This is a genomic window from [Clostridium] aminophilum DSM 10710 (assembly GCF_000711825.1).
GTDB classification, from domain to species: Bacteria; Bacillota; Clostridia; order Lachnospirales; family Lachnospiraceae; genus Clostridium_R; species Clostridium_R aminophilum.
This window is the reverse complement of the sequence record NZ_JONJ01000007.1, coordinates 115,344-173,014: the sequence shown is the minus strand read 5'-3', so window position 1 is coordinate 173,014 and position 57,671 is coordinate 115,344. Positions and strand designations below refer to the sequence as shown.

49 protein-coding genes (2 of these 49 cut by a window edge) are annotated in these 57,671 nt (G+C 49.7%); 38 read left to right on the top strand and 11 right to left on the bottom strand.

All coding sequences use genetic code 11. The features are described from left to right. From BR86_RS0106590 to BR86_RS0106525, 14 genes are all read left to right on the top strand, one after another. A protein-coding gene (locus BR86_RS0106590; protein ID WP_031472343.1) for a Mur ligase family protein crosses the window boundary here: on the top strand, nucleotides 1-77 show its final stretch. It extends 1,117 nt beyond the left edge of the window; the window shows 77 of its 1,194 coding nt (coding positions 1,118-1,194); its start codon lies beyond the left edge, outside the window; its stop codon occupies nucleotides 75-77. A gap of 174 nt (nucleotides 78-251) precedes the next feature. Further along, on the top strand, nucleotides 252-1,979 hold the full coding sequence (locus BR86_RS0106585; RefSeq protein ID WP_031472341.1) for an amidohydrolase: 1,728 nt from the start codon (nucleotides 252-254) through the stop codon (nucleotides 1,977-1,979). Between the two features lie 204 nt (nucleotides 1,980-2,183). Continuing rightward, nucleotides 2,184-3,896: a GH3 auxin-responsive promoter family protein gene (locus BR86_RS0106580; RefSeq protein WP_031472339.1), complete on the top strand. Its 1,713-nt coding sequence runs from the start codon at nucleotides 2,184-2,186 to the stop codon at nucleotides 3,894-3,896. A 100-nt stretch (nucleotides 3,897-3,996) separates the two neighbouring features. After that, a complete protein-coding gene (locus BR86_RS0106575; RefSeq protein ID WP_031472337.1) occupies nucleotides 3,997-4,437 on the top strand; it encodes a GatB/YqeY domain-containing protein in 441 nt (146 codons plus the stop codon). A gap of 380 nt (nucleotides 4,438-4,817) precedes the next feature. After that, on the top strand, nucleotides 4,818-6,296 hold the full coding sequence (locus BR86_RS15180; RefSeq protein ID WP_051684641.1) for an HD domain-containing protein: 1,479 nt from the start codon (nucleotides 4,818-4,820) through the stop codon (nucleotides 6,294-6,296). A gap of 59 nt (nucleotides 6,297-6,355) precedes the next feature. Continuing rightward, a complete protein-coding gene (locus BR86_RS0106565) occupies nucleotides 6,356-6,724 on the top strand; it encodes a VOC family protein (protein ID WP_031472333.1) in 369 nt (122 codons plus the stop codon). Nucleotides 6,725-6,764: 40 nt separating this feature from the next. Beyond that, nucleotides 6,765-8,036, top strand: a complete 1,272-nt coding sequence (locus BR86_RS0106560) for a PP2C family protein-serine/threonine phosphatase (RefSeq protein WP_051684640.1) — start codon at nucleotides 6,765-6,767, stop codon at nucleotides 8,034-8,036. A 22-nt stretch (nucleotides 8,037-8,058) separates the two neighbouring features. Beyond that, complete coding sequence (locus BR86_RS0106555; protein ID WP_051684639.1) at nucleotides 8,059-9,684, top strand: glucose PTS transporter subunit IIA; 1,626 nt, start codon at nucleotides 8,059-8,061, stop codon at nucleotides 9,682-9,684. Nucleotides 9,685-9,797: 113 nt separating this feature from the next. Next, on the top strand, nucleotides 9,798-10,706 hold the full coding sequence (locus BR86_RS0106550) for a LysR family transcriptional regulator (protein WP_031472327.1): 909 nt from the start codon (nucleotides 9,798-9,800) through the stop codon (nucleotides 10,704-10,706). 562 nt (nucleotides 10,707-11,268) lie between these two features. After that, complete coding sequence (locus tag BR86_RS0106545; protein WP_031472325.1) at nucleotides 11,269-12,555, top strand: O-acetylhomoserine aminocarboxypropyltransferase/cysteine synthase family protein; 1,287 nt, start codon at nucleotides 11,269-11,271, stop codon at nucleotides 12,553-12,555. 51 nt (nucleotides 12,556-12,606) lie between these two features. Further along, on the top strand, nucleotides 12,607-13,548 hold the full coding sequence (locus tag BR86_RS0106540) for a transporter substrate-binding domain-containing protein (protein WP_031472323.1): 942 nt from the start codon (nucleotides 12,607-12,609) through the stop codon (nucleotides 13,546-13,548). 2 nt (nucleotides 13,549-13,550) lie between these two features. Continuing rightward, nucleotides 13,551-14,210, top strand: a complete 660-nt coding sequence (locus tag BR86_RS0106535; RefSeq protein ID WP_031472321.1) for an amino acid ABC transporter permease — start codon at nucleotides 13,551-13,553, stop codon at nucleotides 14,208-14,210. Next, nucleotides 14,191-14,865: an amino acid ABC transporter permease gene (locus BR86_RS0106530; RefSeq protein ID WP_031472319.1), complete on the top strand. Its 675-nt coding sequence runs from the start codon at nucleotides 14,191-14,193 to the stop codon at nucleotides 14,863-14,865. The genes BR86_RS0106535 and BR86_RS0106530 overlap by 20 nt, the downstream gene beginning before the upstream one ends. A 1-nt stretch (nucleotide 14,866) precedes the next feature. Further along, nucleotides 14,867-15,607 carry an amino acid ABC transporter ATP-binding protein gene (locus BR86_RS0106525; protein ID WP_031472317.1) on the top strand — a complete coding sequence of 247 codons (741 nt, stop codon included), beginning with the start codon at nucleotides 14,867-14,869 and terminating at the stop codon, nucleotides 15,605-15,607. A gap of 25 nt (nucleotides 15,608-15,632) precedes the next feature. Here BR86_RS0106525 and BR86_RS0106520 read toward each other — a convergent pair whose 3' ends face one another. Continuing rightward, entirely contained in the window at nucleotides 15,633-16,412 is a 780-nt protein-coding gene (locus tag BR86_RS0106520) for a transposase (RefSeq protein WP_031472315.1), read from the bottom strand. Between the two features lie 144 nt (nucleotides 16,413-16,556). Between BR86_RS0106520 and BR86_RS0106515 the strand changes: the two genes are divergently transcribed. Then, nucleotides 16,557-16,739 carry a hypothetical protein gene (locus BR86_RS0106515; protein WP_031472313.1) on the top strand — a complete coding sequence of 61 codons (183 nt, stop codon included), beginning with the start codon at nucleotides 16,557-16,559 and terminating at the stop codon, nucleotides 16,737-16,739. A gap of 10 nt (nucleotides 16,740-16,749) precedes the next feature. On the opposite strand, the gene BR86_RS0106510 is transcribed toward BR86_RS0106515, so the two are convergent. The 3 genes from BR86_RS0106510 to metF all read right to left on the bottom strand — a co-directional run bounded on the left by BR86_RS0106510 (nucleotide 16,750) and on the right by metF (nucleotide 21,220). Then, nucleotides 16,750-19,257 (bottom strand): homocysteine S-methyltransferase family protein, encoded by a 2,508-nt coding sequence (locus BR86_RS0106510; RefSeq protein WP_031472311.1) that lies wholly within the window; start codon nucleotides 19,255-19,257, stop codon nucleotides 16,750-16,752. A 117-nt stretch (nucleotides 19,258-19,374) separates the two neighbouring features. Then, the gene (locus BR86_RS15175) at nucleotides 19,375-20,301 is read right to left on the bottom strand and encodes a vitamin B12 dependent-methionine synthase activation domain-containing protein (RefSeq protein ID WP_051684638.1); all 927 of its coding nucleotides are present in this window, start codon (nucleotides 20,299-20,301) and stop codon (nucleotides 19,375-19,377) included. Between the two features lie 25 nt (nucleotides 20,302-20,326). Further along, a complete protein-coding gene (gene metF, locus BR86_RS0106500; RefSeq protein ID WP_031472307.1) occupies nucleotides 20,327-21,220 on the bottom strand; it encodes a methylenetetrahydrofolate reductase [NAD(P)H] in 894 nt (297 codons plus the stop codon). Between the two features lie 435 nt (nucleotides 21,221-21,655). Here metF and BR86_RS0106495 point away from each other — a divergent pair, with 435 nt between their 5' ends. Beyond that, complete coding sequence (locus tag BR86_RS0106495) at nucleotides 21,656-22,621, top strand: P1 family peptidase (RefSeq protein WP_031472305.1); 966 nt, start codon at nucleotides 21,656-21,658, stop codon at nucleotides 22,619-22,621. A gap of 147 nt (nucleotides 22,622-22,768) precedes the next feature. Here the strand turns inward: BR86_RS0106495 and BR86_RS0106490 are convergent, their stop codons facing one another. Beyond that, complete coding sequence (locus tag BR86_RS0106490) at nucleotides 22,769-23,143, bottom strand: VOC family protein (protein WP_031472303.1); 375 nt, start codon at nucleotides 23,141-23,143, stop codon at nucleotides 22,769-22,771. 312 nt (nucleotides 23,144-23,455) lie between these two features. Here BR86_RS0106490 and BR86_RS0106485 point away from each other — a divergent pair, with 312 nt between their 5' ends. The 10 genes from BR86_RS0106485 to BR86_RS0106440 all read left to right on the top strand — a co-directional run bounded on the left by BR86_RS0106485 (nucleotide 23,456) and on the right by BR86_RS0106440 (nucleotide 37,459). Next, entirely contained in the window at nucleotides 23,456-24,730 is a 1,275-nt protein-coding gene (locus BR86_RS0106485; protein ID WP_031472301.1) for an ATP-binding protein, read from the top strand. A 50-nt stretch (nucleotides 24,731-24,780) separates the two neighbouring features. Then, entirely contained in the window at nucleotides 24,781-27,363 is a 2,583-nt protein-coding gene (locus BR86_RS0106480) for a type I restriction-modification system subunit M (RefSeq protein WP_031472299.1), read from the top strand. A 1-nt stretch (nucleotide 27,364) separates the two neighbouring features. Beyond that, nucleotides 27,365-28,588, top strand: a complete 1,224-nt coding sequence (locus tag BR86_RS15620) for a restriction endonuclease subunit S (protein ID WP_031472297.1) — start codon at nucleotides 27,365-27,367, stop codon at nucleotides 28,586-28,588. Between the two features lie 122 nt (nucleotides 28,589-28,710). Beyond that, nucleotides 28,711-29,301, top strand: a complete 591-nt coding sequence (locus BR86_RS15165; RefSeq protein ID WP_081844162.1) for a restriction endonuclease subunit S — start codon at nucleotides 28,711-28,713, stop codon at nucleotides 29,299-29,301. A gap of 10 nt (nucleotides 29,302-29,311) precedes the next feature. Beyond that, nucleotides 29,312-29,791: a restriction endonuclease subunit S gene (locus BR86_RS15160; RefSeq protein ID WP_051684636.1), complete on the top strand. Its 480-nt coding sequence runs from the start codon at nucleotides 29,312-29,314 to the stop codon at nucleotides 29,789-29,791. A gap of 19 nt (nucleotides 29,792-29,810) precedes the next feature. Then, nucleotides 29,811-32,996, top strand: coding sequence for a type I restriction endonuclease subunit R, EcoR124 family (locus BR86_RS0106460; protein ID WP_031472291.1), 3,186 nt, complete (start codon nucleotides 29,811-29,813; stop codon nucleotides 32,994-32,996). A gap of 44 nt (nucleotides 32,997-33,040) precedes the next feature. After that, the gene (locus tag BR86_RS0106455; RefSeq protein ID WP_031472289.1) at nucleotides 33,041-33,970 is read left to right on the top strand and encodes a site-specific integrase; all 930 of its coding nucleotides are present in this window, start codon (nucleotides 33,041-33,043) and stop codon (nucleotides 33,968-33,970) included. 114 nt (nucleotides 33,971-34,084) lie between these two features. Further along, on the top strand, nucleotides 34,085-34,915 hold the full coding sequence (locus BR86_RS0106450; RefSeq protein ID WP_207641164.1) for a GIY-YIG nuclease family protein: 831 nt from the start codon (nucleotides 34,085-34,087) through the stop codon (nucleotides 34,913-34,915). 168 nt (nucleotides 34,916-35,083) lie between these two features. Further along, on the top strand, nucleotides 35,084-36,493 hold the full coding sequence (locus BR86_RS0106445) for an alanine/glycine:cation symporter family protein (protein WP_031472285.1): 1,410 nt from the start codon (nucleotides 35,084-35,086) through the stop codon (nucleotides 36,491-36,493). Between the two features lie 366 nt (nucleotides 36,494-36,859). Continuing rightward, nucleotides 36,860-37,459 (top strand): hypothetical protein, encoded by a 600-nt coding sequence (locus BR86_RS0106440; RefSeq protein WP_031472283.1) that lies wholly within the window; start codon nucleotides 36,860-36,862, stop codon nucleotides 37,457-37,459. A 153-nt stretch (nucleotides 37,460-37,612) separates the two neighbouring features. Here BR86_RS0106440 and BR86_RS0106435 read toward each other — a convergent pair whose 3' ends face one another. Genes BR86_RS0106435 through BR86_RS0106425 form a run of 3 tightly spaced genes read right to left on the bottom strand, consistent with a single transcriptional unit; the run spans nucleotide 37,613 to nucleotide 39,998 of the window. After that, entirely contained in the window at nucleotides 37,613-38,551 is a 939-nt protein-coding gene (locus BR86_RS0106435) for a hypothetical protein (RefSeq protein ID WP_031472281.1), read from the bottom strand. Continuing rightward, nucleotides 38,548-39,297, bottom strand: a complete 750-nt coding sequence (locus BR86_RS0106430; protein WP_242841577.1) for an ATP-binding cassette domain-containing protein — start codon at nucleotides 39,295-39,297, stop codon at nucleotides 38,548-38,550. Before BR86_RS0106430 ends, BR86_RS0106435 begins: the two co-directional genes overlap by 4 nt. Beyond that, on the bottom strand, nucleotides 39,294-39,998 hold the full coding sequence (locus tag BR86_RS0106425; RefSeq protein WP_031472277.1) for a GTP-binding protein: 705 nt from the start codon (nucleotides 39,996-39,998) through the stop codon (nucleotides 39,294-39,296). The genes BR86_RS0106430 and BR86_RS0106425 overlap by 4 nt, the downstream gene beginning before the upstream one ends. 443 nt (nucleotides 39,999-40,441) lie before the next feature. Between BR86_RS0106425 and BR86_RS0106420 the strand changes: the two genes are divergently transcribed. From BR86_RS0106420 to BR86_RS0106400, 4 genes are all read left to right on the top strand, one after another. Further along, nucleotides 40,442-41,146, top strand: coding sequence for a Crp/Fnr family transcriptional regulator (locus BR86_RS0106420; protein ID WP_051684635.1), 705 nt, complete (start codon nucleotides 40,442-40,444; stop codon nucleotides 41,144-41,146). Nucleotides 41,147-41,173: 27 nt separating this feature from the next. Beyond that, nucleotides 41,174-41,953 (top strand): class I SAM-dependent methyltransferase, encoded by a 780-nt coding sequence (locus BR86_RS0106415; RefSeq protein WP_031472273.1) that lies wholly within the window; start codon nucleotides 41,174-41,176, stop codon nucleotides 41,951-41,953. A 297-nt stretch (nucleotides 41,954-42,250) separates the two neighbouring features. Next, complete coding sequence (locus BR86_RS0106405) at nucleotides 42,251-43,120, top strand: ATP-binding protein (protein ID WP_031472271.1); 870 nt, start codon at nucleotides 42,251-42,253, stop codon at nucleotides 43,118-43,120. A 504-nt stretch (nucleotides 43,121-43,624) separates the two neighbouring features. Next, the gene (locus BR86_RS0106400; RefSeq protein ID WP_031472269.1) at nucleotides 43,625-43,972 is read left to right on the top strand and encodes a hypothetical protein; all 348 of its coding nucleotides are present in this window, start codon (nucleotides 43,625-43,627) and stop codon (nucleotides 43,970-43,972) included. A 220-nt stretch (nucleotides 43,973-44,192) separates the two neighbouring features. Here the strand turns inward: BR86_RS0106400 and BR86_RS0106395 are convergent, their stop codons facing one another. Beyond that, nucleotides 44,193-45,062: an AraC family transcriptional regulator gene (locus BR86_RS0106395; RefSeq protein ID WP_031472267.1), complete on the bottom strand. Its 870-nt coding sequence runs from the start codon at nucleotides 45,060-45,062 to the stop codon at nucleotides 44,193-44,195. 403 nt (nucleotides 45,063-45,465) lie between these two features. Here BR86_RS0106395 and BR86_RS0106390 point away from each other — a divergent pair, with 403 nt between their 5' ends. Continuing rightward, nucleotides 45,466-46,338: a DUF4392 domain-containing protein gene (locus BR86_RS0106390; protein WP_051684634.1), complete on the top strand. Its 873-nt coding sequence runs from the start codon at nucleotides 45,466-45,468 to the stop codon at nucleotides 46,336-46,338. 198 nt (nucleotides 46,339-46,536) lie between these two features. Here BR86_RS0106390 and BR86_RS0106385 read toward each other — a convergent pair whose 3' ends face one another. Beyond that, the gene (locus tag BR86_RS0106385; protein WP_031472263.1) at nucleotides 46,537-47,154 is read right to left on the bottom strand and encodes a hypothetical protein; all 618 of its coding nucleotides are present in this window, start codon (nucleotides 47,152-47,154) and stop codon (nucleotides 46,537-46,539) included. A 438-nt stretch (nucleotides 47,155-47,592) separates the two neighbouring features. Between BR86_RS0106385 and BR86_RS0106380 the strand changes: the two genes are divergently transcribed. The 6 genes from BR86_RS0106380 to BR86_RS0106355 all read left to right on the top strand — a co-directional run bounded on the left by BR86_RS0106380 (nucleotide 47,593) and on the right by BR86_RS0106355 (nucleotide 55,109). Further along, entirely contained in the window at nucleotides 47,593-49,419 is a 1,827-nt protein-coding gene (locus BR86_RS0106380; protein WP_031472261.1) for a peptide ABC transporter substrate-binding protein, read from the top strand. Nucleotides 49,420-49,614: 195 nt separating this feature from the next. After that, a complete protein-coding gene (locus tag BR86_RS0106375; RefSeq protein WP_031472259.1) occupies nucleotides 49,615-50,550 on the top strand; it encodes an ABC transporter permease in 936 nt (311 codons plus the stop codon). 84 nt (nucleotides 50,551-50,634) lie between these two features. Continuing rightward, a complete protein-coding gene (locus tag BR86_RS0106370) occupies nucleotides 50,635-51,630 on the top strand; it encodes an ABC transporter permease (protein ID WP_242841576.1) in 996 nt (331 codons plus the stop codon). 4 nt (nucleotides 51,631-51,634) lie between these two features. After that, nucleotides 51,635-52,639: an ABC transporter ATP-binding protein gene (locus BR86_RS0106365; protein ID WP_031472255.1), complete on the top strand. Its 1,005-nt coding sequence runs from the start codon at nucleotides 51,635-51,637 to the stop codon at nucleotides 52,637-52,639. Continuing rightward, the gene (locus BR86_RS0106360) at nucleotides 52,636-53,592 is read left to right on the top strand and encodes an ABC transporter ATP-binding protein (RefSeq protein WP_031472253.1); all 957 of its coding nucleotides are present in this window, start codon (nucleotides 52,636-52,638) and stop codon (nucleotides 53,590-53,592) included. Before BR86_RS0106365 ends, BR86_RS0106360 begins: the two co-directional genes overlap by 4 nt. Before the next feature lie 83 nt (nucleotides 53,593-53,675). Beyond that, the gene (locus BR86_RS0106355) at nucleotides 53,676-55,109 is read left to right on the top strand and encodes an aspartate ammonia-lyase (protein ID WP_031472251.1); all 1,434 of its coding nucleotides are present in this window, start codon (nucleotides 53,676-53,678) and stop codon (nucleotides 55,107-55,109) included. On the opposite strand, the gene BR86_RS0106350 is transcribed toward BR86_RS0106355, so the two are convergent. Beyond that, nucleotides 55,110-56,693: a glucose-6-phosphate isomerase gene (locus BR86_RS0106350; RefSeq protein ID WP_031472249.1), complete on the bottom strand. Its 1,584-nt coding sequence runs from the start codon at nucleotides 56,691-56,693 to the stop codon at nucleotides 55,110-55,112. Nucleotides 56,694-57,065: 372 nt separating this feature from the next. Here BR86_RS0106350 and BR86_RS15155 point away from each other — a divergent pair, with 372 nt between their 5' ends. Then, nucleotides 57,066-57,671: the 5' end (the start) of a response regulator gene (locus BR86_RS15155; protein ID WP_051684633.1), read on the top strand. The gene runs 2,667 nt beyond the window's last position; 606 of the gene's 3,273 nt are visible here — the first part of the coding sequence; its start codon is at nucleotides 57,066-57,068; its stop codon lies beyond the right edge, outside the window.

Here is a 57,671-nt window from a genome sequence, read left to right as displayed (position 1 = left end):
TCGGCTATTGCGGCATGCTGAGGCTCAATAAGCTTCTTGCCGCGGAAAAATACACGAAAGAGTTCTGGGAAGAATGAATACATGGAGTAAGAGAAGTATGTTTTTATGAGACGCGGTTTATTGCGCTGGGAACAAGGCGAAATCCGCACGGGCAGGGGATCCTGTCGACTGCCGCGAGAGGAGCGATGCGTATTCTGACTTGTTGAAACGGTATCATAGATCAGAATTCTTCACAAAAGGGGGAAAACCAGTTGAGAAGATGGAGCGGAGAGGAAACTGCTTATATCAATGGTCGGATCTACACTTCGGATCCGGAGATGCCGGAGGCAGAGGCATTTGTGATCCGGAATGGAAAATTCATTGCGGCAGGCGCAAATGACATTGCGACAGATTGTCCGCATATCGTGGATCTTCAGGGACAATGCGTCATACCCGGGCTGGTGGATTCACACTGTCATATACTGGCAGGGGTGGAAAAAAATATTCTCAATCTGTACAACATTGATCCCAAGACCAAACCGGAGGAATTGGGTGATGTGCTGCTTTCGCTTCTCAGAGCGCAAGGAGAGGACAGGGAGGAAAACGGACACGGACCGGAGTGTGAGAAAACGGCGGGATGTGAGAAATCGGCGGGATGTGAGGATGTGTCGGGAGAGGAAGAATCGTCGGGAAATGCCGGGAAAGGCATCCTCCGGGCGATGGGAATGGACCTGACGCAGGGCACATTTTCTGCAGATGATATCGATCGGGTGATCGACGACCGGGAAGTGGTGGTCTTCAGTGACGACGGTCACGCGCTTCTTCTGAACCGCAGAGCAATGGAAACCCTGGGAATCGATTCGGATACGAAAGACCCGGGGGAACACAGTTATTTTGTCCGGGATGAGGACGGAAATCCCACCGGACTCGTAATCGAAATCCCCGCCATGATGCTATGCAAAGCCCTAATGAAGGAGACGAAATCCGATGTAAAAATCGTTCTGAAGGAACTGTGCCGGGAGTATGCCTCATACGGATATACCGCCGCCTTTGACGCCATGTCGGTGGATTCGGAGGATGATGCCGTTCTTTCTCAACTGTCGGAACTGGATAAAGAGGGTGCGCTGTGCCTTCACATCTGTACCAGCTTTGGATACCGCGGGGAGGACGGGATAAAAGCCTCCGAGGCCCTGAAGCTGATGAAGCATCAGAGAGAGTTTTATTCGACGGAACATGTACATCCGAATACCCTGAAAATGATTGCGGACGGCACGATCGAAGAACATACGGCACTTCTCCATGAACCATACGCGGATGATCCTCAGAACTGCGGAAGTGAGATGATTTCGCTTCCCGATATGAAACAGGCCGCTGTCATGGCAGCGCAGGAGGGATTCCACATTCATATTCACGCCATCGGCGATCGGGCGGTTCGGAGAGCTCTGTCGGTTCTGAAGGCGGCGGATTCGGACACGGTCCGGAAGACGATTGCGCATAATCAGCTGTACCGTGCGCAGGAGATGCGCGAACTGGCAGATGCGGGAGATATTTTCTTTCAGACCACGCCGCATTGGGTGAAAAATGATGAATTTACCCGGAAATCCCTTGGGGAAGACCGGTTTAACCGCCAGTTCCCCATGGCGACCGCGAACAAAAACGGCGTGACGGTGACGTTCGGAAGCGACAGCTGTCTGGAACCGGTAACGGCCAATGCGTTTATCGGGATGTTTTTTGCCGAGGCGAGAGGCCAGAAAGCGTGCGCGGGACTGTGTTATCCGCCGCCGACGGAGGGACTCGACCGGAAAAACTGTCTGAAAGCATATACGATTAATGGAGCAATTCAGCTGGGAATCTCTGATGTGACCGGAAGTATCACCCCGGGAAAGTCCGCGGATTTTGTGATCGTCGACCGGGATTTCATGAACTGTTCTCTGGAGGAACTTCGGAATACGAAGGTTCTGGCGACGTATTTCGAAGGAAAACCGGTTTATCAGGCATAGGACCGGAGGAGATCAGGATGCGATACTTGTAAATATTATTGGTTTATGGTATCAAATTTAATAGATATATTTGTTCGGAAGGCAGATCGATATCCGGATCGCACCCCATGAAGCAGAATCGGGATGCATCAGGAACACGGCAGGAATGGAAGCGCAGTTTTGACATTGCGGCATTTTGGAAGATCAATGCAGGAGGGGATTATCATGGATGGTAACATGACATATCAGGCAAATGAGAGAAATTCTGCGGAAGGGTTAAAGGTGCTGGAAGCGTTTCGGGAAGAAACCAGGAACCCCATGGAGAGAACCACGGCGCTTCTGATGAAGCTTCTTCAGGACAACAAGGATACCGAGTACGGCAGAAAATTCGATTTTGCCAATATTCATACAATCGAGGATTACCAGAAGAAGGTTCCGGTTGTGGTTTACGATGATCTGGCACCGTATCTTGAGCGGATGATGGAGGGAGAAAAGAATGTTCTGACGGCATATTCGTATGATCATTTCAATGAAACCTCCGGTACGGTCGGTGTGCCGAAAGTGGTTCCCATGACCGCAGAACAGGCAAATGTCTTCGCAAAGTACAACAATTATCTGCTTTACGGACTGATGAGTGAGGGTCTTGACCCGGACTGGAAGAACGGAAGGGGATTTTGTACCTCCAGCGGAAATTACCGGACATTAAAGAGCGGATTGACCGTAGGCGAGGCTTCCTCCAAGATGGCGGATTATATCAAGGGCGGAAAAGAGGCATTGGATGCCATGATCCGCATGGTATACACCTCTCCGATCGAGGGTCTGAATCCCGAGGAAGGGGCGGATACAAAATATATCCACACCCGTTTTGCTCTGATGGATAAAGAGGTCAGGGGAATGATCACCGGTTTCTACAGTGTCATTATCCTGTTTCTCCATTATATTGAGAACAATATTGATCTTCTGATCGATGACATCGAAAAGGGAACCATCTCGGAAGACATTGAGATGCCGGAGGCTTCCAGGGAAAGCCTGATGAAAAAAATAAAGCCGATGCCGGAACGCGCGGCAGAACTCCGGGAGGTTTTCAAAAACGGAACGGATTTTCCGTGGGTGAAAAAAGTCTGGCCGCATTTCTGCTATTTTGTCGGAGTTGGCGGAGACGGTTTCGAGATCTATGACCGTCAGATCAAGGAGCATTATGCGGGAGACGGTGTTAAGAACATCTATTCCGGTATTACCGCATCCGAAGGCTTATGGTCCGTTCCGAGTGGAATCGACGATTTTGACAGCATTCTGGCTCCCTCCGCAGCCTTTGTCGAGTTTCTTCCGGTTGAAGCGGGGGATGACTTCAGCAAATGTGTCACCATGGATAAACTGGAAGAGGGAAGGATCTATGAGCTGATCATCACGAATCTCAGCGGTTTTTTCCGGTATCGGATGAGCGATGCCGTGAAAGTCACCGGTTTCTATAACAAGACACCGAAGGTTCAGTTTATGTACCGTGTAAACCGGACCATCAATCTCGCGGAAGAAAAGACCACCGAGAAAGCACTGCAGATTGCGGTGGAAAAAACAGCGGAGGAAATGAACATTCCGCTGGCGGATTTCACGGTGTATCCGAATACGGACATTACCCCGAACCGGTACGATTTTTTGATTGAACCGAGAAAGGAAATCAGTAAATTTGACATGGATGCCCTTCGGGAGTCGATCTTCCGGAATCTGATTGAAGCGAACCCGGTGTATCTTGACTGCTACAAAGAGCTGTGGCTGGACAAACCGGAGGTGTATTTCCTTCAGCCGGAAACTTCGCTTTTGTACCGTGATATGATGGTCCTGCGCGGGTCGTCTTTGAATCAGCTGAAGCCGGTCCGCGTCATCATGAATGAACGGCAGAGAAAATTTTTCTTCGGACTTAGGCAGGAGATGGAGGAATAAGCCTGCTTTGGAAAGCCCCTCTTGTTTCTTTGAGTTTGGCTGATTATACTGAGACAGGGAAGAAAAGTTTTCGATCGATATTCAGAAAGAAGGTACCATCATGAGCAAATTTGAAGTTCTGCAGAAGGCAATGGTTGCGGCGATGAAGGCGAGAGATAAGGCGAGAAAAGACGCTGTCTCATCCATCATCTCCGATGTGAAGAAAGCGGCAATCGATTCCGGATGCAGAGACAGTATCGGTGACGAGCTGGTAGATCAGGTCATCATGAAGTCTCTCAAAACCGTGAAAGAGCAGATTGACACGTGCCCGGACGACCGTACGGAACTCAAGGCGGAATACCAGTTCCGATATGACGTCATCAAAGAATACGCTCCGGCCATGATGACGGAGGATGAGATCCGGTCATTCCTTGAAGAGAAGTTCTCGGAAGTGATCGCAACAAAGAACAAAGGGGCGATTATGAAGGAAATCATGCCGGCGTTAAAGGGAAAAGCCGACGGCAAGGTCATCAATGCGATCGTCGCAGAACTGTGCAGATGATCTGTTGTGTGCTGTGAATGAAAGTTTAAGCTGAGTAAACGAGTCAAAACACGCTTCGCAAGTCTCGCTCGTTATCGCGGCAGTCTCCAGGGCCTCACGCAAGCGTGGGCTTGGGCCTGTTACTTGCGTAAATGAGGTAAAAACCGGGGAACATCGTAAATCGGTGATCCCCGGTTTCTTGCATTTGGTCAATCTGACAATTATAATGATAATATAACGACTGTAATGATACATTACGGACAAAAACATACACGGCATCCGGATTGAGGAGACAATTGAGGGATCGGACCGAAATCAGAATGAAAAGCGGAAATACGATACCGAAAAAGAAGCGGCAGAGATAGCCTGCCGGTGACCTGTGTCAGAATGAGGAAAACAATATGATGAATAAAATCGAGGAAGCAATCATTTATGCAACCATTCTCCATCAGGGAAAAGTGCGCAAATTCGGGGGGAGGCCATATATTCTTCATCCGTTGGAGGTGGCCCAGATTCTCTCCACAATGACCAACGATGAGGAGATCATCACTGCAGGAATTCTTCATGACATCGTGGAGGATACGGACGGAACGCTCTTGGAGATCGAAAAGCGATTCGGCGAGCGGGTGGCTATGCTGGTTTCCTCCGAGTCGGAGCAGGATTATCCGGATGAGCCGCCGATTTCATCATGGAAAAGACGGAAAGAACAGTCGATTCAGATTTTGAAGAACAGTCAGGATATCGGCGTCAAGATGCTGTGGCTTGCCGATAAACTGGCCAATATCCGGTCCTTATCGGGCATTTATTCGGAGCAGGGTGAAAAGATCTGGCAGGACCTTCATCAGAACGATCCGGAGATGCAGAAATGGTATTACCGCACCATCGGGGAGCAGGTCGAACTCTCTCTGAATAAGACCGGTGCGTTCAAAGAGTACATCAAGCATGTCAATTTCATATGGCCGGGAACCTTTGACCGGGATAAGACACGATATAAAAAATATCGTGAGGTTTCGGTCGACGGCTGCCGGCAGATCGGAAAAGGCGCCAAAGGGGAAGTGTACCGTTACGATGACGAGCTCGTCATCAAAGTTTACAATGACAACAATACTTACCGGGATGTGGAAAATGAGATTTCCCAGAGCCGCAGAGCGTTTGTTCTGGGGATTCCGACTGCGATCTCGTTCGGAATTGTGGCGGTCGGATCGCGGTACGGCGCCATGTATGAACTTCTGGACTCCGAGACGATCTCGTCATTTATCGTAAAGGATCCCGGTCAGGTGGACGTATATGCAAAAATCATGGCTGAGCTTGCGCGGACCATCCACGGGATTACGGTCTCGGAGGATGACTGTTTTCCGCCGGCGGCAGACCGGATCCGGATGTACATCCGGGGCGGCGTCGGAAAAGAAGACGAAGCGCTCGCAAACCGGTGCATGGAACTGGTCGACCGGCTTCCGGATACCAAGACACTGATCCACGGAGACTTTCACACGAACAATGTGTTCCTGCAGAATGGGGAGCCGCTTCTGATCGATATGGACCGGCTTTCCACCGGACATCCGATCATTGAACTCAGCGATCTGTATTATTTCTATGTTGTCCTGGGCGAGGATGACCCGTCTGTGGTCGAGAAGTTCATGGGCTTCTCCTACCAGACCGCGGTGAAGTTTTTCGATTCACTCCTGAAGGATTATTTCGGAACCGATGACGGGGAAAAACTCGGATGTGTGAAGGAGAAAGCGTCCCTTTTGTGTGCGGTCCGCATGGTCAACAAGATTCACAAGAAACGGGAGCTTTCGGAAAAAGACAGAGAACTCATTGACCGGTATATGAAACAGGCAAAAGAACTGGCAGACCGGCTGGAAACGCTGGAGTTTTAACTCCGTCGGATCATCCATCGCCATTCCGCGGCAGAGCATTAAGAACAGGAGGAACACCAATGAAGATTACCGCATTTTATCCGCAGATTATCTCAAAAGATGCATACAGCGCAATCAAACTGTTTGAAGCACTCGGATTTGAACAGATTCCAGATAACAACGGATCGGGAACATTTTCCTTCTACGCAATCCGAATGAAAGACTGCAACGGATTTTCTGTCGATGTGATCGAGGCAGAGAGGATGCCGGGTGACAGGGACTGCACCGCGATTCGAATGAATACCGATGATTTTGATGCAACATATCAGTATCTGATCGGGAAAGGATTTCGAGAGACCGGGGATTTCATTCTCAATACTCCGCCCTGCGGAAAATATGTTTTTTTGATTTCTCCGACCGGTCTTCTGATCGATCTCTGTCATATCTGATGCAATACACGGGATGACTTCTGAGGGGGAGGCAGCAAAGGTGAAAACATTTTTTTTCATGAACGGCGGTATCCGGCATAAAATATTCAGCATGATGCTGGTGACGATTGTCATGATCATTGCATCCTATACGGCGGTATTTTTATATCAGTCCAACAGGGTGGAACGGCTGGTGGATGAAACCTATGAGACACAGGAACAGCAATATGAGGAGAACGGCCTTCCGGATCGCAATGAAGAGATCCGGGGCGGGGCGGTGAGCAAATTCCGTAATGAGATGTTTCACGCCCGCAATATTCTTCTGCTTCTGGTTGTTTTCATTGTCGCGGCCGGCATGATCTCGGCGTATTCGATCACCGGGCGGATCATTGAGCCGCTCAATACCATTACCAGAAGGGTTGCGTCCCTTGGCATCCGACATCAGCAGTTTAAGATGGAAGATGTATACCGGACCGGTGATGAAATTGAAGTTCTGGCGGAATCCTTTGCCAAGCAGTCGGCCCGGATGGTTCTCTACATTGACCAGATCAAAAAGGTGACTGCGGAAAAAGAGCGTATCGACGCGGAACTGGATATGGCCAGCAAGATCCAGGCCAGTCAGCTTCCGAGACTGTGTCCGCCCGTTTCCACGCGGAAGGAATTCAGTCTGGCGGCCAGCATGAATCCCGCGAAGGAGGTCGGCGGCGACTTCTACGACTTTTTTATGATTGATGACGATCATATCGGGCTTGTCATTGCCGATGTTTCCGGAAAGGGCGTTCCGGCGGCGCTGCTGATGATGGTGGCGCGCGTTCTGATCAAAAACGGTCTTCAGAATGGGATGACTCCGTCGGAGGCGCTGGAGAATGCGAACAACCTGATCTGTGAGAACAATGAAGAGGATTTCTTTGTCACGGTATGGGCAGCGTCGCTGGAACTTTCATCCGGAAAGGGATTTGCGGCGAATGCAGGCCATGAACATCCGGCCCTTCGGAAGGCCGGCGGCGATTATGAGCTGGAGATCTATAAGCATTCGATGCCGGTCGGTACCATGCAGGGACTGAAATTCAAACAGCATGAGTTTCACCTTGATCCGGGAGACAGCTTCTTTGTGTACACGGACGGTGTTGCGGAAGCGACGAACCGGAATAACGAACTGTACGGACCGGAGCGCATGATCGAGGCGCTGAACCGGGAACCGGACGCGGAGCCGGAGCAGGTTCTGAAAAACATGATGGATGACATCAATCGCTTCGTGGACGGTGCAGAGCAGTTTGATGATATCACGATGCTGTTCCTGCGCTATCACGGGAAGAACGGGATAACGGTGTGAAGAGACAGCGGGAGGTTGTACTATGAAAAAGCACGGTTTACGAAACGGGCTGAAAACAATCGAAGACATCTTCATCCCGTTGCTTCCGGGTATCATCTGCGCAGGACTGTGCGGCGGCGTGGCATCTCTGATCAGTCAGACCGTGCCGGGGTTTGCCGACAAGAGAGTCTGGCAGTTTATCTATCAGATTCTGTCGATGATCAATGCGTCTGTCATGACATTTCTGACAGCCTGGGCGGGGTATCGGGCATCCGAACAGTTCGGCGGCACACCGATCCTGGGCGGAATGCTCGGAATGATCACGTCCATGGAGGGGATCAATGTCATTTCCTCCATTCTGGGACTGTATAACGATGCGGTCCCGTTGGATTCCGTTCTCCGAAGCGGAAAAGGCGGAGTGCTGGCGGTGATTGTGGGCGCGATCCTGATCGCGAATGTGGAAAAGGCAATCCGGTCACTGATGCCAAGGGCGGTCGATGTCGTCTTTACTCCGGTAATCACCATAATTGTCTGCCTGATTCCGTATATTGTTCTGATTATGCCGCTGTACGGGTATATCTCGGAAGGAATCGTCTGGCTGTTCGGGCGGGCATGCCTGTCCCAGGATATTTTTATCCGAACGATTTCCGGCTATCTCGCCGCGGCGTGCTTTCTTCCGCTGGTGGCCACCGGCATGCACCACGGCCTGATCGCTCTTTACAGCGTACAGCTGGAGGAGCTGGGATATGTGACGCTCTACCCGGCACTGGCCATGGCGGGAGCTGGACAGGTCGGAGCGGCTTTCGCGCTCTGGAAGAAGGCGAAAAAGGCCGGAAATATCGATTTCTGTGCGGTGATTGCCGGCGCTTTGCCTGCGGGACTCATGGGAGTCGGTGAGCCGTTGATCTACGGTGTCACGCTTCCTCTCGGAAGACCGTTTCTCACCGCGGGACTCGGTGCCGGTTTTGGCGGCGCATTTACAATGCTGACGCAGGTGGCCTCCACCGGCTGGGGACCGTCCGGTCTTTTGGGCGCGTTCATGATGACGGCGGGAAAAGGCGGAAGCGTGAGGAGCATTCTGTTCTATCTGATCGGTCTTGGGATCAGCTATCTGGGCGGATATGCGGTTACCAATCTGTTCTACCGGGAAGAAGAACTGAATACGGAGAATCTGCTTTCCGCGGATCAGGCTTCCTTCTGGCGGTCATCGGCATTTGCCCGTCTCAGCAGAAGAAAACCGCGGAGCGTGAAGGCGGGAATGCCGCTGACAGGAGCAAAAGAACATGGACAGGCCGGACTGTCCATTGCGGCATCGGCGGACGGAGAGACGGTTCCCATGAACCAGATCCCGGACATCATGTTCTCATCCGGTGTAATCGGGAAATGTATCGGTATCATGCCGGAAAACGGACATATCCTTGCACCGGTTGACGGTGAGGTGTCTGAGATTGCCGATACCAATCATGCGCTGACATTCCGGTCATATGACGGTATGGAGATCATTCTTCTGGTCGGAATCGACACCTTTACACTGAACGGAGACGGACTCTGTCCGTTGGTGAAAGAGGGAGAGAATGTTGTCGCCGGTCAGGCGGTTATGGAAGTCGATCTCGACAAGATCCGGAAAGCCGGACTCTCTCCGATCGTCATAACGGTGCTGAGCAATTAACTGCGTTTTTCGGAGCGGTGCAGAGAAAAACTATAGTGAAATGATAGACTTTGTGCTATAGTGAAAACGATGTAATTTTGTGTTGAATTATTTGCATTGCTTTGGAGAAACAAGTGACGATTTTACAGTTGAAGTATGTGATTGCCATCGATGAAGAACGTTCCATGCGAAAGGCGGCTGACCGGCTTTACGTCTCTCAGCCGGGACTGTCCAGCGCGGTGAAGGATCTGGAAAAAGAGCTTGGTTTTGCGATTTTTGAGAGAGTTCACAGCGGTGTAGTGACGACCGCAGCCGGAGCATCGTTTATCGGCTATGCGCGGGGCGCAGTGGAACAGTTTGAAAAGGTGGAAGAAAAATATCTGAATTCCCGGTCGGAGAGGGCGACATTTTCCGTATCCCTTCAGCATTACGCCGTTGCGGTCGATGCGTTTATCGATACGGTGAAGGCGTTTGATCCGGAGGAATACCAGTTCTACATCCGGGAGACCCAGACCAGTCAGGTTATCGAAGATGTAAAGACGATGAAGAGCGAGGTCGGTCTGATCGCGTTCAGTGATTTCAACAAGCGCATATTTAAAAAGGCGTTTTCCGATGCCTCCCTGAAGTTCCATGAAATCTTTAAGCGTGACACTTACGCGTATCTTGCCCGGTGTCATCCGCTGGCGGACCGGAAGGAAGTCTCGCTGGAGGAACTTCAGGATTATCCCTGCATCATCTTTACGCAGGGGGACAATACGTCGTTCTATTACCGGGAGGAGGCGCTGGCCACATATGATTACCGGAAAATTATTCATGTGAATGAGCGCGCTACCTCGGTGGAAATGATCAACGGGCTGAATGCCTACGCGGTCGGCGCGGGAATGCTCGGCATCAGCGCGTCCGCCAGCGGAATCCACTCGGTCAAGCTGAAGGAGGAGGAACCGCTGACCTTTGGATATATCACCCGCAAATCGGGGGAACTGTCGGATATGGCAAAATATTTTATCAGCAGGCTGGAGAATTATAAAGATTTTCAGGTTTGAAATGAAAATCCGTCGAAGAGGGGGGTTCGGAGTGAATCCGGACCCCCTCTTTTTTTTATTTCCTAGGAAATTTCTCCGAAATTCCCTAGGAAATAAAAACGCTCCGCGAGGATGCGCACGCCGCTGTAAGCAAATTCACTAAGCTCGAGAAAACCTCGCTAAGTGAATTTCCATGGCACGCACTAAGCTCGAAAAGACCTCGCTAAGAGCTTCGCCAAGGAAGCTGTCACCTAACGGTGACCAGCGGCGGCGCGCAAAGTCCGCGGGGCTCCCCTCAGGACTGAGGGGATGGGGGAGCCGAAGTACGCTTGCGGACTTTGTTCTGTCACCTCGCGGTGATTCGAGGCGGCGCGCAGAGTTCGCAAGCGCCCCTCAGGAGTAAAGGGACGGGGAGCCGAAGTACGCTTGCGGACTTTGTTCCGATTTTGTGCTCGGCAATTCGGCTTTGCTTATCGCAGACGATAAAAAATAAGGCCGATAATACATATTGACATAGTAGGATATATAGATTATCATAGCAACAACTTATTTTTTCAGAGAGGACAGGGGGAAGGAGCACAGTATGGGATATCGTTTTGAAACACTTCAGCTGCACGTGGGACAGGAACAGCCGGATCCGGCAACCGATTCGCGAGCGGTTCCGATTTATCAGACAACCTCTTATGTATTCCGCAACAGCCAGCATGCGGCAGACCGCTTTGGTCTGGCAGATGCCGGAAACATCTATGGCAGACTGACCAACTCCACACAGGATGTACTGGAAAAACGAATTGCCGCACTGGAAGGCGGAAGCGCTGCACTGGCGGTGGCATCCGGAGCGTCGGCGATTTCTTATACGGTACAGGCTCTTGCAGCCAACGGCGGACATATCGTTGCACAGAAGACCATCTATGGCGGTAGCTATAATCTTCTGTCCCATACGCTTCCCCAGTACGGGATCAAGACCACCTTTGTGGATGCCCACAATCTGGAAGAAGTGGAAAATGCGATTCAGGAAGATACCAGAGCGGTCTATCTGGAAACGCTCGGCAATCCGAACAGTGACATTCCGGATATCGACGCGATTGCAGAGATTGCCCATAAACACGGCCTTCCGCTGGTGATCGACAACACGTTCGGCACACCGTATCTCATTCGTCCGATCGAACACGGAGCGGACATTGTTGTTCACTCCGCAACCAAGTTTATCGGCGGTCACGGAACCACGCTCGGCGGCATTATTGTCGATGGCGGAACATTCAACTGGAAAGCGAGCGGAAAATACCCGAATATCGCGGAGCCGAATCCGAGCTACCACGGAATTTCGTTCTATGACGCAGTCGGACCGGCAGCATTTGTCACCTACGTCCGTGCAATTCTCCTGAGAGATACCGGAGCGGCGATTTCACCGTTCAACGCCTTCCTTCTTCTTCAGGGAGTTGAGACGCTTTCACTTCGTCTGGACCGTCATGCGGAGAACACCAAAAAGGTGGTAGAGTATCTGGCAAAGCATCCGAAAGTGGAGAAAGTGAATCATCCGTCTCTTCCGGATCATCCGGATCACGCGCTGTATGAGAAATATTTCCCGAACGGCGGCGCATCCATTTTCACCTTTGAGATCAAGGGCGGAAAAGAGGCGGCATGGGCATTCATCGATCATCTGGAGATCTTCTCGCTTCTGGCAAATGTTGCCGACGTGAAGAGCCTTGTGATCCACCCGGCGTCCACGACTCATTCTCAGCTGAATGATGAAGAGCTGGCGGATCAGGGTATTACACAGAGCACGATCCGTCTTTCCATCGGAACAGAGCATGTCGATGACATCATCGCCGATCTGGAAAAAGGATTTGCAGCGGTTGCTTCCGTGTGACCGTAAACATCACGGAAAAGAAAAACAATCAACAGGGAGAACAAAGCAATTATGAAAAAGGCACTTGTAAGAAAAATCACAACACTCGCGGCATCCATGCTTCTGATCGGAGGAGCGCTGGCAGGCTGCTCTTCATCCTCTGCGGCGCAGAGCACGGCAGCCGGGACCACCGCGGCAGCAGCTTCCGAAACCCAGGCAGCACCGGATGCGAAGGAGAGCACCGATGCGGCGAAGGATCAGAAGTTCCGCACACTCGACGAGATCAAGCAGAGCGGATCCATCAACATCGGCGTTTTCTCCGATAAGAGCCCGTTCGGATATGTGGATGAGAACGGCAACTATGCCGGATACGATGTATATCTGGCAGAGCGTCTCGGCAAAGATCTCGGCGTGGATATCAATTATGTTTCCACCGAGGCCGCAAACCGCATTGAGTATCTGCAGACCGGAAAAGTAGATATCATTCTTGCGAACTTCACCGTAACAGAGGAGAGAGCGAAAGAGGTTGATTTTGCGCTTCCGTACATGAATGTGGCGCTCGGCGTGGTTTCCCCGTCCGATAAGGTTGTGGAGAGCCTTGACCAGGTGGGCGCGGATGATCCGGTGATTGTCATCTCCGGAACAACCGCAGAGACCTATCTGACCAAGAACTATCCGAACATCAAGCTTCAGAAGTATGACGCTTATGCGGAGGCCAAGACCGCGTTTGAGAACCGGAACGGTGTGGCATGGGCAAATGACAACACAGAAGTTATCGCATTTTCTCTGGAAAATGAAGGCTATACGGTAGGTATCCCGTCTCTGGGCGATGCGGATACCATCGCGCCGGCAGTGACCAAGGGAAATGAAACACTGCTTACCTGGCTTAACAGCGAGATCGAGTCCCTTGGCAAGGAGAAATTCTTCCACGCGGATTATGAGGCAACTCTCCTCGATACCTATGGAAAAGATTATGAGGATACACTGGTGACAGAAGGCGGAAAGGTTCAGTAATGATGGATGTCAATGTGCTCAAAGCATATCTTCCGCTGTATAATGAAGCACTTTTGCTGACAGTAAAAACTGGATTTGCCGGCATCCTGACAGCCCTGATCATAGGGCTGTCGGGAGCGGCAGTCCTCCATTTTAAAATCCCGGTTTTGAAAAAGGTGATCGCTGCATATATAGAAGTGTTCCGCAATACGCCGCTTCTGGTGCAGCTTTTTTTTATTTACTTCGCTCTTCCGAAAATCGGGATCCGGATTCCGGCGCAGGGATGTGGAATTCTGGGACTGGGTCTGATCGGCGGTGCCTATATGACGGAGACAATTCGAAGCGGATTCGAATCCATTGACCGGATTCAGACCGAAAGTGCGCTTGCACTGGGCATGAACGGCCCGCAGGTGCTGCTGCATGTGATTCTGCCGCAGGCGATTGCGGTCAGCTTTCCGGGACTGATGGCCAATGTGATCTTTCTTTTAAAGGAGACGTCGGTATTTTCCACCATCAGTCTTCTGGATCTGATGTTTACGGCAAAAGATCTGATCGGTATGTACGCAAAGACGATGGAGTGTCTTTTCCTGCTGACGGTATATTATCTGATCATGCTACTGCCGGTCTCGCTGCTGGGATCTTTTGTGGAGAGGAGGCTTCGTCATGCAGAGTTTGGGGATTGATGTCCTGTTCAAGGGGAACAACATGCTGCGGATTCTCGGAGGTCTCTGGGTATCGGTGCGGATCAGCATCATTTCTGTCCTGATCAGCATTGTTCTGGGACTGTTTATCGGCGTGCTGATGACATCCCGAAACCGGGTGCTGCGGGCGGTTTTGCGGATCTATCTGGAAATTGTCCGGATCATGCCGCAGATGGTGCTTTTGTTCATCGTCTATTTTGGAACGACGAGAGTGTTCGGAATCAACATATCCGCGGAGATTTCGGCAATTCTCGTTTTTGTGTTCTGGGGGACGGCCGAGATGGGCGATCTGGTGCGCGGAAGCATCAAGAGTATTCCGGTCATTCAGTACGAGTCCGCCTATGCGCTCGGACTGAATAAGTTCCAGGTATATTTTTACGTTATTTTGCCGCAGACCGTGCGAAGACTGATTCCGTTGTCCATCAATCTGGTCACGAGAATGATCAAGACGACATCGCTTGTCATGATGATCGGCATGGTTGAGGTTCTGAAAGTCGGACAGCAGATTATCGAGGCAAACCGAAAGACGTCGCCGAACGCGGCTTTCGGTATTTTTGCGGTTGTGATGCTGTTGTATTTTATCGTCTGCTGGCCGATCAGCCGGCTCGCGGCGGCATTGGAGAAAAGGTGGGAGTAATATGAGCGATCTGGTTACAGTAAAGCATCTTCATAAAGAGTATGACGGCAATACCGTTTTGAAAGATATCAGCCTTTCCGTCAAAAAGGGAGAGGTTGTAGTGATCATCGGGCCGTCCGGATGCGGAAAGAGCACCTTTTTGCGATGCCTGAACGGGTTGGAGGAGATCAACAGCGGAGAGATTACGGTGGACGATGTTCCGGTCCGGGCCGGATCGGATGAGATCAGCCGTGTCCGTCAGAAAATCGGCATGGTCTTTCAGTCGTACGAGCTTTTCCCGCACAAAACGGTGTTGGAGAACCTCCTTCTTGCGCCGAGGATCGTGCAGAAGAGAGACCGGAAGGAAGCGGAGGCGGAAGCATTGCAGCTTCTGGAGAAGGTAGGTCTTTCCGACAAGAAGGATTATTATCCGAGACAGCTGTCCGGCGGACAGCGTCAGCGTGTCGCGATCGTCCGCGCGCTGATTATGCATCCGGAGGTGATGCTGTTCGATGAGGTAACCGCAGCGCTGGATCCGGAGATGGTCCATGAAGTCCTCCGGACTATGCTGGAGCTGGCAAAATCCGGTTCCACGATGATCATCGTGACGCACGAAATGGAATTTGCGCGAGCGGTGGCCGACCGCATTGTCTTCTTTGACGAAGGAGATATCGTGGAGGAATCGGAAGACGTGGACGGATTCTTCCGCCATCCGGACACGGAGCGTGCGCAGAAGTTTCTGAAGACATTTTCCTATGAATGAGACTGGATGGAACTGGGGGACGGGGTTAGGGGTTCATTTTGCACAGCCGTTTAACTGTCGTTTCAGAAACATCCATGAGCCGAGCGACCTGTCTCACGGTCAAACCTTCCCTTCTCAGCGCGCGGATATAATTATTTCGTTCCACTCTGCAGATTTTTGAACTTTCGGATGTGGAAGACAGCTGAGTCGTCATTTTAAACACCTCGAGTGCCTTTTCGTCGGTCAGAAAATGTCTCGGCTGCCGGTGGTCTCCGGCGAACAGCAGGTCATCGGACGGATCCGATTCTCGCGCAAAGGCGGCAAGCAGAGCATCTCTTGATCCGGCGATTCCACAGGCAAAAGTCGAATCGATCAAAGTGGTTTTCTGCCCATAATACGCGCGGCAGCTGCTCCAGGAGTATTCGGACGGATATCGACACATGCCGGCTTTGACTGGATTATTGTGAATGTAGATGAGCGCAGCAAGAAAAGCCCGGTCCGAATCGATAACCGTGCTGTAGAATCGATCCTGAAACAGATGACCGGAACGCGAATACTTATTGTTGTACCATCGGACAAATTTTGTGCCCAGGCTTTGGAAAAAACTCGAGAGCTTGTCTGAGGGGGCATTCAGCAGAATATGAATATGATTGTCCATAAGACAATAGGCGTATATCGCGATTTCATAGCTCATTTTGCAATCGGATAAGATGTAAAGAAATTTCAGATAATCGAAGTCTTCCTCAAAGATGATATGCTGATTAACAGAACGAAGTACGACGTGATATATGCCCGTTGGACTCAGAATTCTGGGTTTTCTTGGCATGATTTCTCCTGAAAAATGATGATTGTCAGAAAAGAATGATAGAATTGAATTGATATAAGAAGCATACATTCAATGCAGGAAAAATGCAATATAATGATGAAAATGGACCGCTGACTCCGTCCCTCCGGTCCTTATCGGAATATCGTGAGCCGTCTGAAAGAGAAGACGGATGCCTACAATTCCGAAAAAGACCGGGGGATTCCGCTGAGTTTTGCATACGGACACGCGCTCTGCACTTCCGATCAGCATCACAGCATCCACGATTCCGAGAGAGCCGCGGATGCGGAAATGTATGAGCACAAACGGCAGATGAAGGCAGAGCGGTAGGAGATACCGGTCAGAGCAGGCCCTTTTCACACAGCTCATCGGCGTACCGGACGGTGGTCATCGCGTCACGGCCGAAGCAGTCCGCACCGATTCTGTCGGAGTAATCCCTTGTCATCACTGCGCCGCCGACCGCGATCCGGCAGTCGGGTTTCTTTTCCCGGAGGAGCCGGATCGTCTCTTCCATATTGACAACGGTTGTGGTCATCAGTGCGGAAAGCCCGACCAGTTTCACATCTTCACGGATTGCGGTTTCCACAATCGTCTCCGGAGAGACGTCTTTTCCGAGGTCGATGACGTCATATCCGTAATTTTCCAGAAGAACTTTTACAATGTTCTTGCCGATGTCATGGATGTCACCTTTGACTGTGGCAAGGATAATTCTTCCACGGACTTCCTGCGTGGAACCGGCCATGGCATCCTTTACCACCGCAAAGGCTTCCTTTGCGGCGTCGGCGGCCATGAGAAGCTGGGGCAGGAAAACCGTTCCCTTCTCAAATCCCTGACCGACAATATCCAGTGCCGGAACCAGATCTTCGTTGATGATATCGAGCGCATCCCGCTCTTTCAGTGCGTCCCTTGTCGCTTCCGCGGCTGGCGCGGCCATGCCGCGGCGGATTGCCTCCATCAGTCTGGAACTGCCGCCCGCAAAAGAGCCATCCTTCCCGGAAGCCGCAGAGCCGGCGGAACCGCCTGAGGAAGGCCCGGCAGAACCTTTGGAGGATTCGATCCCGGCTTTGGCGGCGGAGAGCGCCATCGACTCCGCGATTCGCTTTTCCGGCGACTTGTAGTCCTGATATGCCCCGATGAAATCAGCAAAGTTCTCATCCTGATTCATGAGTGCGCAGAAACTCCGGTAAGCCTGCATCATCGGCTCATTGTTCGGATTGATGATGGCGCAGGACAGACCGTTTTGCAGCGCCATCGTATAAAACGCCGAGTTGATCAGCTCTCTGGCCGGAAGTCCGAAACTGATATTCGAAACGCCGAGGATGGAACTTCCGTCCAGCTCGTCCCGGATCCGGCGTACCGTCTCCAGTGTCGTGAGAGCACTGCGGGGATCGCTCGAGATGGTCATGCAGAGGCCGTCGATGATGACATCTTCTTTCAGAATGCCGTAGGACGCCGCCGTCTCATAGATCTTTTTTGCAATCCGGATTCGGCCGGCGGCATTGTCCGGGATGCCGTCTTCATCGAGCGCCAGGCCGACGATGACACCGCCGTATTTTTTGACCAGTGGAAATACTGCCTGCATGACTTCCTGCTTCCCGTTTACGGAGTTGATCAGCGCTTTCCCGTTATAGTGGCGCAGTGCTTTTTCCATCGCCGCGGGATTGGCCGTGTCGATCTGGAGAGGAAGCGCAAGTACGCTCTGAAGCCGGATAATGACCTCGTCCAGAAGTTCGGCCTCATCAATCTCCGGGGAACCGACGTTGACGTCCAGAACGTGAGCGCCGGCGTCTTCCTGCTGAAGTCCCTGTTCCACGATGTAATCAATGTCATGCTCGATCAGCGCCTGTTTGAAACGCTTTTTGCCGGTCGGATTGATGCGCTCGCCGATGATGACCGGTTTGGCGCCGCCGCCGATCTCCACGGTCTGCGAGAAGGAGGAGATGATGGTGTGCTTTTCCGGCTTCGGCGCGCGGAACGGAAGAGCAGAAACCGCTGCGATTTCTTTGCGGATGTGTTCCGGAGTCGTTCCGCAGCAGCCGCCGAGGCCGGAAGCGCCAAGCGCCGCGATGGTTTTCATATATCCGGCAAATGCATCCGGATCGACATCGTAGACGGTCTTTCCGTCAATGGACTTCGGAAGTCCCGCGTTCGGATTGACGAGGACCGGAACATGGGCGGCTTTCACAAGCCGTTCTACAATCGGGATCATCTGTTTGGGGCCGAGCGAACAGTTGGTTCCCAGCGCGTCGACGCCGAGGCCTTCCAGCATCGCTGTCACCGATTCCGGCGTTCCGCCCGTGAGCATTTTGCCGGATCCGTCAAAGACACAGGTGATGAAGACCGGCAGATCACAGTTTTCTTTGGCCGCGAGAACAGCCGCTTTTGCCTCATACGAATCGTTCATGGTTTCGATGAGGACGAGATCCGCCCCTTCTCTTGCTCCGATGCGGACGACCTCGCCGAAGATTTCAACCGCGTCGTCAAAGGAGAGATCACCCAACGGCGCAAGAAGTTTCCCGGTCGGACCGACATCGAGGGCGATGTAGGCGTCTTCATCCCGGCCGGCGCGGGATCTCGCTTCCTTCGCGAGACGGACAGCGGAGGTGACGATCTCGTCCAGATTCTCCGGATACTTCAGCCGGTTGGCACCGAAGGTGTTCGTGTTGAAGACATGGGAACCGGCATTCAGATAACCGAGATGAAGGTCAATGATGTCGCCCGGATGGGTGAGATTCCAGGTTTCCGGGAGTTCGCCCGGCTGAAGACCTTTTTCCTGAAGAATCGATCCGGTACCGCCGTCAAAAAAAATCCATTCTTTTCCGATCCGGTCTAATATGTTTTTGCGCATCGCAGTTTCTCTCTTTCTCTTTTGATGGGCCGGGGGGACGGAGTCATAAGGCCACAAGCCTCCCCTCAGGAGTGAGGGGATGGGGCCGAAGTCCCCCCTACGGATTTCGTTCCTATATCATGCTTCCGGATGTTTCCGGTAGAGGCAGTCCGGAGCGTGGCTGCAGGTCAGACACGAATCGGACTCCGAAGGAGTGCCGATTTTTCCCGTGGTCTGCCCGGGATTCATTTTTGTTTTATCCGGGGCTTCGGAATCCTGCGGGATGGTGGCCCTTGGCGAGCCGCACCGGGTATTCAGTTCCAGCGGGTTGACGATATCGGCGAGATATTCGGAATCATCCGGCTTCTGGCCGGTTCCGGAGATTCCGTTTCCGGGAGCACAAGACCTGGGAGCACAGGCCCCGGGAGCATAGGCCCCGGGGACAACGTTTCCGGGGGCATCGTTTCCGGCGGATTCCCGGTCGGAATCTTTCACACATCCGATGAAGGCGGTGATCGATTTGCTGGGAACCATGAGGAGCGTATCGGTCAGCGTGATACCGCACCATTTCTCCATTTCCAGAAGACGCGAAAAGTCCCTCTGAAGAGACAGAGGGAGATCTCCGTATCCTGGGGAATACCGGGGGCGGAGCGACAGCCCTGTTTCTTTCGCTTCTTCAGCGAGTTTCCGCACTTCGGAATCCGCATAGGCTTCGATCATCGCCGCGCCGGCCGCCTGATAGATCGCGGCATCCAGAATGCTCGTGACTTCGCTCCGGCGGATGAGGCGGTCGATGCCGATCCCGACGGTCGCAGCAAAGAGAATTACCTCCTCGCAGCCGTTCAGGTTTTTATACAGGTTCTCTGACGAAATGGTCAGATCTGCGACAAAAACGAGATCCGGGGCTTCGGTCCGGACAGGAAATCGCCGGTAAATGCTCCGCGGAGCGGACGACTGCTGCATTTTCCCGATGCAGCGGCGGATCCGTTCATCGAGTTCGTCTCCGGGGCGGATGGTGCGATCCCCGAGAAAACGGTAAACCTCATGTAAATTGATGTCAATCATGATTTCTTTCCGCCGGATGACCGCATCAGATCTTCAGAATTTCGGAGAGATTCTTCTGAATGGCTTCTGCGATATCCGGCTTGTTCATGGAGTAAACGTGGATGTCCGGCTTGTTCATGGAGTAAACGTGGATGTGGCGAACATCGTTCGCGATGAGATCCACGATCTGTTCGGTTGCGTAAATGATGCCGGCCTGCTTCATTGCTGCCGGGTGGTCGCCGAATTTGTCCACGATCTCACGGAAGCGGGTCGGGACACTGGTTCCGGACAGCGCGACAGAACGGCTGAGCTGTACGGCGTTCGTGATCGGCATGATACCGGCGAGCACCGGAACGCGGATGTCATTTTCGCGGAGACGATAGAGGAAGTTGAAGAACTCCGCATTGTCAAAAAACATCTGTGTGGTGAGAAAATCAACGCCGGCGTCGACCTTGCGCTTCAGGTTTCTGATGTCTTCATCTTTGTGGGCGCATTCGACATGTCCTTCCGGATAGCAGGCTGCGCCGATGCAGAAATTGCCGTGCGCGCGGATATCCTCGATCAGCTCGGACGCATAGTGGTAGTCGTTGTGCGGGGCGCCGTCCTTCGGGATGTCGCCGCGGAGCGCCATGATATTGTCAAAGCCATGATCACGGATCTTCTGAAGCATCCGGTGGACATCCTCTTTTGTGGAGGAAACGCAGGTAAGATGGGGAACTACTTCCACACCGTATTTTGCGCGGATATTTCCGGCGATGTTGAGCGTGAATTCGGAGGTCCCGCCGCCCGCACCGTATGTCACGGACATGAAACTCGGTTTTAATGCCGCTACTTCCTCGGTGACCTGCTGAACGGAATCGAAGTTCTCGATTTTTTTCGGTGGAAATACTTCAAAGGACAGCGTTGTTTTCTTCTTGTTCAGTATATCAATAATTTTCATGTGTTTCCTCGCTTTTTAAAATTTTTCTTTATAACAGACAACAGGGGCAAAGCCGCTTTTTCTAAAACATAGGAATTTGATTGGTTATTGCCATTAAAGCATTTTTCCTGCGGAAAATACAATATATTCTAAGAGGGGAGAATCATAGCTTTTTGCTATGGCAACTGAGGTGAAAAAGGACTGTTCTATTGACAGGATATGCACCCGCCGAATTGAAAGAAGTACCCCGAAAGATGACATTTTTCGCAGTATCATAATGAACAGTTTTGCGCGTGTGTGAAATGTTGAAAAATGAATCCGACAGCCGGCGGAACCGTGATACCGCAGCAGTTGAACCGCTGTGGTAATATGATAGTATCTTGGCGCAGAATTATCCGGCGAATTCGTCGGGCATGTAAGAGCAGGTATACGAACATCAGGAGGAGAGAAGCGTGCATGAAGAACATTGGAATTAACGACATCAAAGGGTTTCGGATCGGTCAGACGGAAAATGCGGAGGCGGCCACCGGCTGTACGGTCATTCTTGCCGAAGGCGAAATGGCAGCAGGCGTGGATGTACGGGGCGGCGGTCCGGCTTCCCGGGAATGTGAATTGCTCAGACCGTTTTCCTCGACACCGACGATCCATGCGCTGGTACTCGGCGGCGGAAGCACGTTCGGTCTCGGAGCGACGGATGGCGTTCTTCAGTATCTCGAAGAGCGCGGAATCGGATTTGACATGGGCGTGACGCATATTCCGCTCATCTGCCAGTCGGACATCTTTGATCTGACCGTCGGTGATCCGATGGTGCGCCCGGACCGGGCGATGGGGTATCAGGCCTGTGTCAATGCGGAGAAACAGAACTACCGGGACGGCAATTACGGTGCCGGATGCGGAGCGACCGTCGGAAAATTCCTCGGCATGGATTATTCCATGAAGACCGGGATCGGAAGTGCCGCTGTGCAGTTGGGGGATGTTCAGCTCGGTGCGATCGTCGTTGTCAATGCGATCGGCGATATCTATGACCCGGAAACAGGGAAGAGGATCGCAGGTCTTCTCACGGAGGATAAGAAGTCTCTGCGCAGCACCGAAGAGGTGATGTATGAGACTGCAGAATGCGGAACGAAAGGTTTTGTCGCTAATACGACGATCGGCGCGATTCTGACAAATGCGGCATTTGACAAGACACAGCTCTCGAAGATTGCATCCATGACACATAACGGATATGCCCGCTGTATCCGGCCGGTTCACACTTCTCTGGACGGGGATACCATTTATGCTCTTTCGGGAGGAGGGGTGCAGGCGGATATGGACATGATCGGAACGCTTGCTGCAAAAGTGATGTCCAGGGCAATCGTCACCGCAGTCAAGAGCGCGGCGGGAGCGTACGGATATCCGGCATATGTGGATATCCTTCCGTAAAGACCGCTGGAACATCAAGAATAAAACGAAGAAAGCTCTGCATCTCTGAGATATTCAGGAGATGCGGAGCTTTCAATATCTGTGTGAGCTTTCGGACAAATACGAACAGCGGAGCTTTATATTGATCTGCCCGGAAGCAGGCGCTAATTATTTGAGGTGTTCGATGAGATTGATCGTAAAACCGGAGGGAGAAATCAGAACCGCCGATTTGGATGTCCCGGTTGAGACGGTCTGTTCACCGTAGAAATTTTTAAAACCATGTTTGGTCAGAAGCTGATATGCTTCATCGAAATTGTCAACGTTCATGCGAATTGCAACCAGATCGTTCGGTAACTTCAGAGAGTCCGGCTGCGAAATGTCAAGATAAAAGCCGTTTTCGTCCTTCATCCGGATTCCGGTGACATCCAGATCACCGATTCCCTCCTGATTGTGCCGTTTCTGAAAACCGAGTTCTTCAAAGAGCTGAACAAGCGGTTCGGCATTGCCGGTTATGATCTGTGGGTTAAATGTTGTGATTTTCATGGATTACCTCCGTTTGCCAAAACAGTCGAAAACGTTTCGTGTGGTCATTTCGTTGGTCTGTAAATCAACATTTTTATTAATTATCTAACACCTTTTTGTTTAAAAAAACAAGATGCTTTTCCTGTTTTGCGATTTAAGGGATAAAAACGAGCCAACTCGCCGAACGAAAACGAGCCAACTCGCCGAACGAAAATGCGCCAACTCGCCGAATAAAAATGCGCCAACTCGCCGAACGAAAACGTGCCAACTCGCCGGACAAAAAGTTGCCAATTCGCCGAAAAAGTATTATTCTTTGAGGTAAGAGGTGAATCTATGAAAGAATACAAACCACGTATTGTAGATGATATATTAAAGGACAAACTGGAAGCGAAGGGAGCAGTCGTTATCGAAGGACCAAAATGGTGCGGAAAGACAACCACCGCCATGCAGGTTGCGAACAGCGTACTTCGAATGGATGAACCGTCCAAGCGGGATGCCAATATTCAGCTGTCGGAGATTGCGCCGGAACGACTTCTTCAGGGAGAGGTTCCGCGACTGATCGATGAATGGCAGATCGCGCCTAAACTTTGGGATGCGGCAAGATATGAGGTGGATACCAGAGGTGAGGAAGGCCAGTTCATTCTGACCGGATCGGCTGTGCCGGTGGAGTCAAGAGAGATCACACATTCGGGAACCGGTCGGTTTACATGGCTTACGATGCGCCCGATGTCTCTCTATGAATCCGGTGAATCTTCCGGCGAAGTCAGCCTGGAAGAATTATTCAAAACGCCGGAACAGATTGTGGGCACCAACTCGCTGGATATCGGCAAGCTGGCATTTCAAATCTGTCGGGGCGGCTGGCCGCATGCCGTCGGTATGAGGGAAAAGATCGCACTTACTCAGGCTGTAGACTACTATGATGCCGTGGTGAAATCGGACATCAACCGGGCAGACGGCGTGACGAAAAATCCGGAGCGCGTGAAGCGCCTGATGAGATCCTTTGCACGCAATCAGGGCGGACAGGTTGCGAATACCGTCCTCCGGGATGACATTCAGGCAAATGACACCGAGTCTCTAAGTGAGGACACGATTGCATCCTATATCAATGCGTTAAAAAAGATATTTGTCGTGGAAGACATGCCGGCGTGGAATCCGAATCTGCGTTCGAAGACATCGATCCGGACAACCGACACGAGATACTATGTCGACCCGTCGATTGCGACGGCAGCTCTTGGAGTAGGTCCGAATGATTTGATCAATGATCTGAATACTCTTGGGCTTCTGTTTGAAACAATGTGCGTCAGAGATCTCCGTGTTTATGCGGAATACCTTGGCGGTGATGTCCTGCATTACCGGGATAAAACCGGTTTGGAATGCGATACGGTGATTCATCTGCGGAATGGGAAATACGGACTGGCAGAGATCAAGCTCGGCGGACAGCGGTTGATCGAGGAAGGTGCCGCGAATCTTAAGACACTTGCAGCAAAGATCGACACAACGAAAATGCCCGCGCCATCCTTTATGATGATTGTGGTTGGCACCGGAGAGTACGCATATCGAAGAGAAGATGGAGTTTATATTGTTCCGATCGGGTGCTTGAAACCGTAATGATAAAAAAGACGGTATAGAATATTACAGATAGCAAAGGAGCTTAAGCTATGAATAAGCAGCAGCTTGCAACAAAGATTTGGGAGTCCGCAAATCAGATGCGGTCAAAGATTGAAGCGAATGAATATAAGGATTATATTCTTGGATTTATATTTTATAAATACCTTTCTGACAAGGAAGAACAGTGGCTTGTTTCCAGAGGATTTGATCACGAATCGATAAAGTCATATGTCAATGAAGAAGCTGATGATCGGTATTCGAGCAAATCAAGCGCGCAGCAGAATCTTGGATATTTCATCGCATATAAGGATCTGTTCTCAACATGGATTCATATGGGATCCGATTTTACCGTTGATAATGTCAGAACAGGATTATCGTCCTTTAATCGTTTGATTTCGTCGTCTCATAAAAAAGTATTCGAAGGCATCTTTAATACGCTGGAAACCGGTCTGTCCAAGCTGGGGGAGAATACCAAATCTCAGACGAAAGCAGTCAGTGACCTGATTCATCTGATTGATGAAATTCCAATGAATGGAAAGCAGGATTACGATGTACTGGGATTTATCTATGAATACCTTATCTCAAACTTTGCAGCGAATGCAGGTAAAAAGGCGGGAGAATTCTATACGCCGCACGAAGTTTCGCTTTTGATGTCCGAAATCATCGCTGATCATCTGAAAGGGCGTAATGAAATTAAAATCTATGATCCAACGTCCGGTTCAGGAAGCCTTTTAATCAATATCGGTAAGACGGCTGCAAAATATATGCAGGATGCAAACCGCATTCGGTATTATGCGCAGGAATTGAAGGTGAATACGTATAATTTGACTCGAATGAATCTCGTGATGCGCGGTATCCTGCCGGATAACATCGTGACAAGAAACGGCGATACCTTGGAAGAAGACTGGCCGTATTTTGATGAGAATGATCCGCAAGGGACGTATGATCCGTTATACGTCGATGCGGTTGTGTCTAATCCGCCGTACTCACAGAGATGGGATCCGGCAGGAAAGGAAAATGATGCAAGATATTCCAGATACGGGGTGGCGCCTAAATCCAAGGCGGATTATGCATTTCTTTTACATGATCTCTATCATCTTCAGCCGGATGGAATTATGACGATTGTTCTGCCACATGGTGTTTTGTTCCGCGGCGGAGAAGAAGGACAAATTCGGAAGAATCTGATCGAGCAGAATAATATTGATGCGATCATAGGTCTTCCGGCGAATATCTTCTTCGGTACTGGGATTCCGACCATTATTATGGTTCTTCGACAGAAGAGAGAAAACAGTGATGTACTGATCATTGATGCGTCGAAAGGGTTTGCTAAAGTTGGAAAGAATAATGCTCTTCGCGCCTCTGACATTAGAAAGATTGTTGATACAGTCCGGGAACGTAAGAATGTTGAGAAATACTCACGCGTTGTCAGTCTCGAGGAGATAAGAACAAATAATTACAACCTGAATATTCCACGTTATGTTGATTCGTCGGAAGAGATGGAAAGCTATGATATTTACGCATCGATGTTTGGAGGTGTTCCAGAGAACGAATTAAAACAGTTTGATAAGTTTTGGAAGGTTTTTCCATCTTTGAAAAACGAACTGTTTGATGGAAATGGATCATATAGTCAGCTGAGAACGAAGGATGTTGTTAAGACAATTCAGAACAACAAAGATGTGAATTCGTTCCGAAAAGCGTTTGAAGGTGTGTTCGCGGATTTTGAAGAATACATGGATCATACTCTGATTGACAGCGCGGAGACACTGGCGATACCAAAGACAGAGGAAGCGATTGCGGCGAATATTTTTGAACGCTTTTCAAGTATTTCCTTATTGGATCCATATGAGGCATATGAAATTTTTGCGACCCAGTTTTCCGACATTGCCGGAGATCTGGAGGTGATTCAGACAGAAGGCATGAAAGCGGTAAAACAGGTTGATCCGAACATGATCGTTAAAAAGAAAAATGGCGTAAATACGGAAGTGCAGGACGGATGGAAGGGACATGTTCTTCCGTTTGATTTGGTTCAAAGAACATACATGGCAGATCAACTGAATTCGATGAAGAAGAAGCAAGAACGGTTAGATGCAATTCCGTCATCGTATGAAGAGCTTCTTGAAACGCTGAGCGAAGAGGATAAGGAATATATCTCTGACGCATTGAATGATACGAATGACGCTTTTGTGTTTAAGAATATCAAAGCGGTGGTTAAGGTGCTGAAGGACGATGCCATATCGAATCGTAATTTGATTGAGTCTTTGAAAAAGGCAGAGCGATTAAATACAGAAGAAAAGCGTCTTAAAACAGAGGTAAAACAGGATGAAGACAGGTTGCATCTTGAAACGAAGGAACTGATGGAAAAACTCAGTGACGATCAGGTTCGTTACCTTCTTCATGAAAAATGGGTTAAGACGATAAAAGATGGAATCCTGAGCCTTGACAGCGAAATGCTGAACCAGTTTTCAAAGGCGATTGAAATACTCGGATCAAAATATGCAATTACAATGAATGATCTTGAGAAGGAGATCGCAGAAACAGAGAAGTCTCTTGCTGAAATGTTGGGGGATCTTACCGGATCGGAAACAGATATGGAAGGTATCCGGGAATTACAGCTTCTTTTGGGAGGTGCGTAAAATGGAAAATAAACGAGCACCAAGAGTGCGATTTAAAGGGTTTACGGAGGATTGGGAACAGCGTAAGTTAGGCGAAATATATGTAGAGAGAAATGAAAGAGGTGATGAAACTCTTGAAATTCTTTCTGTATCAATACATCATGGAGTTTCTAATAGTGAGTTAGATACAGAAACTTTAGGTAAAAGCATAAGACGTAGCGAAGACAAATCATTGTATAAGCATGTATATTATGGAGATCTTGTTTTTAATATGATGCGTGCTTGGCAAGGGGCTATAGGAGTAGTTAAAAGCGAAGGGATGGTAAGCCCTGCGTATGTTTCGGCCATTCCAGACGATCGTGTTTTCCCCGAATTCATGGATTATTGTTTGAGGAGAGAACGTGTGATTGGGCAAATAAATAATCTTTCATACGGGGTGACTGATTTTAGAAAAAGGTTGTATTGGGATTCATTCACGAGAGTTTGTATTACAATTCCATCAGTGGATGAACAACAGAAGATTACGTCTGTCTTGAGACAAGTTGACAACCTTATCACCCTTCATCAGAGAAAGCTGGTAAAACTGAATTCTGTGAAAAAATCAATGATGGAAAAAATGTTTCCGAAAAATGGGAAACGAGTTCCAGAAATTCGATTTGCAGGATTTACTGATGATTGGGAACAGCGTAAGTTGGGAGAAATTTCAGATAAGGTGACAAGGAAAAATCAAGATGTTGCAGTCGAGGAAGCCTTCACCAACTCGGCAGAATTTGGAATCATTTCGCAGAGAGATTTCTTTGATAAGGATATAGCCAACGCTGAAAACATAGATGGATACTATGTTGTAGAGCCTGACGATTTTGTATATAATCCTCGTATTTCTACAACAGCCCCGTTTGGTCCGATTAAAAGGAATAAGCTTGAAAGAACTGGAGCAATGTCACCTCTTTACTATGTTTTTAGACCACATGATATTGACTTGAGCTACTTAGAATGGTTCTTCCAGACAACATGCTGGCATGCTTTCATGAGATTTAACGGTAACTCAGGGGCACGTTCTGATAGATTTGCTATTACAGATAAAATATTTAATGAGATGCCGATTTCTATGCCACAAGATATTGAAGAGCAAAAGAAGATTGGTGCATTCTTGACAGAGCTTGAATCCCTTATCACTCTTCATCAGAGTAAGTTGATGAAACTGGTGAAAATAAAACAATCAATGCTGGAATCAATGTTTGTATGAGACAAGTTTGTTGGTGGATCGTGGTTAAAAGAATACCTGAACGAAAATACTATTTTTAAAACTGAGCGAAAGTCCCTGTGAAAGGGACTTTCGGTGATTATGAGAAAAATGATGAATAAAAGATAATTTATTTTTGGGAACAGCGTAAGTTGGGAGATGTTGTTTCATTAAGAGGGAGAATTGGCTTTAGAGGATATAAAGAAACTGATTTGGTACCTAAGGGGCAAGGTGCTATTACCTTTAGTCCTTCAGATATAGACGAAATGGGTAAAGTATCAAATGAGAACAATAAGTATTTATCATGGGAAAAGTATGACGAGTCTCCTGAAATACAAGTTCAGGTTGGTGACATTCTTTTTACAAAAACTGCATCTGTCGGAAAGGTAGGTTATGTGCGTGAATTAAAAGAAAAGGCAACTATCAATCCTCAGTTTGCATTGCTTACTCCAAATGAAACAACGAACGGCTATTTTACTTTTTTGTCAGTTAGAAATGACGATTTTATGAAGCAGGTTCGTGGAATAACAGGTGGAAGCAGCGTTCCTACAATGTCACAGGAAAAACTGAAAGAATTGGTATTCATGTCGCCAGACATAAAGGAACAGGAACAAATTGGTTCGTTTTTTGAAAGCATCGATAACCTTATCGCCCTTCATCAGTATGTGTCCTTTTTTTCTAATACAAAGGTTTGCTCATTTTTGGGAACAGCGTAAGTGTGGTGATGTGCTTTCAGAAAGCAGAGAACAAGGACACTCTGGAGATAGGGCAAGGAAACTCACTGTAAAATTATGGGGCAAAGGGGTTGTTCCAAAAGATGATGTAGGTAGTGCTTCGACTCAGTACTTTATTCGTCATGCAGGGCAATTCATATATAGTAAATTAGACTTTTTAAATTCAGCATTCGGGGTAATACCAGAAGAGCTTGAAGGCTATGAAACAACTGCTGATTTGCCAGCTTTTGAATGTCATGGAATAAATCCATATTTCATGTTTTACAGAGCAATTCAACAAGACTTTTATTATAAAAATGGAATTATAGCGGATGGAAGCAGAAAAGCGAAAAGAATACATGCTGACACTTTCCTGGAAATGCCAATACAGCTCCCAAGTATTGAAGAGCAGAATTTAATTGTTTCTTATTTACAAAAGCTCGATAACCTTATCACCCTTCATCAACGAGAGATAGAATACATACAAAAATGATAAAAACAGGAGCATGATTATGGATCATTACGAGAAAGAAGCTGATTTTGAAAAAGCGCTTATCGCTGCACTCCAGAGTTATGGATGGGAGAAAAAAGTAATTTACAATCCGACGGAGAAGGATCTGATTCAAAACTGGGCCAATATTCTCTTTGAAAATAACAGGGAGATTGATCGCTTGAACGGCTGTCCGTTGATCCCGGAAGAGATGGATGAACTTCTTGAACAGATTCAGGAGAAGCGCACTCCACTTGCATTAAATGGTTTTATCAATGGAAAAACGGTGGCAATTACCAGAAAAAATCCGGATGATAAGCTTCATTACGGTAAAGAGGTCAGTCTTAAAATATATGATCGCATGGAGATTGCAGCGGGGCAGAGCCGTTATCAGATTGTGGAGCAGCCGCTTTTCTCCAGACATGAGAAGGTGCTTCAGGATCGACGTGGAGATCTGATGCTTCTGATTAATGGTATGCCGGTATTTCACATCGAATTAAAACGATCCGGCGTGCCGGTACAGGAGGCTGTAAATCAGATCGAGAAGTATGCGCATGAGAATATCTTTACCGGTTTGTTTTCATTGGTACAGGTGTTTGTGGCGATGAATCCGGAAGAAACCCTGTATTTTTCTAATCCGGGGCCGGAAGGAAAATTCAATCCGGATTTCTATTTTCATTGGGCAGATCTGAACAATGATCCGATCAATAACTGGAAGCAGGTTGTGGAGCGCCTTTTATCGATTCCGATGGCACATCAGCTGATTGGGTTTTATACAGTGGCGGATGATGCGGACGGGATCCTTAAAGTAATGCGAAGCTATCAGTATTATGCGGCAAATAAGATTTCGGATCGTGTCGCGAAAAATGACTGGGATGCAGGAAGCCAATTGGGAGGATATGTCTGGCATACAACCGGATCCGGCAAGACGATGACATCGTTCAAATCTGCACAGTTGATTGCGAATTCGAAAGATGCAGATAAAGTCGTTTTCTTGATGGACCGCATCGAACTTGGAACACAGTCTTTGAAGGAATACCGTGCGTTTGCGGATAATGCGGACGACGTTCAGGAGACGGAAGATACGGTGACATTGATTTCCAAATTGAAGAGTACAGATCCCAAAAACACATTGATTGTTTCGTCCATTCAGAAGATGAGCAACATCAAGGAAGATGCAGAAGGAAAGATGCGAGCACGGGATCTGGAGATGATGAAAGAAAAACGCCTTGTGTTCATCATCGACGAATGTCATCGATCAACTTTTGGCGAGATGCTGTCGACAATCAAGGAAACATTTCCCAATGCGCTGTTTTTCGGATTTACCGGTACACCGGTCTTTTCAGAAAATGAACAGGCGATGAGCACAACGGCGGATATCTTTGGAGATGAATTACACCGATACAGTATTGCCGACGGAATCAGAGATAAAAACGTATTGGGCTTTGATCCGACCATGGTGTGTGTTTATCCGGATAAGAGTCTGCGCAAACAGGTGGCTCTTCAAAAGTCGGGTGCAGCTTCGGAAGAGGAGGCGATTGCAGATCCGGCGATGAGTAAAGAATACTACCATTATATGTCTTCTGTAGAAGTGCCAATGGCAGGAAAACTTCTTGAGGATGGAAAGTATCTGAAAGGAATTGAAGACTATATTGGCAAAGAAGCGTGGATGACCGATAAGTTCCAGGACGCCGTGGTTGATGATATTTTGGACAACTGGGTTATGCTGAGCAGAAATAGCAAGTTTCATGCGGTCTTTGCAACATCAAGTATTCCGGAAGCAATCCGGTATTATCGAAAATTCCGCGAGAAAAATCCAAAGCTGAAAGTGACCGGATTATTTGATCCGACAATTGATAATCAGGGTGGAAAGCGGTCTCTTGATAAGGAAGACGGGCTGAAAGAGATGCTGAACGATTATAATCAGATGTTCGGACAGAATTTCGACATTGGTGGATATGCCGGCTTCAAGACCGATGTTTCTTTTCGACTGGCACACAAGAAAATGTATTCCCGCGTAAAACCGGAGCAACAGCTGGATTTACTGATCGTTGTAAACCAGATGCTGACCGGATTTGATTCAAAGTGGGTTAACACACTGTATCTGGATAAAATTCTGGTGTACCAGAATCTGATTCAGGCATTTTCCAGAACCAACCGGTTGTTCAATATCAATGAGAAGCCGTTTGGCTCTATTCGGTATTATCGTATGCCTCACTCGATGAAGCGGAACATTGAGGATGCGGTTAAATTGTATTCCGGTGACCGCCCGCAGGGACTTTTTGCGGATCATCTTCCGACAAATGTGGAACATATGAATGTAACGTTTAAAGATATGGAGGATCTCTTCAAAAATGCGGGAATCTCGGATATGGATAGGCTTCCGACTGATGTTCCGTCGAAAGCAAAATTTGCAAAACTGTTTCGCGAGTTTTCAACATATCTTCAGGCAGCGAGAATTCAGGGATTTAGTTGGAAACAGACTGAGTATGAGCTAAGGGTTGATGCAGAAGATGAGAGAGAGGATGTGATCAAGTTGATCCCTCAGGAGGAGCAATATGAGATTCTTCTGCAGCGATACAAGGAACTTCGTACAGGTGGAACCGATGGCGGCAATGGTGATGATGAAATCACGTTTCCGATCGATCCTTATCTGACGGAACAGAACACCGGCGTCATTGACAATGATTACATGAATTCCCGGTTTGAAAAGTGGAAAAAGCAACTCAACGATCCGAATGTTGATCCGAAAGAGGTGGAAAATACACTGGAGGAACTTCATAAATCGTTTGCTTTTTTATCACAGAAAGAGCAGAAATATGCGAATCTGTTCCTTCACGATATTCAGTCCGGAGATGTGAAGTTTGTTACGGGAATGGTTTTCCGGGATTATATCGTGATGTATGAGAAAAATGAGAAAACGATGCAGATTAATCGCTTGATTCATTATCTCGGATTATCTGAAAAACAGCTTCGGGATATCATGGATGCGCATGTATCAAAAGATAATTTGAACGAGTATGGGAGATTTAATGCGCTGACTGCAACGGTAGTACGCGAACAGGCACGGGATTATTTTACCAAAGTGGACGGTGAACCGATTCCGCCATTTCTTGTCTGCAATCGGGTAGATGATCTTCTGACAAAGTTCATTCTGGAAGGGGGATTTGATATTCCGGATCCGGATAACTGGAATTCTGCGGAATAAACAAAAGGAGTTCGGTCCTTCATCGGCGTAGGAAGGAGAGACTTATGCCTGTTGAATTTCAAACGACCGATCAACTGAAGGATTACTATCGAAATTGGATTTCTGTGTACAAAGAAGGTGCAATACGGGATGTTACATTGGCCAAGTATTGGATGAGCCTTTCGTGGATTGAAAAATTAGCGCCTGATCTGGAATTGTGCGATGTGACTCGTGTGGTATACCAGCAGATCATCAATGAATACGCCAAAGAGCACGAACGTCAGACGACGATGGATTTTCATCATCAGCTAAAAGGAGCAATTCTGGATGCGGTGGATGAAGGGCTTATTCCGGTGGATCCCACTCGGAAAGTGATTATTAAAGGGAAAGCGCCATCTGGAAAGAAGACGAAGTATTTGAATCAGTTTGAATTGCATACGCTGTTAAAGAACCTGAAGCTGGGAGAAAAAGTGAACTGGGATTGGTTTATACTTCTGGTTGCAAAGACCGGTATGCGTTTTTCGGAGGCATTGGCCATCACTCCGGGTGATTTTGATTTTGCGCATCAGACTTTGTCGGTCAGTAAAACCTGGAATTATAAGGATGGAGGCGGTTTTGCTCCAACGAAGAATAAGTCGTCAGTCCGGAAGATTCAAATCGATTGGCAGCTGGTGATGCAGTTTGCAATGCTTGTGAAGAATTATCCCGTGGATACACCAATCTTTGTAACAAAGGAGAGAGTCTACAATTCTACAGTAAACGACATATTAGAACGTTATTGTCGAAAACTGGAGATTCCCGTGATTTCTGTCCATGGGCTTCGGCACACTCATGCGTCAATTCTTTTGTATGCAGGAGTGTCGATCGCGAGTGTAGCAAGACGGCTTGGACATGCAAGTATGACGACAACTCAGAAGACATATCTTCACGTAATTCAGGAGTTGGAAAATCAGGATGTGGATCTTGTCATGAGATCTCTGGCGAACTTAACATAATTACAAATTGAGTTATTGCGCCGATGAAGGATTAGGAGATAATTCATTTTAATTTCGATTGGAATGAATCATGATAGAGTCGATGATTGTTGAAGAGCAGGGGAAGTTACGATTATGTATGGGAAAACGATAGAACTATTTCTTGTAAACGGGACAGCAGACAGTCTTATTACAGCTGAGTTATCAAACTGGAATGGAAAGGCCATCAAAATTCCACGCACAGAAGTGCAGAACTGCGAAAGAGATGATATAAGGGGAGCAGGTGTTTATTTTCTGTTCTGTAAAAAAGAAGATGGGGATGACGCCGTATACATTGGAGAAGCCGAGAGCGTTTTGGATCGATTAAAGCAGCACCTTAGAGATTATCAGACAGACAAGGAAGAGTACTATTGGAATACGGCGGTTGTTTTTGTCGGGAGAGACTTAAACAAAGCACTTATACGTTATCTGGAAGACCGTCTGGTAAAGATGGCTCGTGAATGTGATCGATATAAAGTTCTTACAAAAAACACGTATAGTAAAACGGTTATGAAAGAATCACAGATCGCCACAATGGAAGAATTTATCGAGAATATCCGGATTCTGATTGCGACACTTGGATATAATGTTCTTACTGCGATTCCAAAGGCAGCGGATGATACAAAGTATTTGTATTGCAAAGGATCCGGTGCACACGCAACGGGATTCATCAGTGTGAATGGAATTACAGTGCTGAAAGGTTCTCTCATTTCGGAAAGTACAACCCCGTCGTTTGAAACCAGGGGAAAATCCTACTTCAAGCTAAGGAAAAAACTGGAGAAGGATGGAACGATCCAGAACCGAGTATTCCAAAAGGATTATGAATTCAATGCTCCTTCTGCGGCGTCTGCAGTCGTAATGGGACGTACGTCCAATGGGAATGTTGATTGGAAAGATGAGAATGGGGTTCGATTAAAAGAACTGTAACAGGTCTTTTGACGAAGATGAGGCAGAAGTGCGCCGAACACCCCTCGCTATTTGAATCTGACATAACGCTTATCTGTATTACACATTACCGCATTTTTTTGGTTCATGATAAGATTTTTCGTGCAAAGTGCATATCATTTTATCAAGATGAATGGGGGATTAGTGTGTATGATTATGCAAATTCTTGATGCTGTGGATAGTTTTCTGTACTATCCCGTACTGGTGATCGTGATGGCTGCGGCAGGTCTGTATTTCAGCATCCGCATGGGATTCGTACAGATCCGGATGCTCGGAGAAGGAATTCACATTCTGAAGACAACGCCGGCAGATGAAAATGGTGCTTCACCGTTTCAGGCACTGATGATCTCGACGGCTTCCTGTGTCGGAACCGGAAACATCATCGGCGTTTCCACCGCGATCTGTCTCGGCGGTCCGGGCGCGGCGTTCTGGATGACAGTGCTCGCGCTGCTTGGCTGTGCATCATCGTTCACCGAGTGTACACTGGCTCAGGTGTATAAGCGCAGAAAACCGGACGGATCCTTTTACGGCGGTCCGGCCTACTATATCGAGGGCGCGCTTCACAACAAAGGGCTGGCGATGACATTTGCCGTGTTCCTTCTGCTGACGTATTCGTTTGGATTCAATCTTCTGTGCTCCTATAATGTGCAGTCGACATTCTCCACATACAGCTTCTATCAGGAAGGCGTTACGCCGGCAGTTATCGGTGTGATCATGGCGGCACTGGTTGCTGTCTGCATCATGGGCGGCGGAAAGCGGATCGAGAAGACCGCCGGCATTCTGGTTCCGGTGATGGGCGTTGCATACGTTGTAGTTTCGCTGATTGTTCTTCTGATGAATGTCACCGAGCTTCCGCACGTTTTTGGTGTGATCTTTGAGGATGCATTCAATTTCAAGGCAATCCTCAGCGGATTTGCCGGTTCCTGCCTGATGTACGGTGTGAAGAGAGGCCTCTATTCCAATGAGGCCGGCGTCGGCGCAGCCCCGAACGCGGCTGCGGCTGCAACGGTATCGCACCCGGCAAAGCAGGGTCTGGTACAGATGCTGTCCATCTATATTGATACCATCATTCTCTGCAATGCGACGGTTCTGATGTGCCTCGCCTCCGGTGTGGCACCGACTCCGGAGCTGGCTGGTGCTGAGTGGGTTCAGGCGTCCATCGCATCCGCACTGGGTGCGTTCGGTCCGATCTTTATCACCGTAGCGATGATTCTGTTCTCGTTTACCACACTGATCGGAAATATTTATTACTGTGAGAACGGCCTTGCATATCTGAACAATAAGAAGCTTCCGTCGAAGAAATTTATGAATCTGTTCCGTGCATTTGCGGTTCTCGTAATCTTTGTGGGCGCGATCATTCCGATGGCAGCAGCTTGGGATGTGGCAGATATCACCATGGGCGGCATGTGTCTGATCAATCTTGTAGCATGCACGATGCTGAGTGATGTTGCGGTAAAAACCTATCGCGATTATGTCCGTCAGAAGAAGGCGGGACTGGATCCGAAGTTTGTCGCAGCAGAAGTCGGACTTCGGAACGACGAGGTGGAATGCTGGAAGTGAACCATGCCGAAAAGAAACATAGGATTTGAGAAATGAAAAACCAATAATTTTTCGGGAAAATAAGATGTAGAAACGCCCGGTTTCGGTATCGTTGTGAACGGTATCGAAGCCGGGCCTCATATTTCCTCGGGAAATGTGTCAATTTATGTTTATGTACGAGACCTCGACGGAGACCGTGAATGTTCGGAAATCGCGCAATTATCGCGTAAATGTGGTTCGCCCCTCTGCAGGATATGAACCGGACCTGACAAGTCAGCCGGTTGCATTTCCATGCAAATTGCGGATATACTGAATGGGAGGAAGACGTATCATGCGATATGCGGTTGGGATAGAGAAGGCATAGTTTGTTGGGAAGGAGATCTGACGATGCTGACAATTCGGGATGCGTTTCAGAGGAACGGAAAGCAGATTGAAAAATACTCCAATAAGATCAGCGGGATCCGGAAAATGCAGAAGGAGCTGGAAGCGAAGATTGAAGAAGATCCGGAGAATGCGGAGGCTTATCAGGGGGAATACGATAAACTGGAGCTGTCTTATCAGGCGCTTTTGGAGAAACGGGACGAATACATGGACTATGGCGGGAAACTCATGGAACAGTCTATGCTCATCCATAATGCAAAAGTGGCGGAGCAGCAGGCGGAAGCAATGAACAAGGCGGCAGACGACATGGCGAAGTGTATGGAAGTCGCCTCCCGTTACGGCCGCGGTGAGAGGGTCTCTGCCAAGGATCTGCAGAAACTGATGCAGATGTTTCCGGACCTTTATAAGATGGCGGTCGCGCAGCGGATGATGGAAGAACACCGGGATAACAGGAAACAAAAGGATGTCTTTGACGACGAGGACGATACGCCGAAGGACCTCTCTGTGACAGAAGAAGTCGCAAACACGGAAGCGTCGATTGCACCTCCGGAGATGGCTGAACCGGAGACTGTGATCGCTGAATCGAATTCGGCGGCAGAAATGTAATAATTTTGACCGGCAGATGGAGACATCTGTCGGTCATTCTTTTTTTCGGGTTTGCCGTAAGTAAATGTTTGTCCGACATCAGGGATGAGAAAAAAACGGATCAGAAAAGATTTTTCTATGCGGTCAGTGCATCATTCTTCCGCACGAGGATGGTTACGCCGGTGCTTTGGAATAATCCACCGCAGTCGGCAGGATCCGGCAATAGCTTTCGTAGAATTCCGCCGGTCGCACACGGCGGAACCAATCCTCATTCGGATAGAGGTACTGAGCATCGGCGATGGCACCGGAATGGCATTCGGATGTTCCTTCGATGCAGGAGATCAGATCCCCGTTTGAGACAAAGAAATTGCAGAAAGACGGGGAAAGGAGACGGAACAGGATGGTTCGGGCGGCCTCTTCATTAATGCTGTTCCGCACTGCGGCAAAAGACGGGAGAACAATGCATCCGTCGGACAGGGGATAGGCAAACTCATGGATCATATCGGCGCGGAGCGCGTAGATGGATGGAACGAGGGACGCTTCTGCTGAACCGGTTTTCACCGCATGCATTCCCTGAATCGGCATGTCATAGAGATCGCACCGCTCCAGAAAATCGGATGCTGTTTTCTTTCCGAACTGCGCCCACAGATATTTGAAAATGCATTTTGCCGCAGAGTTGTTGATGCCGCCGAAGGCAATTCGGGAGTTTACAAGATCCTCCAGAGAGGTATCATGCCAGGAAGAATCCCTGGAGTAGAGCATCATCGGGATGGCGATAAAGGGAAGAAGGTGCGGATCTCCGTAGAGAGAGCGGTAGTTCTCCTTCTTTTTTGTCGGAAACCATGTACCGATCTCATAGAGATCCCGGGAATAGGATTCATAGAGCTCCCTGTTTTCAAAGACCTCCAGATCGGTGGAAATGATGATGTCCGGAAGAGGTTTTGCCGGGTCCAGCATGGCCTCACTCATACGCGTCGGATAACCGAGACCGAAGTATTCGGTCTGAAGATCGATCCCAAGAGACAGAAGTTCCTGACGGATGGTTTCGATGTGGTCTCGCTCAAATTTGTGAAGGACGCAGATATTGCTCCAGTACATGACGACTTTCTTCATAACAGTGATCTCCCTTCCCGCATGGCATTCTGCAGTTTTCTTCTTTTCTGATAAGATTTTTCCAGTTCGTGATAAAGAGCCTCTTCATCCGGCGTTCGGATGGCAATCGCCTTGACTCCGCCATTTTCCATAATGATTCGTTTCTGCGACATCAGCGCGGTGTGAAGATCATGGGTGACGATAAGGACAAGCTTTTGACGGTTCAGTAAAAGCTGCAGTGCTTTTGTCTTATCGATTCCGGCGTTTTCGATCTCATCGATGAGGACGACCGGGCTGTCGCAGATACAGGAGATATCCGCGATCATCAGCGCCCGGCTCTGACCGCCGCTGAGCGTGTTCAGATTCATGGTTCGGGTGACCGGTTCCGGTGTGATCCCGTTGGCAACCTCGAGGATGCCGTCGATGTCCGGATTCGGGATATCCCGGCACTCGGCGTGCAGTTTCAGGAATTCCTCCACTGTTTTGTCGAGAACAAACCGCATGTTCTGACCGAGATGGGCGATGAGATTCCGGCTGATGGTCAGCCTCTCTTCCGGAGACGGAAGCCGGCCGTCCAGAAGAATCGTCCGCTGCGAAACGGAGTCCTGTTGGACAAACTGTTCCAGATCCTTGATCAATCGGCTTTTTCCGGAACCGGTATTGCCGACAATAGTGTAAAGCTCGTCCGATTTCAGATCGATTTCGGAATAGTTTTCCGGTTTTCCGTTTTTGTCTGCGCCCGGAAGTATACGAATCTGATGAATCATGATGACACCCCGCTTTCAAAATGTATCTTGCCGACCACGCCCTGCTGAAATGCGCTTCCGACCCGTTTTTCGCCGATGCAGTAGGAGCAGACACCGCTGGGCATGGTGTGGCGGAGCATGTCGCCGTCATAGACGTCCACCGGCGGCGCGGAAAGGATCGCATGTCCCAACGATTCCACCCCGTAGCCGACGAGGCCGTCGACGGGGAAGATTTTTGCGCCCGGATTGAGCTGAGAAAGGGAATGGATGAGAATCTCCCGTTCCGCCTGTGAGACCATATCGATTTTGGTCAGGACAATGAAGTCGGACAGCGTGACCATCGGACCGAGTTTTTTTGCGGAATGGGTGCTGGCGGTCGCATCCAGAACGCAGACACTCAGAGTGTGCTCGGTTGCGGGACAACACCGGCTGCAGAGTCCGGCCGTTTCGATGATCAGGCTGTCACATTGCTGTTTCTCTTTCCAGTCCCATAATTCGCAGAGATTGGAGACCAGAAAATGATCCGGGCAGATATCGCCGCTCAGTCCTACCACATAGGGGACATTCAGATTCCGATACGTTTCGGAGTCGTTGGTGTACAGACAGTCGATCTTGCAAAGGCATGGTTTGATCCGGTTCTCTTTCAGATACGGGACCAGCCACCGGATCACGGAGGTCTTTCCCACCGAAGCTGCACCTAAAATCATGATCATTCGGTTCATTTATCCTATCCTTCTTTCTGCAAATGATATGAGGTATTCATTAAAACGTTGAGCACCGTTCGCTCTTCGTTCAGCCTGTGAGTGAAAGAGCCTGTGAGTGAAAGAGCCTGTGAGCGAAAAGGCCAGTGAGTGAAAGCCGGTGCGGTTTGGTTGTTTTTTAGGGGAGAACGGAACCAGTTATAATACGGATTAGCTGAATAAAACTGTCCAACATGAGACATTCTGCAAAAAAGATAAGACTAACTAAATAATATCGAGCTAAAGATCAAGGTTTTTCAATAAATATCGGGAAGGGAGAATGAAACAAGAAGATAAAAGTTAGTCTTATATCTCTGAAATTAGATAAGACTATCATTAGCACGGGAATATGTGGTAAACTAAAACAAACATTGATTAGATTGAAATAACTGTCTTTTTGAGAGGAGTTGTTTTGAGCGTTTGCCATGACGAAAACTGAAATAAAAAAACAAATGGCCGCAGTGCCGTTGTTCCGCGGCATTTCGATCGAAGACCTGCACTTCGTTTACCGCCGGATCCGAAAAAAACTGATTGCGAATGAGGTGGATTCAGGGAGGGAGCATGTCGGCATTATTTTATCCGGATCAATGGACGTGTACTCGGTTCTTCCGGATGACACGGAGGTGCGGCTGTCAAAGCTGCAGGCCGGCGATCTGTTCGGAATCTGCAATCTGTTCTCCTCCTATGACCGGGAAACGATACTGAAATGCCGGAGCGACTGTGATGTGGTGTTTGTGCCGAAGGAAGAGTTCCGGCACCTTATGATGAGTAACGGGGAGCTGATGACCCGGTATCTGCGTCTGTGCAACGATAAGATTGCATTTCTCCTTCGGAGGACGGAGAATCTGGCAATGCAGTCCTGCCGGGGGAAGGTGATCCGGTATCTACTGCTCAACGCGTCCGGCAGCGGCGGTGAGACAGTTGTGCTGAAGGACTCGAAGGAAATCTGGGCCAAGAGTCTCGGCATCAGCCGGGCGGCGCTGTACCGGGAATTGGCAGATTTGAGGGAGAAGGGGATAATCCGGATCAAAGGGCGGCAGATTACGCTGCTGAAACGGGAGATACTGGAGAACACCGGCGGCGGAACAAATACCCCTCTGTCTGCGGACTCTGTTAGTGGACAAGGCTGATATAACGGATAGAAAAAGGAGGCTGCGATGGAACTTACTTTCGGAGATGTCGAAGAAACCGCGCTGATCCCGCTGGCGATCAAGGCAAGTGAAACGAAAAGACCGAATCCGCGTATTATTGACCGGAAGGCCAAGGAGATCATCGATACGCTGGGGGTGGATGTGAGTAAATATGATCCGTTTTTGTCTCACGAAGGGGTCGTGGCAAGAACGATCCTTTTTCGGAATGAATTAAAAAGGCTGATCGCAGAATATCCGGATGCGCTATGCATTAATCTGGGCTGCGGATTTGACGATAAGTTTTCGCAGGTGGACAACGGGAAAATTCTCTGGTTTGAAGTGGATCTTCCGGATCAGATCGAAAAGCGAAGAAAAGTATACCAGGACCGGGAGCGCTGCCGTATGCTGGAGGGAAGCGCGCTGGAAGCGGAATGGACCAAAAATCTTCCAAAGCGGGCAATGAATATCATTGTCATGGAGGGCGTGCTGGAGTATTTTCGAAAGGATCAGGTGAATACCTGCCTTCATATGCTCTGCGATTCCTTTGAACATGGCTATCTTCTCGCGGAACTCCACTCAAAGTTTCTGGAAAAGCACGGGAAAAACCATGACGCGGTGCGGCACACTAACGCGACCTTCGGCTGGGGAACCGATTCGGGGGCGGAATATCTGGAACTGGAGCCGAGAATGCAGCTGATCTCCGAGACAAGTTATAATGATGAGATGAAGAAGTATTCGATCCGCGCGAAGATCTTTGCCATCATTGGGAAAAACATCAATAATCGTCTTGCGGTGTTTCAGTGGTAAATGCGGCCGGAGAAAAAGGGACCGCGCTGGAATGTCAGGGGCGGGGAGGATCAGCGGTCGGACAGCTTGTTATGAGAGATGGAATAAGGAGATGTCCGGCTGCGGACGATCGTCTTTACTGCTTGAAAGAGAACTGTGAATGAACTCAATGGTTGATTCACAGTTCTTTTTTCTTTTCGTATCCGATGATACCGATTTTTTCTTCACAGATCCATACAATGGGGGAAAACAGTATTGGCGGGGCAGATATGAGCCGGGATGAATCCGGCTCGTGGCTGAGTACCGGAGGAGGAAATCATGATTCGAAAGATTATTCATATTGATGAGGAAAAATGCAATGGCTGCGGCATTTGCGCAACCGCGTGCCATGAGGGCGCAATCGATATCGTTAACGGAAAGGCAAAGCTTGTCCGGGAAAATTTCTGCGACGGCTTTGGCGACTGTCTGCCGGGATGTCCGACGGGAGCGATTACCTTCGAGGAGAGAGAGGCACCGGAGTATGACGAGGCAGCAGTCAAGAGATCGCAGGAGGAAAAGAACAAGAACGAGATGAAGACGGACGAGAGGAAGGCCGATGAGACGAAGATGAATGGGATGGAGATGACCGGGATGAAAATAAACGAGATGAAGACGGACAATGTGATGACGGAAAAGATGAACGAGATGAAAAAACACGGAATGAGTCTGGACGGAATGCATATGGAACACCTGCACGGCGGCTGCCCGGGATCCCGCGTGATGGAATTCCACCGCGGGGAGGGGCCGGCACCGGAAGCGGTTCCAACCGGTGTGTGCAGACCGGCGTCCCGGCTGAATCAGTGGCCGTGTCAGATCAAGCTTCTCCCGACAAAAGCCGGTTTTTTTGAGGGCGCGAAGCTCCTGATTGCGGCAGACTGCACGGCCTACGCCTACGCCAATATGCACGAGGACTTTATGAAAGGAAAGATCACTGTCATCGGATGTCCGAAGCTGGATGCGGTGGATTATTCGGAGAAGCTGACGGAGATCATCCGGAACAACGACATCCGGAGCGTGACCATCGTCCGCATGGAGGTACCATGCTGCGGAGGCCTTCAGAGAGCGGCGGAAACTGCTCTTCAGAACAGCGGAAAGTTCATTCCGTGGCAGGTCGTAACCATTTCCACAGACGGACAGATTCTGGATTGAGCCGAAAAGACCAAACGCAGCTTCGGACCGGAGGCTGCCGGACTCCGCAAGTGGAAGCGCAGTCTCAGAGCCGCGAAAGAAATAGGTAGAGGTAGAGGTAGAAGTAGAGGTGGAGGAAGAAAGGCAGGAAAGAATAATCAAAAAAACAGAGAAAAACAGAATAAAATGATATTTTCCTGCATGCCTCGTGGAGGAGGTCTTTTTCCTTATAATCAAATCTGACAAGCCGATAACCTGCATATAAAACAGAAAAAATCGAACCGAAGTGTCGGCGCGAAGTGGGAATGACCGTGTTCAAACTTCGTTGGCGGATCAGATCGAGCGATGAATAATCGGATTCGCATCTGATTCCGTAAGTGAAATATATGATCGAGGGACCGGTATCTGCCGCTCGCAGGAGCGGAGGCCAGGGAAGGCAGGATATCGGAAGAACAGAGGGAACATAACGAAGGAGCGTTTTGACCATACTGCCATACCCGTGATCAGGAAAGGCAGGTAGTTGTTATGCGGATTAATAGTGTCAGTCAGAGCAATGCCATTCAGCTTTCAAAATCGAATGTTTCCGGCGGTTCGAACCGGGAATCTGTTATTCAGCGGAAGATTCAGGCCCTGCAGAAGCAGCTGAGCACACTGGAGAGTAAGAGCGAGGAAGAGTTATCGGAGTCTGAAATCGCCAAAAAGCAGGATATCCGGCAGCAGATTGTTCAGCTTCAGCAGGAACTCCAGAGTATCCGGGCGGAAGAAACGGAACAGGAAGAAGCAAGTATGGTAAGTCAAAAGGAAGTAGATGGCCAGATGAGGACGCAGATAAAAGAAGACGGATTAGGCGATTATATCGATGAATACGCATAAACGAAACAGGCGAAAGAGAAACGGAATGTTGCTCTTTCGCCTGTTTTGTTGCGTCATAGGATCGTTCTCCGATTTTTTTCATGGCATCAAAACGCTCCGAAAGGTTTTCACGGCTGCCGCCATAACGCGCGAAACTTGCAGGGGGTGTTTCGGCCTCCGCGGCGGGAATTATGCGGAAATGGGGCCGGGGAGCGGTCACGGCGGATCCTTCCAATCCGTTTTACGGAGTTTGCAGATGGGTCTTTCTCCACTCGGACGGCGTTATCCGGTAACGGGTCCGGAAGGCCCTCGTAAAATAGCTCATGTCGGCGAAACCGACTGCCCTTGCGATATCGGCGATATTTTCGGAGGTGTGTTCCGGAGATGCCAGCATTTCGGCCGACTTTTCCAGACGATACTGCTTCAGGTACTGGATCGGTGTGGTGTGAAGGACACTCCGGAAACAACGGAGGCACTCGCTGACGCTGATTCCGGCGCAGACTGCCAGCTCGCCGATGGAGAGATCTTCGATGAAATTTTCTTCCAGATAAGCGAGAATCCGTTTCGTGCGGTCCTCCTGACGGCGGTATTTCTCCGCCGCTTCGCCGGAAACTGCGGGACGGTGCAGGATTTCGGAAAGAATGCGTGAGATGCAGTCCCGAACGGTCAGTTCATAGTCCGGTGCGTTGGCGCTGCCGCTGTTCCAGGCCTGTTCGATCCGATTCAGAAGGGGGTTATCTTCCGGCTCGAATCTGCGGAGCACCACCCCCGGTACCGCATCTCTTCGGGAGAACGGAAGAACATATTTCCGGAAGAAAATGTCACAGGAACCGCTTTCCGGATCCATTCTGCCGATGAGATCTCCCGGGAAGAGAATCGTGCGCTGCCGGCAGACATCTCCGGAGGAGGCACAATGGCTGAGAAATCCGCTGTTGACAAAATAACCGTCGCCGGTACGGAGATCGTATTCTTCCCCTCCGAGGGAAAGCTTCATCGTGCCCTGCGTGAGAATTGACAAGGTGAATTCCGGTTTCCAATGCCATCCCTCTGACGCTGCGGACAGGCCGGTGTCGTAAAAGAGCGCGGGAAAAGCCGGCGAAGTATTGGCCATACAAACCGTGGGCTTTCCTGAAATAACGGTTTTTGGTGATAAAGCCATATAAATTTATGCGTGCCTTCGTAAATCCGGGACAGACCGAAGGCACTCTCCTTTCTGAAAATAAAAGATGTTTTTCTGCGCAGCATCCTTCGGGGTGCGCGTTGTGAAGAAAATGAAAAACGACAGGAGAAAACATCTTTGGCGATTATGTCATAGTATATACAAAAGAATATAACAAGCTTCATGGGATGTAAATAGTCGAAAAACAATGATTTCGGAGGATTTCCGAATGTATCGTGATATACTGCAAATATAATGCTGAAATATGAAAATTTTTGGACAACATGACGGGCGGCAGTGTGAAAGACCAAAAGCGTGACAGCGAAACAGCGTGACAGAATGAAGGGAGCGGTTTATGAAAACGGACAGCACAGAAGACATTATTCTGAAGTATTCCGCCAGAGGAATGCCGGTCCTCCGGCAGTATCTGGCAGAGCACTATTGCCGGCAGGCGGCGGAAGAGATTCTGACATGGCCAAAGGGATGCGTTGTTCTCACAACGGGATTTTATGTCAACGGCGCCGCGGAGACGGACGGCCCCTCCGGAACGGCGGTGGTCGCAAAAGTCCTTCAGGGGTTGGGATACCGCCCGGTGATTGTGACGGATGAGAACTGCAAGGGATATTTCGAGCCGGAGAGAATCGAGACCGTCTATCTTTCCATGCAGGCAGACGATGATTCCTGCAGGACACTTCTCCGGAATCTGAATCCGGTCGGCATGATTTCGATCGAACGCTGCGGAAAGAATGTGAAGGAAGATTATGCCAATATGCGTGGAATCAGCATCCGGGAGCACACCGCGCCCTGTGACCGGATGTTTGAGCTGTGTGAGGTGCCGACGATCGGCGTCGGAGACGGCGGCAACGAGATCGGCATGGGGAATCTGAAGGATGTGATACTGGAAAAGCTGGAACTGACTCCGTGCCGTATCCGGACGGACCGCCTTGTGATCGCGACGGTTTCCAACTGGGGAGCCTACGGGATTGCCTCCGAACTTGAGGCACTGACAGGGAAAACAGTGTTCAGCCGGATCGACGGATCGCATGTCACACAGTTTGTGGAGGATTTTCTCCAGAGGACGGTGGATCTCGGAAGTGTGGACGGTCTGTCCGGAGAACGCATTGTCAAGGTGGACGGTTTTGAGCGGTCCGTTGAACTGGAGATCCTGAGCCTTCTTGCCTCGAAGCTGAAGAGAAATCCGCGTCCGGATCAGAGTTTTCAGCGGTAAATGTATTTGCCGCATGTCATACAGAGCGACATACAGAAACATACAGTGTGCCATACAGAAACATACATCGTGTTAAACAGAAACATACAGCGGGTCATACAGAAAAGAACGCCTTCCGAAGGCAGCTGCTTTCGGGAGGCGTTCTTTTGTCCGGAAATGAAATGACATCAATTTTTGGTGATTGTTTTCTGCAGACTGTTATGCGGTGCAGTAGGCCGCGGCGGCACAGAACAGCGCAATCGCGGCGGCAAGCCAGAGAATGTGACGGTCAAAGAACAGACGGAGATCGCGAAGCCGGTTCTCAAAGCTGACGCTACGCTCGGTAAATCGAAGCAGGACCCGATCGGCGGCCTCTTCTTCGGATGCACCGTCCGGGACGATCACAGACAAAAGAGAAGAGATGCGGGAACGTTCTTCCTGCGAGAGATTCGGGAGCCGGGACACATGGACAGCCATGATGTCTGCGGCTTCTTTTTTGGTAAGTCCGGCTTCTGCCATGAGAAAGATCGCTTCTTTTTCCTGGATTGGTTTTTCCAGAAAATCCCAGAGCCCGTCGCTGATCGGAAAGGTTACGCCGGCGGCGATCTCATCCCGGCTCCTGCGCCGGCGGAGACTCCGCAAAAAGAAATCATTCAGAACGGAGTGCGCATTCTGCCAGACAGACCGGTCGCTGCGTTCCGGATCGACGCTGTACAGAAGGGACTGAAATGTAATGTCTTTTGCGGAAATATCGTGACAACTTTCGATGAATGCGTATTTGTACAGTTTTGCATAATTCTCGCGGACGATATTTTCATAGTTGCGTACAATTTTCATTGTATTCCCTCGATTTATGAAGATTATGTTATTTTTTGATAAATAAGTTGCTATTGAATGGATTGATATGTTAAAATGAATAAAAATAAATGGTAAATATCACATGAATCGTGCAATGTGACATATACCAGATTTTAACATTTGAGGCAGTATTCAACAAGCGGACCTTTCACGCAATCATTGCAACAGCTCCAAATGAATCAATGGTTACGATATCCGGTTGATTTTCCTGATATCGTAACTTTTTTTACGCAAACAACGAGCCCGGGCCGCGCCTTAGTGCGGTCCTGGCGACTGTCGCGAAAAGCTCGAAACTCGCGAAGCGTGTTTCGACTCGTTGTGGTACAGGATATTTTTTCAAAATTCCCTATACCACAAAAATGCTTTGCAATCGTCTGTCTTTTGAATGCTGCCCCAGAGGAAAGGGAAGGAGAATCTATGAAGAAAAGAGGATTATCTTTGGCACTTGCGATGGTGACCGCACTGTCTCTGGCAGCTTGCGGCGGATCAGGCGGATCCGCACCGGCCAGCGGCAGTACTGCGGCGAATGCAACAGATGCTTCGGGAGCTGCGGGAGCGGAGAATCCGACCACGGCAGCATCCGAGGATCAGGCTGCCCTTGCAAGACAGCTGAATGTGAATCCGAATGCCGGTAAAGGGATTTATCAGGGAACCTCCAAGAAGAATTCCATTACGGCAGAAGTGACCACCATGTCCGTTATGAACCCGCTGCTGATGACATACAACAACGAGTTTTCCGTTGCCCGTCACTGCTGGGACGGACTGGTAAAAATGGATGCGAACAACAATGTGGTTCCGGCAGCAGCGGAATCCTGGGAGTCATCGGAAGACGGCATGAAGTGGACTTTCCATCTTCGCAAGGACGCGAAGTGGGTGGATTCCACCGGCAAGGAAGTTGCACCGGTTACCGCGAAGGACTTTGTATTCGGCTTCTCCGAACTGATGAATCCGGACAATGCATCCGAGTATGCTTCGTTTGCCACCATTTTCAAGAATGCACAGAAATATTATGATTTCAAATCCGGCGCGAGCAAGGAAGAGGTTACCCTTGACCAGGTCGGTATCCGCGCAAAGGATGATTATACTCTCGAACTTGAGCTGGAGAATTACCTTCCATACTTCCTTCAGTATGTAAAGTTTGAGGTAATGGTTCCGATCTATCAGCCGTTCTATGAGAAACTCGGAAAAGGCGAGTACGGTACAAGCCCGGACAAGCTCCTCTATAACGGACCGTTCTACATGAGCGAGTGGGTGACCGAGAACCGCGTAACCGTCAAGAAAAACGAACTCTGGAGAGATGCGGCGAATGTTGAGACTGAGGAGATTAATTTTGTAAAGTATTCCGATACCAATACAAGATATAACGCATTCCTCGGCGGCGAGCTGGATGTCATGGATATCACCGGCGAACAGCGCGAAGCATTCAAGAATGAAGATTTCACCGTCAGCAGCTACATCGGCGGATACAGCTACTTTATGTGGACCAACACCCGTGAGAACTCCGATATGCGTTCTCCGAGCCTGCGCAAGGCGATCTCCGCGGCACTGGATCGTCAGCAGCTGATTGATACCGTATTCAAGAATGACAATGAGGTTCCGAAGACGATGACCCTCGGCGTTTCCGGTGTCAATACCAATACATTTTCCGAGGCGGTTGTCGCAGAAAACGGCGGAAAGGGCCTTTACAGCGAGACCGCAGATCCGGCAAAGGCAAAAGAGTATCTTGCGAAAGCAGTTGAGGAACTGGGATACAAAGACGCTTCCGAGATCAAGCTGAAGATCATGACTTCCGAGGGAACCCAGAATGAGCTTCTGTCTCAGGTAATTCAGGAGCAGCTTCGTCAGAATCTTGGCATTGAGATCGGAATTGAAGTTCTGACCATTACCGAGTGGAGAGCACGCCGCAATGCGGTCAACTTTGACTTCTGCATGGGCGGATGGGGCCCGGACTACAACGATCCGCTGACCGATCTGGAACTTCTTGAATCCGGAAACAGCAACAACCACACCGGATACAGCAATGCGGACTATGACAAGATGATTGCAGATTCCAAGAATGAGAAGGATCCGGTTGCACGCGAGAAGATCTTTGTCGAGTGTGAGAAGAAGATCGCGGAAGACCTTCCGGTCATCCCGGTTTACTGGAGACATGAGGATTATGTTGCCAGTGAGAAGCTGAAGAGCGGTTACATCCGTAAGCCGTTCCAGGCATATTATTTCGCCTATACGGAATTCGCAGACTGATTGCGGACAAGCATTAGCCTGTAAGGAAATCGTACGATGCCGGGGCTGGCACATTTTCCGATGTGGCAGCCCCGCTGTTCATTTCAACAGTCAGAAAGACGGCAGCCGGACTGTTCCGGCACGCCGTTCCGTCTGACTCGCAGAATGAGGAAAATGGAAAGGAGTTTTTCTCATGGAGTTTCAGGGGGAAAAGAAATGACAAGATACATCCTGAAGCGTGTAGGATATGCCGTCCTGACGCTCTTTGTACTTATTACACTGACATTTTTCATGATGAGAATGCTTCCGGGAGATCCGTTCCTGGGAGATAAGGCGGTCACGGGGACTGTTCTTGAGAATATGAAAGCAAAATACGGGCTGGATCAGCCGGTGTTTATCCAATATTTTATGTACGTCGGAAATGTTGTACGGGGAGATCTCGGAACTTCCATTACCTACAATAAGCCGGTGAAAGATCTGATCTCGGAGGCATTTGCTGTTTCGGCGGATCTGGGAACCAGAGCGCTGTTATTTGCGCTTATCGCCGGCGTTCTCCTCGGCATGATTGCGGCAGTCCGGCGCGGATCTGCCTGGGATTCGTTCTCCATGTTCATCGCCATGATCGGAGTATCGGTTCCGAGTTTTATCATGGGCGCCCTTCTTCAGTATTTTCTCGCACTTCAGTTCCGAAAGGTATTCGGAGTCGCTCTTTTTCCGGTTCAGGGATGGGGATCCTTTGCGAAGACCGTTCTCCCGTCGTTTGCCCTCGGACTCGGATCTCTTGCCACGGTGTCAAGACTCATGCGAACCAGCATGCTGGACGTTCTGAGTCAGGACTATATCAAGACCGCAAAAGCAAAAGGCCTTTCTCAGCGCCAGATTCTGTTCCGGCATACGGTACGGAATGCGATCATGCCGGTTCTGACAATCATGGGACCGACGGTTGCTTCGGTTCTGACCGGTACATTCGTCATTGAGAGTATTTTTAATATTCCGGGACTGGGCAAATATTTTGTCATGAGCATTAAAGATCTGGATTATATGATGATTTCGGGAACGACCATTTTCTACGGAGGACTGCTGGTTCTCTGTACCCTGATCGTCGATCTCCTGTATGGATTCATCGATCCGAGAGTCAAACTGGAGGGATAACGTTTGAAGGGAAATCTTTCAATGTGAAATGGCGGCCCGGGACAGACAGAAAAAACTGCCGGTCCGGGTCTGGAGGACAAAGATATGGAAATGGAAAAAAATATCAATCAGGCATCGGATGTGACGGTCTCTCATATCGATGCATCGGAGTTTGAACACATCGGCGCGTCCGCCACGGAGGGTGAGGAAACCAACAGACCGAGTCTTACATCCTTCCAGGATGCGGTCCGGAGACTGAAGCAGAACCGGATTGCGATGGCCTGTCTGGTGGTTCTTCTCATCATGATACTGATGTCTGTCGTAGCACCGATGATCTCGCCGTTTGACTTCCGGGAACAGCATTATTCCCATACCAATGCGCCGATGTTTACCGTCTGCGATGAAGCCGGCGCAGGCGGCTTCGGTCATGTGCATCTGTTCGGCACGGATACGCTCGGAAGAGACCTGTTCACCAGAGCGTGGATGGGCGGACGTGTCTCGCTGACCATCGCGGTCGTCAGCGCGATTGTGGACCTTGTGCTCGGAGCGGTCTACGGAGGCATTTCCGGATATTTCGGAGGAACGGCGGATATCATTATGATGAGAATTCTTGAGATCATCAACGGTATCCCGTATCTGATTATTGTTATTCTTCTCATGATGATCCTGAAACCGGGTATGATTACGATCATTGTGGCGTACTCGCTGGTGGGGTGGATTCCCATGGCACGGCTTGTCCGGGGGCAGGTGGTGGCCCTGAAAGAACAGGAATTTATCACGGCGGCAAAGGCACTGGGAGCAAGCCCCGGCCGCATCATTGCCAAGCATCTGATTCCGAATACCCTTTCGGTCATGATCGTTCGTGTGACGCTGGCGATTCCGGCGGCGATCTTCTCCGAGGCATATCTGAGTTATGTCGGTTTGGGCGTTCAGCTTCCGATGTGTTCATGGGGATCGCTTGCTCAGCTCGGTATCGAGAATTTCCGTGTATATCCGTACCAGCTGATGATTCCGGCGATCTGTATCTCTCTGACGATGCTCGCCTTCAACCTGTTTGGCGACGGCCTGAGAGACGCATTTGATCCGAAATTAAGGAGATAAGTTCATGGGAAAGAGATTATTGGATGTTAAAAACCTGAAGGTGTCGTTTGATACCTATGCCGGAGAGGTTCAGGCGGTTCGCGGTGTCAGTTTCCACGTTGACGAGGGAGAGGTAGTGGCGATCGTCGGAGAGTCCGGATCCGGAAAATCCGTTACCGCGCAGACCATTATGAAGCTGAATCCGATGCCGCCGGCGAGGATCAAAGAGGGGTCCATTCTGTTGGACGGAAAAGACATCGTTGCGGCAACGGAGGCGGAGATGCAGAAAATCCGTGGGCGTGAAGTCGCGATGATTTTCCAGGATCCGATGACCTGTATGAATCCGACGATGCAGGTGGGAAAGCAGGTAGTGGAGACGGAAAACCTTCACAAAAAGATGTCAAAGGATAAAATGTTTCAGCGCGCGATCGAGTGCCTGAAACAGGTCAATATTCCAAACCCGGAAGAGCGCGCAAAGCAGTATCCGCATGAGTTCTCGGGCGGCATGCGGCAGAGGGCCATGATCGCGATGGCACTGTCCTGCAATCCGAAGCTTCTGATCGCGGATGAGCCGACGACCGCGCTGGATGTGACGATTCAGGCACAGATTATGGAGCTCCTGAATGAACTGAGAGAGAAGATCAATACAGCGATCATCCTGATCACCCATGATCTGGGCGTCGTTGCCGGATCGGCCGACCGCGTTGTGGTAATGTATGCCGGCATGATCATGGAGACCGGCGATACAAAGCAGATCTTCTACAATCCGCAGCACCCGTATACCAAAGCGCTCTTAAAGAGTCTTCCGTCTCCGGACACGACGAAGGACGAGGTTCTTGTCTCCATACCGGGAACGCCCCCGTATCTTCTGGTTCCGCCGAAAGGATGCGGCTTTGCGGCGAGATGCAGCAGCTGCATGAAGATCTGCAAGGAGAAGCAGCCGCCGGAATTCACCATCGAGAACGGTCACAAGGCGTCCTGCTGGCTGCTGCACCCGGATTGCCCGAAGGAAGGAGCGGATAAGGCATGAATCAGGAATTGATGAGAGCAGAGCATATCTGCAAATATTTCCATGTGAGCGGAGGCAGACTCCTTCATGCGGTGGAGGATGTCAATCTCACCATCTATAAAGGAGAGACGCTGGGCCTTGTCGGAGAATCCGGCTGCGGAAAATCCACGCTGGGAAGAACGCTGATGGGAATCTACAATGCGACAAAGGGAGAGCTCTTCTACGGCGGAAAACCGCTGGAGCTGAAAACCGCGGAGGAGCGGTTTGAATTCACCAAAAAGGCGCAGATCATTTTCCAGGATCCCTATGCATCGCTGGACACCCGCATGACGGTAGGTCAGATTATCGCAGAGGGTATGGAGATCCATAATATGTACGACACCCAGAGACGAAGGGAGCGCGTGGCCGAGCTGCTGGACACGGTGGGACTGAACCGGGAGCATGCGAACCGGTTCCCGCACGAGTTTTCCGGAGGACAGAGGCAGAGAATCGGTATCGCCCGGGCCCTCGCGATCGAGCCGGAGTTCATCGTCTGCGATGAACCGATCTCCGCACTGGATGTATCGATTCAGGCGCAGGTCATCAACCTTCTCCGCAATATGCAGAAGGAGATGGGACTGACCTATCTCTTCATCGCCCACGATCTGAACATTGTCAAATACATTTCGGACCGCATCGCGGTCATGTATCTCGGTTCCATCGTGGAACTGGCGTCGAGTGATGAGCTCTACCGGGAAACGCTTCATCCGTATTCCCAGGGACTTCTGGCTTCTGTGCCGATTCCGAATCCGGATCAGGAAAAGAGAAAGGAGCGCACGATCATCACCGGAGATATCCCAAGCCCCATCAATAAGCCGAAGGGATGTCCGTTCCACACCAGATGCCCGAAGTGCTGTGATGTCTGCCGGGAGAAAACGCCGGAGCTGCGCGAACTCAGACCGGATCATTTCGTGGCCTGCCATCTGGCGGAGTGATTACGGGTTAAACGGACAATTCGGAAGATCTGAGACATTTCGACAATGAGAATAAGAAAATCCACACAAGGAGGATCTTTATAATGGAAGTCAGAGAGGGGTATCGTCTGGAACACGACTCCATCGGGGAGAAGGAGGTTCCGGAAGATGCCTATTACGGGGTACAGACGCTCCGTGCGTATGAGAATTTCCACATTACCGGGCTGAAGATTCATTCCCAGCTGATCGTGAGCGTGGCGCAGATCAAAAAAGCCGCCGCCATCACAAACTGCGAGGTCGGTGTCTTAAGCCGCGACAAAGCAGACGCCATCGTCCGCGCCTGCGATGAGATCATCAAGGGCAGGCTTCACGATCAGTTTATTGTCGATCCGATTCAGGGCGGCGCCGGGACTTCGCTGAACATGAATGCAAATGAAGTCATTGCGAACCGTGCCATCGAGCTCATGGGCGGAAAAAAAGGAGACTATTCGATCATCAATCCGAACGACGATGTCAACTGCGGTCAGTCGACGAACGATGTCTTTCCGTCCTGCGGAAAAATGACGACGCTGACCCTTCTCGAAAATGCGCAGGAGCAGCTGAACCGTCTGGAAGATGCGCTTCTCGCAAAGGCTGCGGAATTCGATTCGGTTATCAAGATGGGACGCACCCAGCTGCAGGATGCGGTTCCGATCCGGCTCGGACAGGAGTTTCACGCCTATGCGGGGGGAATCCGCAGGGATATCGGCCGCTTTGAGGCGGCGAAAGAAGAAGTCCGGTCCCTGAATCTTGGCGGAACCGCCATCGGAACGGGACTGAACGCCGACACGGCATATTTCCGCCGCGTGGTGAAGAACACGTCCACCATCAGCGGTGAGGAGCTTGTGCAGAGCTATGACACGATTGACGCTACCCAGAATCTGGACAATTACGCGATGGTTTCCGGTATCGTGAAGAGCTGTGCGGTCAATCTCTCAAAGATGTGTAATGATCTGCGCCTCATGTCCTCGGGACCGAGGACCGGGTTCTGTGAGATCAACCTTCCGGCCAAGCAGAACGGTTCTTCCATCATGCCGGGCAAGATCAATCCGGTCATTCCGGAAGTGGTGAACCAGGTCGCATTCAACATTATCGGCAACGATATGACGATTGCGATGGCAACCGAGGCCGGACAGCTGGAACTGAACGCCTTTGAACCGGTGATTTTCTACAAACTCTTTGAGTCGATTCAGACACTGACCAATGCGGTCCGGACTCTGGTCGACAACTGCATTACCGGAATTACGGCCAACGAGGAACACTGCCGTGAAATGGTCGAGAACAGTATCGGCATTATCACCGCGATCTGTCCTTACGTCGGCTATGAGACGGCGGCGAACATAGCAAAAGAGGCATTGCGAAGCAATGCCTCCGTGCGGGACCTGATTCTTCAGAAAAAACTGATGACAGAAGATCAGTTAAAAGATATTCTAGACCCGTATACCATGACAAAACCCGGTATCCGGGGAAAAGATCCGATGGATATTCTGAAAAACTGATCAGATATTCAGCAGATCACTGTAAACTTTCAAAGCCCCATCTGTATCATGTGCCAGGACTTTCTTCGCAAGCAGCTTTCCGAGCTGAACGCCCTCCTGATCAAAGGAATTCACGTTCCAAAGGAAGCCCTGGAACATGATTTTATTTTCGAAATGCGCGAGCAGAGCACCGAGGGATGCCGGTGTCAGCTGATCGCCGATGATAATGCTGGACGGTCTGCCGCCCTTGAACTCTTTATTCCTGTTTTCATCCTGCTTTCCGCAGGCAAAAGCCACGATCTGCGCTGCGACATTGGCACAGAGCTTCTGCTGGCTGGTCGAATTCTCAATCACAACATCCGAACCGATCTGGCTCTTCCGGAAACCGACGAACTGAAGCGGGACAATGTCTGTTCCCTGATGCAGGAGCTGATAGAAGGAGTGCTGGCCGTTGGTGCCCGGCTCACCGAAGATGACCGGACCGGTCACATAGGAAACCGGTTCGCCGAAGCGGTTGACGGATTTTCCGTTGGACTCCATATCCGCCTGCTGGAGATGTGCCGGGAAGCGGGAGAGCGCCTGGGAATACGGAAGGATCGCCGTTGCGCCGTAACCGAGAATATTCCGCTCGTAGACCCCGATCAGGGCATCCAGCATGGCCGGATTCTTTAACGGATCGGTCTCTTTGGCCGTGACATCCGCCTCGTGAGCGCCGCAAAGGAAATCCGCGAAGACCTTCGGGCCAAAGGCGAGGGAGAGAACCGCGCCGCCGACTGCGGACGAGGACGAGTAGCGGCCGCCGATATAGTCGTCCATATAGAACGCGTCGAGATAGCCGGCATTTTTCGCCAGAGGAGACGTCTCACTGGTGACCGCGATCATATGCTTTGCCGGATCGAAGCCGCCCTTTGTCAGTGCGTCTTTTACAAAAGATTCGTTGGTCAGCGTCTCCAGAGTGGTTCCCGACTTGGACACAAGGATGAAGATGGCGTGCGCAATGTCGCAGGAACCCAGAACAGCCGCGGCATCATCCGGGTCCACGTTGGAGATGAACTTTGCGCTCATCTTCATATTGCCGGTGGTTTTTGCCCAGTTTTCCAGAGCAAGGTACATCGCTCTCGGGCCGAGGTCAGAGCCGCCGATGCCGATCTGAACGACTTCCGTAAACTTCTCACCCTTTTCGTTGGTGATTTCTCCGTTATGAACCCTGTCTGCAAATGCGGCGATCCGTTCCTGCTGCTCCACATAGAATGCCCGCTTGTCGGTGCCGTCCGCCTGAACGGCTTCGCCCAGCTGACCGCGGCAGAGGTGGTGGAGTACCAGACGCTTTTCGCCGGTATTGATCACTTCGCCGTTATAGAGAGCGGCAAATTTCTCGGAGAGCTGCGCTTCCTCCGCCAGCTTTGCCAGAGCGGCAAGAATACGGTCATCAACGCACTTTGCCGCATAGTTATAGGAGAGTCCCTCCGCCATCGGAATCTGATATGTCTTTGCGCGCTTTTCGCCGGATTCGCCGGTCATGGCCGATGCGAGATCGACCGTCGATTCCTTCTGAAGTGCCTCGTAAGATGCGAGGGTATCCAGATTTTTCCATTCTACTGCCATGTTCGCTTCCTCCCTGATCGTAATTTGTGTCCGTAATTATGGTGATATTATACCATTTTTTCCGTGTGATAGAGGGCCCATTCAGAAATTTGTAAAAAGATTAACAAAGCGATGGATTTTCTCATATGGAAGCTTTATAATGTGCCTTTCTCCCGTCGATATAAAAACGATAACGTGTGTTTTGGAAAACGAACAGCAAATTAACGGATACGAAACAATATAAAACGGCACGAAAACAGTTCGAGAGCAGAATGAGAACAGCGAGTGAACCGCAGGAGAGCGACGTTACAGGAGAATTGTGCCGTTTCCGCCCGGACCGGAAGAGAAATTCACCGGAAAGCCGGGATGACCGTGGCAGAATAAGGAGACCACATGGAACAGAGAACCTACGTTGTACACGACGAGAGAGATACCTACGAGCTGCTGAACAATGTCGATCTGGAAGCAAAGTACCTTCAGGCCAATGCTTCCGTCGCGATCATTTATACCAACCGGGTACCGCGCGAGCTGATCACGCAGGTCATGCGTGTTTTAAACCGCGCCTATCCGAAGATGATCATCACCGGGGCATCGCAGTTCGGACTTTTGAATTTTGACAGCAAGTTCGAGGCGAAAGTCAGCTTTTTGTTTTTCGATGCGGCGGATCTTGCAAGCCACATCTATGAACTTCATGAAAGTACTCTGGACGAATGCATTTTCCAGCTGCGGAATATTCTTTCCCAGACGAAGAATCTGAAGGGAGTTCAGCTTTTTGTGAACGGGGATACGCTGGAGATTTCCCGTTTTATCCGCGAGATTTCCGATGGCTTTGAGGATGTCGCTTTTTTCGGAACCAAGGCAAACGTCTTTCTGGATGACATGATGAAGGGCGAGCAGCCTTATATTATCAGCAATCACAAACTGATTTCGGATGGAATTCTTGCCGTCACGTATTCCGGCGAAAACCTGAATATCATGATGGACTACCGCCTCGGATGG

Coding starts and splice junctions, on each gene's coding strand:
- BR86_RS0106530 (WP_031472319.1), top strand. CDS start 14,191: ATGCAGAGTTTGGGGATTGATGTCCTGTTCAAGGGGAACAACATGCTG.
- BR86_RS0106580 (WP_031472339.1), top strand. CDS start 2,184: ATGGATGGTAACATGACATATCAGGCAAATGAGAGAAATTCTGCGGAA.
- BR86_RS0106400 (WP_031472269.1), top strand. CDS start 43,625: ATGCGGATTAATAGTGTCAGTCAGAGCAATGCCATTCAGCTTTCAAAA.
- BR86_RS0106375 (WP_031472259.1), top strand. CDS start 49,615: ATGACAAGATACATCCTGAAGCGTGTAGGATATGCCGTCCTGACGCTC.
- BR86_RS0106435 (WP_031472281.1), bottom strand. CDS start 38,551: ATGAAGAAAGTCGTCATGTACTGGAGCAATATCTGCGTCCTTCACAAA.
- BR86_RS0106480 (WP_031472299.1), top strand. CDS start 24,781: ATGAATAAGCAGCAGCTTGCAACAAAGATTTGGGAGTCCGCAAATCAG.
- BR86_RS0106405 (WP_031472271.1), top strand. CDS start 42,251: ATGATTCGAAAGATTATTCATATTGATGAGGAAAAATGCAATGGCTGC.
- BR86_RS0106540 (WP_031472323.1), top strand. CDS start 12,607: ATGAAAAAGGCACTTGTAAGAAAAATCACAACACTCGCGGCATCCATG.
- BR86_RS0106395 (WP_031472267.1), bottom strand. CDS start 45,062: ATGGCCAATACTTCGCCGGCTTTTCCCGCGCTCTTTTACGACACCGGC.
- metF (WP_031472307.1), bottom strand. CDS start 21,220: ATGAAAATTATTGATATACTGAACAAGAAGAAAACAACGCTGTCCTTT.
- BR86_RS0106425 (WP_031472277.1), bottom strand. CDS start 39,998: ATGAACCGAATGATCATGATTTTAGGTGCAGCTTCGGTGGGAAAGACC.
- BR86_RS15175 (WP_051684638.1), bottom strand. CDS start 20,301: ATGATTGACATCAATTTACATGAGGTTTACCGTTTTCTCGGGGATCGC.
- BR86_RS0106370 (WP_242841576.1), top strand. CDS start 50,635: ATGGAAATGGAAAAAAATATCAATCAGGCATCGGATGTGACGGTCTCT.
- BR86_RS0106380 (WP_031472261.1), top strand. CDS start 47,593: ATGAAGAAAAGAGGATTATCTTTGGCACTTGCGATGGTGACCGCACTG.
- BR86_RS0106460 (WP_031472291.1), top strand. CDS start 29,811: ATGGATCATTACGAGAAAGAAGCTGATTTTGAAAAAGCGCTTATCGCT.
- BR86_RS0106525 (WP_031472317.1), top strand. CDS start 14,867: ATGAGCGATCTGGTTACAGTAAAGCATCTTCATAAAGAGTATGACGGC.
- BR86_RS0106485 (WP_031472301.1), top strand. CDS start 23,456: ATGAAAGAATACAAACCACGTATTGTAGATGATATATTAAAGGACAAA.
- BR86_RS0106565 (WP_031472333.1), top strand. CDS start 6,356: ATGAAGATTACCGCATTTTATCCGCAGATTATCTCAAAAGATGCATAC.
- BR86_RS0106510 (WP_031472311.1), bottom strand. CDS start 19,257: ATGCGCAAAAACATATTAGACCGGATCGGAAAAGAATGGATTTTTTTT.
- BR86_RS0106535 (WP_031472321.1), top strand. CDS start 13,551: ATGGATGTCAATGTGCTCAAAGCATATCTTCCGCTGTATAATGAAGCA.
- BR86_RS0106365 (WP_031472255.1), top strand. CDS start 51,635: ATGGGAAAGAGATTATTGGATGTTAAAAACCTGAAGGTGTCGTTTGAT.
- BR86_RS0106420 (WP_051684635.1), top strand. CDS start 40,442: ATGACGAAAACTGAAATAAAAAAACAAATGGCCGCAGTGCCGTTGTTC.
- BR86_RS15620 (WP_031472297.1), top strand. CDS start 27,365: ATGGAAAATAAACGAGCACCAAGAGTGCGATTTAAAGGGTTTACGGAG.
- BR86_RS0106390 (WP_051684634.1), top strand. CDS start 45,466: ATGAAAACGGACAGCACAGAAGACATTATTCTGAAGTATTCCGCCAGA.
- BR86_RS0106490 (WP_031472303.1), bottom strand. CDS start 23,143: ATGAAAATCACAACATTTAACCCACAGATCATAACCGGCAATGCCGAA.
- BR86_RS0106520 (WP_031472315.1), bottom strand. CDS start 16,412: ATGCCAAGAAAACCCAGAATTCTGAGTCCAACGGGCATATATCACGTC.
- BR86_RS0106355 (WP_031472251.1), top strand. CDS start 53,676: ATGGAAGTCAGAGAGGGGTATCGTCTGGAACACGACTCCATCGGGGAG.
- BR86_RS0106455 (WP_031472289.1), top strand. CDS start 33,041: ATGCCTGTTGAATTTCAAACGACCGATCAACTGAAGGATTACTATCGA.
- BR86_RS0106445 (WP_031472285.1), top strand. CDS start 35,084: ATGATTATGCAAATTCTTGATGCTGTGGATAGTTTTCTGTACTATCCC.
- BR86_RS0106360 (WP_031472253.1), top strand. CDS start 52,636: ATGAATCAGGAATTGATGAGAGCAGAGCATATCTGCAAATATTTCCAT.
- BR86_RS0106440 (WP_031472283.1), top strand. CDS start 36,860: ATGCTGACAATTCGGGATGCGTTTCAGAGGAACGGAAAGCAGATTGAA.
- BR86_RS0106415 (WP_031472273.1), top strand. CDS start 41,174: ATGGAACTTACTTTCGGAGATGTCGAAGAAACCGCGCTGATCCCGCTG.
- BR86_RS15180 (WP_051684641.1), top strand. CDS start 4,818: ATGATGAATAAAATCGAGGAAGCAATCATTTATGCAACCATTCTCCAT.
- BR86_RS0106575 (WP_031472337.1), top strand. CDS start 3,997: ATGAGCAAATTTGAAGTTCTGCAGAAGGCAATGGTTGCGGCGATGAAG.
- BR86_RS0106450 (WP_207641164.1), top strand. CDS start 34,085: ATGTATGGGAAAACGATAGAACTATTTCTTGTAAACGGGACAGCAGAC.
- BR86_RS0106430 (WP_242841577.1), bottom strand. CDS start 39,297: ATGATTCATCAGATTCGTATACTTCCGGGCGCAGACAAAAACGGAAAA.
- BR86_RS0106545 (WP_031472325.1), top strand. CDS start 11,269: ATGGGATATCGTTTTGAAACACTTCAGCTGCACGTGGGACAGGAACAG.
- BR86_RS0106555 (WP_051684639.1), top strand. CDS start 8,059: ATGAAAAAGCACGGTTTACGAAACGGGCTGAAAACAATCGAAGACATC.
- BR86_RS0106385 (WP_031472263.1), bottom strand. CDS start 47,154: ATGAAAATTGTACGCAACTATGAAAATATCGTCCGCGAGAATTATGCA.
- BR86_RS0106350 (WP_031472249.1), bottom strand. CDS start 56,693: ATGGCAGTAGAATGGAAAAATCTGGATACCCTCGCATCTTACGAGGCA.
- BR86_RS0106495 (WP_031472305.1), top strand. CDS start 21,656: ATGAAGAACATTGGAATTAACGACATCAAAGGGTTTCGGATCGGTCAG.